The sequence below is a fragment of the Bacillota bacterium genome (assembly GCA_009711825.1).
GTDB lineage: Bacteria > Bacillota > Proteinivoracia > UBA4975 > VEMY01 > VEMY01.
Genome location: VEMY01000019.1, coordinates 1 through 57671, shown reverse-complemented (window position 1 = coordinate 57671; position 57671 = coordinate 1). Strand labels below are relative to the sequence as shown.

The 57671-nt window shown below is 52.6% G+C and carries 49 protein-coding genes (1 of these 49 running past the window's edge); 31 read left to right on the top strand and 18 right to left on the bottom strand.

The window, feature by feature from the left end; genetic code table 11:
* Window positions 1–8727 carry the 3' portion of a PKD domain-containing protein gene (locus tag FH749_07325; GenBank protein MTI95284.1) on the top strand. The gene continues 849 nt to the left of window position 1, outside the view, so only the last 8727 of its 9576 coding nucleotides appear in the window; its start codon lies beyond the left edge, outside the window; it ends in the stop codon at window positions 8725–8727.
* 55 nt (window positions 8728–8782) lie between these two features.
* On the opposite strand, the gene FH749_07320 is transcribed toward FH749_07325, so the two are convergent.
* On the bottom strand, window positions 8783–9277 hold the full coding sequence (locus FH749_07320) for an NUDIX hydrolase (protein ID MTI95283.1): 495 nt from the start codon (window positions 9275–9277) through the stop codon (window positions 8783–8785).
* A gap of 124 nt (window positions 9278–9401) precedes the next feature.
* Between FH749_07320 and topB the strand changes: the two genes are divergently transcribed.
* Window positions 9402–11480: a DNA topoisomerase III gene (topB, locus tag FH749_07315; protein ID MTI95282.1), complete on the top strand. Its 2079-nt coding sequence runs from the start codon at window positions 9402–9404 to the stop codon at window positions 11478–11480.
* Window positions 11481–11673: 193 nt separating this feature from the next.
* Window positions 11674–13005 carry a purine permease gene (locus FH749_07310; GenBank protein MTI95281.1) on the top strand — a complete coding sequence of 444 codons (1332 nt, stop codon included), beginning with the start codon at window positions 11674–11676 and terminating at the stop codon, window positions 13003–13005.
* Window positions 13006–13076: 71 nt separating this feature from the next.
* Here FH749_07310 and FH749_07305 read toward each other — a convergent pair whose 3' ends face one another.
* Complete coding sequence (locus FH749_07305; GenBank protein MTI95280.1) at window positions 13077–14210, bottom strand: hypothetical protein; 1134 nt, start codon at window positions 14208–14210, stop codon at window positions 13077–13079.
* 25 nt (window positions 14211–14235) lie between these two features.
* Window positions 14236–14952, bottom strand: coding sequence for a GNAT family N-acetyltransferase (locus FH749_07300; GenBank protein ID MTI95279.1), 717 nt, complete (start codon window positions 14950–14952; stop codon window positions 14236–14238).
* Between the two features lie 56 nt (window positions 14953–15008).
* Here FH749_07300 and FH749_07295 point away from each other — a divergent pair, with 56 nt between their 5' ends.
* Complete coding sequence (locus FH749_07295) at window positions 15009–15530, top strand: peptide deformylase (GenBank protein ID MTI95278.1); 522 nt, start codon at window positions 15009–15011, stop codon at window positions 15528–15530.
* The gene (locus tag FH749_07290; protein ID MTI95277.1) at window positions 15531–17048 is read left to right on the top strand and encodes a hypothetical protein; all 1518 of its coding nucleotides are present in this window, start codon (window positions 15531–15533) and stop codon (window positions 17046–17048) included. It abuts the gene before it with no gap.
* Between the two features lie 70 nt (window positions 17049–17118).
* Here the strand turns inward: FH749_07290 and FH749_07285 are convergent, their stop codons facing one another.
* Complete coding sequence (locus FH749_07285) at window positions 17119–17556, bottom strand: hypothetical protein (GenBank protein MTI95276.1); 438 nt, start codon at window positions 17554–17556, stop codon at window positions 17119–17121.
* A 142-nt stretch (window positions 17557–17698) separates the two neighbouring features.
* Here FH749_07285 and FH749_07280 point away from each other — a divergent pair, with 142 nt between their 5' ends.
* The 11 genes from FH749_07280 (at window position 17699) to FH749_07230 (ending at window position 31714) form a co-directional block, all read left to right on the top strand.
* Entirely contained in the window at window positions 17699–18313 is a 615-nt protein-coding gene (locus FH749_07280) for a nucleotidyltransferase family protein (GenBank protein MTI95275.1), read from the top strand.
* Window positions 18310–19137 (top strand): EF2563 family selenium-dependent molybdenum hydroxylase system protein, encoded by an 828-nt coding sequence (locus tag FH749_07275; protein ID MTI95274.1) that lies wholly within the window; start codon window positions 18310–18312, stop codon window positions 19135–19137. Before FH749_07280 ends, FH749_07275 begins: the two co-directional genes overlap by 4 nt.
* A complete protein-coding gene (gene yqeC / locus FH749_07270; protein ID MTI95273.1) occupies window positions 19103–19846 on the top strand; it encodes a putative selenium-dependent hydroxylase accessory protein YqeC in 744 nt (247 codons plus the stop codon). Before FH749_07275 ends, yqeC begins: the two co-directional genes overlap by 35 nt.
* A gap of 18 nt (window positions 19847–19864) precedes the next feature.
* Window positions 19865–22108, top strand: coding sequence for a hypothetical protein (locus FH749_07265; protein MTI95272.1), 2244 nt, complete (start codon window positions 19865–19867; stop codon window positions 22106–22108).
* The gene (locus FH749_07260; GenBank protein MTI95271.1) at window positions 22108–23049 is read left to right on the top strand and encodes an ABC transporter ATP-binding protein; all 942 of its coding nucleotides are present in this window, start codon (window positions 22108–22110) and stop codon (window positions 23047–23049) included. Before FH749_07265 ends, FH749_07260 begins: the two co-directional genes overlap by 1 nt.
* Complete coding sequence (locus tag FH749_07255) at window positions 23030–23893, top strand: ABC transporter permease (protein MTI95270.1); 864 nt, start codon at window positions 23030–23032, stop codon at window positions 23891–23893. Before FH749_07260 ends, FH749_07255 begins: the two co-directional genes overlap by 20 nt.
* A 170-nt stretch (window positions 23894–24063) precedes the next feature.
* Window positions 24064–25464: a hypothetical protein gene (locus FH749_07250; GenBank protein MTI95269.1), complete on the top strand. Its 1401-nt coding sequence runs from the start codon at window positions 24064–24066 to the stop codon at window positions 25462–25464.
* Window positions 25465–26427 (top strand): MoxR family ATPase, encoded by a 963-nt coding sequence (locus FH749_07245; protein MTI95268.1) that lies wholly within the window; start codon window positions 25465–25467, stop codon window positions 26425–26427.
* Between the two features lie 5 nt (window positions 26428–26432).
* Window positions 26433–27308 carry a DUF58 domain-containing protein gene (locus FH749_07240; GenBank protein ID MTI95267.1) on the top strand — a complete coding sequence of 292 codons (876 nt, stop codon included), beginning with the start codon at window positions 26433–26435 and terminating at the stop codon, window positions 27306–27308.
* A gap of 16 nt (window positions 27309–27324) precedes the next feature.
* Window positions 27325–29109 carry a VWA domain-containing protein gene (locus tag FH749_07235; protein MTI95266.1) on the top strand — a complete coding sequence of 595 codons (1785 nt, stop codon included), beginning with the start codon at window positions 27325–27327 and terminating at the stop codon, window positions 29107–29109.
* On the top strand, window positions 29099–31714 hold the full coding sequence (locus FH749_07230; protein ID MTI95265.1) for a VWA domain-containing protein: 2616 nt from the start codon (window positions 29099–29101) through the stop codon (window positions 31712–31714). Before FH749_07235 ends, FH749_07230 begins: the two co-directional genes overlap by 11 nt.
* 75 nt (window positions 31715–31789) lie before the next feature.
* Here the strand turns inward: FH749_07230 and FH749_07225 are convergent, their stop codons facing one another.
* The 4 genes from FH749_07225 to FH749_07210 all read right to left on the bottom strand — a co-directional run bounded on the left by FH749_07225 (window position 31790) and on the right by FH749_07210 (window position 34190).
* Window positions 31790–32461 (bottom strand): RNA pseudouridine synthase, encoded by a 672-nt coding sequence (locus tag FH749_07225; protein MTI95264.1) that lies wholly within the window; start codon window positions 32459–32461, stop codon window positions 31790–31792.
* 143 nt (window positions 32462–32604) lie between these two features.
* Complete coding sequence (locus FH749_07220) at window positions 32605–33630, bottom strand: hypothetical protein (protein ID MTI95263.1); 1026 nt, start codon at window positions 33628–33630, stop codon at window positions 32605–32607.
* Between the two features lie 142 nt (window positions 33631–33772).
* Entirely contained in the window at window positions 33773–33961 is a 189-nt protein-coding gene (locus tag FH749_07215) for a helix-turn-helix transcriptional regulator (protein MTI95262.1), read from the bottom strand.
* The gene (locus tag FH749_07210; GenBank protein MTI95261.1) at window positions 33951–34190 is read right to left on the bottom strand and encodes a hypothetical protein; all 240 of its coding nucleotides are present in this window, start codon (window positions 34188–34190) and stop codon (window positions 33951–33953) included. Before FH749_07210 ends, FH749_07215 begins: the two co-directional genes overlap by 11 nt.
* Window positions 34191–34410: 220 nt before the next feature.
* Between FH749_07210 and FH749_07205 the strand changes: the two genes are divergently transcribed.
* From FH749_07205 to FH749_07195, 3 genes are read left to right on the top strand one after another with little or no spacing between them, the layout of a single operon-like run.
* The gene (locus tag FH749_07205) at window positions 34411–34743 is read left to right on the top strand and encodes a PadR family transcriptional regulator (protein ID MTI95260.1); all 333 of its coding nucleotides are present in this window, start codon (window positions 34411–34413) and stop codon (window positions 34741–34743) included.
* Entirely contained in the window at window positions 34709–35494 is a 786-nt protein-coding gene (locus FH749_07200; protein MTI95259.1) for a DUF2812 domain-containing protein, read from the top strand. The genes FH749_07205 and FH749_07200 overlap by 35 nt, the downstream gene beginning before the upstream one ends.
* A 6-nt stretch (window positions 35495–35500) precedes the next feature.
* On the top strand, window positions 35501–35875 hold the full coding sequence (locus FH749_07195; protein ID MTI95258.1) for a DUF2812 domain-containing protein: 375 nt from the start codon (window positions 35501–35503) through the stop codon (window positions 35873–35875).
* Between the two features lie 113 nt (window positions 35876–35988).
* Here FH749_07195 and FH749_07190 read toward each other — a convergent pair whose 3' ends face one another.
* Window positions 35989–36513 carry a biotin transporter BioY gene (locus FH749_07190; protein MTI95257.1) on the bottom strand — a complete coding sequence of 175 codons (525 nt, stop codon included), beginning with the start codon at window positions 36511–36513 and terminating at the stop codon, window positions 35989–35991.
* Between the two features lie 81 nt (window positions 36514–36594).
* Window positions 36595–37416: a GNAT family N-acetyltransferase gene (locus tag FH749_07185; protein MTI95256.1), complete on the bottom strand. Its 822-nt coding sequence runs from the start codon at window positions 37414–37416 to the stop codon at window positions 36595–36597.
* Window positions 37417–37645: 229 nt separating this feature from the next.
* Between FH749_07185 and FH749_07180 the strand changes: the two genes are divergently transcribed.
* The gene (locus tag FH749_07180; GenBank protein ID MTI95255.1) at window positions 37646–39910 is read left to right on the top strand and encodes a hypothetical protein; all 2265 of its coding nucleotides are present in this window, start codon (window positions 37646–37648) and stop codon (window positions 39908–39910) included.
* Window positions 39911–39967: 57 nt separating this feature from the next.
* Here FH749_07180 and FH749_07175 read toward each other — a convergent pair whose 3' ends face one another.
* Both FH749_07175 and FH749_07170 read right to left on the bottom strand, forming a co-directional pair.
* Window positions 39968–40888, bottom strand: a complete 921-nt coding sequence (locus tag FH749_07175) for a lysine exporter LysO family protein (GenBank protein ID MTI95254.1) — start codon at window positions 40886–40888, stop codon at window positions 39968–39970.
* 24 nt (window positions 40889–40912) lie between these two features.
* A complete protein-coding gene (locus FH749_07170) occupies window positions 40913–41125 on the bottom strand; it encodes a lysine exporter LysO family protein (GenBank protein MTI95253.1) in 213 nt (70 codons plus the stop codon).
* Window positions 41126–41521: 396 nt separating this feature from the next.
* On the opposite strand from FH749_07170, the gene recQ reads away from it, so the two are divergent.
* From recQ to FH749_07145, 5 genes are all read left to right on the top strand, one after another.
* Window positions 41522–43294, top strand: a complete 1773-nt coding sequence (recQ, locus tag FH749_07165) for a DNA helicase RecQ (GenBank protein ID MTI95252.1) — start codon at window positions 41522–41524, stop codon at window positions 43292–43294.
* 23 nt (window positions 43295–43317) lie between these two features.
* A complete protein-coding gene (locus FH749_07160; GenBank protein MTI95251.1) occupies window positions 43318–43608 on the top strand; it encodes a serine hydrolase in 291 nt (96 codons plus the stop codon).
* Window positions 43605–44339 (top strand): serine hydrolase, encoded by a 735-nt coding sequence (locus FH749_07155; GenBank protein ID MTI95250.1) that lies wholly within the window; start codon window positions 43605–43607, stop codon window positions 44337–44339. Before FH749_07160 ends, FH749_07155 begins: the two co-directional genes overlap by 4 nt.
* Window positions 44340–44454: 115 nt before the next feature.
* A complete protein-coding gene (locus FH749_07150; protein MTI95249.1) occupies window positions 44455–44901 on the top strand; it encodes a MarR family transcriptional regulator in 447 nt (148 codons plus the stop codon).
* Entirely contained in the window at window positions 44898–46631 is a 1734-nt protein-coding gene (locus FH749_07145; GenBank protein MTI95248.1) for an ABC transporter ATP-binding protein, read from the top strand. The genes FH749_07150 and FH749_07145 overlap by 4 nt, the downstream gene beginning before the upstream one ends.
* Before the next feature lie 48 nt (window positions 46632–46679).
* Here FH749_07145 and FH749_07140 read toward each other — a convergent pair whose 3' ends face one another.
* Entirely contained in the window at window positions 46680–46961 is a 282-nt protein-coding gene (locus tag FH749_07140) for a hypothetical protein (protein ID MTI95247.1), read from the bottom strand.
* Window positions 46962–47177: 216 nt separating this feature from the next.
* Between FH749_07140 and FH749_07135 the strand changes: the two genes are divergently transcribed.
* Window positions 47178–47384, top strand: coding sequence for a hypothetical protein (locus FH749_07135; GenBank protein ID MTI95246.1), 207 nt, complete (start codon window positions 47178–47180; stop codon window positions 47382–47384).
* Window positions 47344–48093: an alpha/beta hydrolase gene (locus tag FH749_07130; protein MTI95245.1), complete on the top strand. Its 750-nt coding sequence runs from the start codon at window positions 47344–47346 to the stop codon at window positions 48091–48093. The genes FH749_07135 and FH749_07130 overlap by 41 nt, the downstream gene beginning before the upstream one ends.
* Window positions 48094–48138: 45 nt before the next feature.
* Here FH749_07130 and FH749_07125 read toward each other — a convergent pair whose 3' ends face one another.
* Window positions 48139–48924 (bottom strand): class I SAM-dependent methyltransferase, encoded by a 786-nt coding sequence (locus tag FH749_07125; protein MTI95244.1) that lies wholly within the window; start codon window positions 48922–48924, stop codon window positions 48139–48141.
* Window positions 48925–49132: 208 nt separating this feature from the next.
* Here FH749_07125 and FH749_07120 point away from each other — a divergent pair, with 208 nt between their 5' ends.
* A complete protein-coding gene (locus tag FH749_07120; GenBank protein MTI95243.1) occupies window positions 49133–49411 on the top strand; it encodes a DUF1292 domain-containing protein in 279 nt (92 codons plus the stop codon).
* A 209-nt stretch (window positions 49412–49620) separates the two neighbouring features.
* Complete coding sequence (locus FH749_07115) at window positions 49621–50355, top strand: Uma2 family endonuclease (GenBank protein ID MTI95242.1); 735 nt, start codon at window positions 49621–49623, stop codon at window positions 50353–50355.
* 32 nt (window positions 50356–50387) lie between these two features.
* Here FH749_07115 and FH749_07110 read toward each other — a convergent pair whose 3' ends face one another.
* From FH749_07110 to rsgA, 4 genes are all read right to left on the bottom strand, one after another.
* Window positions 50388–50813 carry a YolD-like family protein gene (locus FH749_07110; protein MTI95241.1) on the bottom strand — a complete coding sequence of 142 codons (426 nt, stop codon included), beginning with the start codon at window positions 50811–50813 and terminating at the stop codon, window positions 50388–50390.
* Window positions 50810–52333 (bottom strand): DNA methylase, encoded by a 1524-nt coding sequence (locus tag FH749_07105; GenBank protein MTI95240.1) that lies wholly within the window; start codon window positions 52331–52333, stop codon window positions 50810–50812. The genes FH749_07110 and FH749_07105 overlap by 4 nt, the downstream gene beginning before the upstream one ends.
* Window positions 52334–52520: 187 nt before the next feature.
* Window positions 52521–52931: a GNAT family N-acetyltransferase gene (locus FH749_07100; protein ID MTI95239.1), complete on the bottom strand. Its 411-nt coding sequence runs from the start codon at window positions 52929–52931 to the stop codon at window positions 52521–52523.
* Window positions 52932–52954: 23 nt separating this feature from the next.
* Window positions 52955–54145, bottom strand: coding sequence for a ribosome small subunit-dependent GTPase A (rsgA, locus tag FH749_07095; protein ID MTI95238.1), 1191 nt, complete (start codon window positions 54143–54145; stop codon window positions 52955–52957).
* Between the two features lie 293 nt (window positions 54146–54438).
* On the opposite strand from rsgA, the gene FH749_07090 reads away from it, so the two are divergent.
* Complete coding sequence (locus FH749_07090; protein ID MTI95237.1) at window positions 54439–57339, top strand: FtsX-like permease family protein; 2901 nt, start codon at window positions 54439–54441, stop codon at window positions 57337–57339.
* A 19-nt stretch (window positions 57340–57358) separates the two neighbouring features.
* The coding region (locus FH749_07085; GenBank protein MTI95236.1) for an ATP-binding cassette domain-containing protein at window positions 57359–57671 on the top strand (313 nt) is incomplete at its 3' end.

Genomic DNA, 57671 nt, shown 5'->3' with positions numbered 1-57671 from the left:
AGGGATAACGAACCAAATCCAGATTTCGATTTTGGTCTTACAAACGTTGGCACCATAACTTGGGTGCGTCCTGTACTAAACATGCAGGCTGAGACGCCGGTTACCAAGATGCTCAATCAAGACGGAGCCTATGAGTTTATATACCAGGTCCCTGATGCCGGTAATAGCGAGATCAGTCCCGATGCAGGGTTGCCTCTTCTGCCCACCCAAAGCGAGTCAAACTCAATCTCAGTTTACGTAAATGATCAACAAGGCAGACCCTTGACAAATCTAGGTACAGAAGAAGGACAAATTAAGATTGACATTCAACGCAAAGACGGGAGTGCCCTGGATACTTACGATTGGATTGAAAGTGTCCAGTACGATTATGACTCCGGCGTCGAGAACGAAGTGCAGATTACCATCAAAGCCGGCTCCAAGACAGGGAGTGCCGATGACCTGGTTGTAATTGCGGACAGGACGGTGCTCACAGATGGATACAGTATTGCTGTGGTTTCCGGGCCGCCCGACCAGCTGCACATCGAAACGGAACCGTCGAGCACAGCAGTTGCAGGTGAACCTTTTGCCGCTCAGCCGGTGTTGCACCTATTGGATGCGTACGGAAATTTAGCTACCCATGATGACAATACAGTTGTAACAGCCTTAATCAGCGCCGGCACCGGAGAATTGGTTGGCGTCACCACCGCCAGAGCTGCGGGAGGCATTGTTAGCTTCGAAAATCTGGCCTATGAAACCGCTGAAACGATTACTATCGAATTTACAGCGGTGCTGGGCGCTACACCTGTTACTGTGCATTCAAGGCAAGTCTCGGTAGACCCGGGGCCTTTTGATAACCTGGTGGTGGAGTCAGGCGAAGGTGGCGAGATTGGGACACAGAAAGTGGGGGAAAGCTTCTTTATCTGCATTGTTCCCAGGGATAGATTCGGCAATGTTATACCTGACTTTTACCATACGACCAATTTAAGCAGCGAATACTCGTTTATCGGCGACAACTACCTTACAAACGTCAACTACCAAATAGCAGTTGAGCTGGCTCTTCAGCATACGCTAACGGCGACAATATATAGCTCAGAATATGCAGGACACCAGGGTGTATCTAATACCTTTAACGTTGAGCGGGGAACTCCCCCGGTAGAAGAATGGCCCCAGGCCGCGCCAATTATCTATGGTGACGCCCTGATGGATTCAGAACTGAGCGGCGGGAAGGTTGCCAACGAACTTCCTGGCAGATTCGTGTTTGCAGAGCCCTTTTTGAAACCGGAGGTCGGTACGCATATCGTGCCAGTTACCTTCATGCCCGACAACAGGGAAAACTATCAGCCGATCAGCTCCACTTTAGAGATTAGCGTTGAGAAAAAGCCGCTGGTTGTGAGCGCAGATAGCCCGACACATATCTATAACGGTAATATGTTTACCGATTTTACTGCCAGTTTCGATGGTTTTGTCCCGGGAGACAGCGAGGGAGACCTGGGCAGCCTCAGGTTTACCGGGCCGGCTGTGGATGCAAAAACCCCCGGAAGCTATGAAATCCAAATCGACCATGATGCCCTGACGGCGGATAATTACGAGTTGATCCTTGAGAGCGGCACGTTGACCATTAATCCCGCTCCGCTTACCGTTTCAGCTGACGGCAAGAGCAAAATATACGGCGCCGCCGATCCCCAACTCACTTATCAGATTATTGCCGGCCAGTTGTTTGGCGAGGATACCCTTACCGGCGCCCTGGGCCGTGAACCTGGCGAAGGCGTTGGGAGCTACCAGATTACCCAAGCTAGTTTGGACCATTCTTGGTATGATATCACCTTTACCTCGGCCCAGCTCACCATTGGGCAGCGGCCCTTGAGTATCAGCGCCGATAACAAAGTCAAGATGCAGGGAGAAGATGATCCGGAACTGACTGTTACCTATCAGGGTTTCGCCCCCGGTGAAGATGAGACAAATCTTGCAGGCGCTTTAAAACTTGTCCGGATGCCTGGCGAAGATTTGGGAGCATACGCTATTACACCATCAGGCTTCAGTTCAGACAACTATGACATAGTTTTTGTCCCGGGAGAACTGGTGATCACGCTTGAGTCTTTTGTCGCACCGGAGAGCGCCGATTATATTATCGGTTCCGGAGTGGACAAGCAGTTTACGCTCACCCCATCGTATGGAAGTCAATTGAACAAGATTCTCGCCGGTACAGAGGAATTGATTCCAGGCGAGGATTACCAAGTCTCCGGCAACGAGTATGTCATTGCTGCTGGGTTTCTGGAATCGCAGCCGATCGCAGAATTGCCCCTTACATTTAAAATGGATGTAGGAAACAACCCCCGGGCGACAATCAATGTCCGGCTTTCTGACCAGGATTCAGTCGCTACAGACAAAGCTGCCCTGAATCTGGGGTTTGCCCCTGGTGATTCGGCGGGCTCTGTCAGTCGTCCCCTGGAAACTTTGCCTGCTCACGGGGCCAATGAAACCAAGATCAGCTGGTCTTCCAGCCACCCGGATGTTCTGAGCGCCGACGCCCAGTGGGTGAAGCGTCCGGCTTATATGGCTGGAGATATGTCTGTCATCCTTACCGCCACTATAAACAGAGGCGTGGAAACAGACACAAAAGAGTTTGAGTTGGTTGTCCGAAAGTTGCCGGTAACAGATTTCGAAGCGGCGATTCTTGACCGGGTTGCCCTTGAACTTGAGTTTACAGACACTGATTCCCTGAACGGTGTTACCGGCGATCTGGGACTCAGTGGCTGGGGCGGGTACGGTTCCCGCATTACCTGGACCTCAAGCAACACTACTTACGTTACCCATGGTGGAGAAGTGACCAGGCCTTCGAGGGCGGCGGGCAATCAACAGATACGGCTGACCGCGACCCTTAGTAGGGGATTCGCCTGGGAGGTAAAGGAATTTGACCTGATAATCCTTGCTGACCGGGAGCTGCCGGCAATTGCCTCGGTTCATCCGGCAATGGGCGCCACAGATGTCAGTCTCGATAGCGTTGTAACAGTGGAGTTCACGAAAGTGATTCAATCCGGGCCAAATTTTGGCGAGATTTATCTCAGGGAGAAAAACGGCGCAGCTGTTGGCGCCAGGTTTTCAATCAATGAGCACAACTTAATTGTCGAGCCGCGGACAGCGCTGGACGGAAACACCGAATATGAATTGGTGATTCCCCAGGGAGTAGTCAGGGATAATTTTGGCAACTCCTTTGAGACCCACTTTGTTCTCCATGATGGCGACTTACAGCGGGTTAGAGTCTATCAGTTCACAACAGAAACTAGTTTGGCGCCACCGGTTGTGGAAAGTCAGTACCCCATGCCCGGGCAGGGCCAGAGAGAGCTCAACCCCGATATCAGGATTAGTTTTAACGAAGGGGTCCGCCAGGGTAACAAGTTTGCGGATATCCGTCTTCTGGACAGCGACAGCAAACGAGTTAATGCCCAGGTCCATCTGCAGGGCCGAACCTTGAGCATTTCTCCTGATACTGACTTGAGACCCAATGCACGTTACAATGTTTTCGTCCCGGCAGGATCGATTGTCAATACCTCGGGAGTAGAAACAGAAAATGACTTCGCCTTCTCCTTCGAGACGGGCACAGCAGCAATGCTGCCTGCACCGGCCAACAATGAAACAGATGTGGCAGTCAATATTGCGCCCCGGGTGCTGTTTGACAAGCCCGTGACTAAAGGGGATAAGTTCGCTGACATATCCCTAGAGGACGAAACGGGCAACAGTGTCGAGATAAATGTGAGCACGCAAGACCAGACTTTAATTGTGACTCCAGTGGACAATCTCAGCTTCTCTTCAGACTATACTGTGATTCTGCCCGCAGGCAGTATTATTGACGAATCCGGGCAGGCAAATGACGATTACCGGTTCAGCTTTACCACCGCGCAGGAGATTTCCGGCAATTTGCTGCCCTTCCAGTTCAGCCCGGCCCGACACCTCTTGGGCGACCCGGTAGATTTCGACGCCTCCTATATTTTCTTGGCAATGGAACGGCAATATAGCCGGGAGCTTGTGGACTACAGCTGGGATATGGGGGACGGACATACCCAGGCTGGGCGGCAAATCAATTATTCTTATGCTGAAGCTGGCGATTATACTGTGACCCTTACCGCCACCGATAATAAGGGGCAGCAGTTTAGCTTGAGCGTTGAAGTAATCGTTGAAGCCCTGGACAACTTCACCATGAGCGTATCACCAGGGGGGACGCTGTTGGTTTATGAGCCAGAGACTGAGGCGCAGGCGGCTTCAACCTTTAACTATACGGTGGAGCTTTCGGCCAATGGCATTCCCCTGCAGGGGCGCACTATTTCCGTTTCCGACACCTGGGAAGTAACCACCAACCGGGATGGACGCGCTGTGCTTACCATTGCCAGGGGAGAGCTGACGCCCGGAAATACCAATCTGAGTTTCCGTTATGAGGACCGCAAGGTGGACAGGCTGGTTCGTATGACGGCAGGCAGTAATTCCACGTACAGATTCTTAATTAACGATTATACTGAGGAAGACGTAACTGGCTTGGTAGTGCGGCTCAACGGCGGCAGGGTGCCGGTAAGCCGGGACGATGATGGTTTTTATGTCATTGAAAATGTTCCCATGGGCGAACAGCGCCTTAACATATCATCGAGCTACTACTATGATTTTGAACAAACCGTGGATTTCTACGCCAAGCAGCATACCGGATATGTGGAGCTCACCCCTGATATTCCCAGTGAGCGGCCGGTGGTTACCCGCATTACTTCCGGGCATGGGAAGAACACCCTGTCGGATACCGGCGCAAGCAACGAGTTTACCTATTTCCAGGGCACCGAAGCGGAAGTGCGTTTACAGGCAACGATAGACTGGCACGGGCATAAACCGGGCTATCTCCTCCTGCTTTCTCCTGATGGCATGGAAAGGATGGCGTTTACTGCCGATGCTTTCCGGCAAGGGATTGGTGACTATAACTTCGGTGAGCTTGATATGGGGAAAATGGACACAGGAAGGTTCCAGGTGGTGGCTGTCAGCGGTCACGGCAGCTCTTCCCCCGCCTATGACGGCGGCATCGTTGTTGCCAAGCGGCCTCCGTTGGGGGTTGCCGTATTTCAGGGAGTTAGGTATGAGCTCTCGGTACCCTTAAGTTTACCTGGAATGGCAACCGGCAGGGCGCCATCTGGCATGCCGGTATTTGGCTCCCATACCCTGGGGATAGACAGGCAAACTGTAACTTTGCACGGTGAGATAGATGAAGCTGGTAATTTGGTCTACGGGGTGGCAGCAGGCGCAGATGGTTATAAGTCCCCCTTCCGCAGGGCAGCCCGAAACAATGTCAGCACAAAGATAGGACCTGTTGATATTGGCGGAGCTATCGGCGCGGAATATGTTTTTGCTCCCGATGCCCACGGGGACTGGCTGCCGATCGGTGGCTATGTAAGTTTGGAGTTGGAGGGCAGCGTTGGTTACACGCAATATTTCCTGATTGGGCCGGTGCCCGCTTATCTGGACGCCACAATCGGGGCTAGCGCGGACGCCAGATTGGGTTTACTATACACAAATAAGTTTGAGTTTCACGGTGAATTGGGAATGTCCCCCTTTGTCGAGGTAGCAATCGGCGCTGGCGCCAAGGGAATTGCCTGTGTTGAAGGTTACATTCGTGGCAGTCTTGGTCCAAGATTTGTGTTTTCGCCGGAAATAGACTGGTATGTTCAGGGCCAGCTGAAAGGTGGAGTCAGGACCCAGTTCCTGTTTATGAGTGCCGAATCGGAAGCGCTGGTTTATACCTGGAATTCCAATAGCACGTCGGTTAGTGGTTTGGGCCTGCTGGGGGACGCACTCGCTCCTCCTGACCAGGGAGAGCTGTCAATGTTGCCCCGGACATATCTGGAGGCCCAGTCCGACTGGCAGCCGGTCCGGTTTGGCGTGCTCAACCAAGGCGTTACTGACGCTGCTGTGAACAATCGGATGCTCCAGGAGAATATTTATCCCCAGCCCCAGCCGTCGCTGATTCGCTCAGATGATGGAATAGTGATGGTCTGGATAGCAGATAACCCGGAACGTGCTGACATGAACCACACCCAGCTTCAGTGCTCGATATTTGACGGCAGCACCTGGAATACTCCGGAATTCATCGATTTCGGGGAGGAAGCGAAAACTGCAGATTTCCTGCCCGTGCTTGCAAAGACAGATGAAAGCACTCTTTTGGCCTGGCAAAAGCTTAACCAGGAATTGGATCAGGACGCGACCCTAGAAGAGATGTTGGCGGCCAGCGAAATCGCCGTAGCAAACCGTGATGCAGAGGGCAACTGGGCCGGATACCGGATGCTGACAGATAATCAGTATCTTGATCACTCCCCCCGCATTGCCGCCGCCGGAGACAAGGCTGTGCTGACATGGATACGGAATAGGGCCGGCAACTATATCGGTTCGGCTGATGAGCCCAACGAAATTATGTTTAGCTACTGGGACGGCAAGGCTTGGAGCGAGCCGAAAACCGCAGCCAGCGGAGTCAAGGGCTATGCGGGCGCCGACCTCGCCTACAACGGAAAACAGGGTGTGCTCACCTTTGTGGTGGACGGTGATGAAGCTGAAAGCCAGAATCTGTACGTCATCACTTTTGAAGAAGGCCGGTGGAGCAACCCGGTTATTATCAGCGACGGATTCAATGCCGACCCCTTGGTTGATTATCTCAATGGCGAACTGCTGTTGGTCTGGTCGCTAAACGATCAGCTGGTCTACCTGAAAGGCGACATAGAAGCAGACTTCCACCCAGTCCCCGGGGCGGAGCCGGGAGTGCAGGATTACATCCTGACAACCGACGCGGCAGCAGGGTTGGCGGCTGTGAGCTATTCCCTGCATGCCGGCGAAGGCGCCGACATTCATACTTTGTTCTATGAGCAAGCCCAAGATGTGTGGAGCAGGGAAGTTCGGCTCACAGACAACAAGACTGTCAGTCGGCCCCTGGATTCCGTGGTCGACAAAGAAGGTAATCTCAAGATTGTATATACCACCCTGGAATGGATTATCGAAACAATTGATGGTGAGGAGCATGTGTATCCCGGTCAGACTGACTTTTCGATTGCCTCCCTGTCTCCCCGGTCCGACCTGGCAGTGTGGGAAGAAGATATTACTTTTTCCCAGATGAACCCGGTCCCAGGCAGTACCGTGGCCATAACAGCGGATATCAGCAACATCGGCGAGTTCTCGGCCCGAGATGTGGAAGTTGCCTTCTTTGCCGGCAATCCCGCAGAGGGAGGCAAGCAAATTGGCGCAACCCAGGTGATTGATTCCGTAATTCCCGCCCGGGCAACTGCTGCGGTAACAGTGGACTGGACGGTGCCCCAAAGCGAAGAAGAGCAGGAAATCTACGTGGTTGTAGACCCGGATAAAAAAGTCGCGGATAGCGACCGGTCCAACAACCAGGCAGCGGTAACAGCCATTGCCCCAGACCTTGAGTTAAGCGATTTACGTTATCAGTGGGTAGGTGGCACACGATATTTATTCACAGCTGAAGCCGCCAATATTGGCAGCATAGCTGTTGCAGATTCTGAGATTGCTCTCTACATTGGTGCAGCTGCTGAAGGGGAGAGTTTGCTGAGGGCAACGGTTCCGGCCCTGGAAAGCGGAGAGAAAACACAGGTGCTGTTTACCTGGGATGCAGCGAACCAGAAGCTTGGTGACGAAGGTGTTGATTTAACGGCTCAATTAATTCCTCCGCTAGGGGTAAATCAGTATTTTGAGGAAAACAGTATCTACACCGTAACTCTGTATAAGCCGGCGCTGCAGATAGAATCTTTCGCGCCGGCAGCTAGCTCCCGACCCGTGCCGGTTGACCAAATAATAGAGCTCAACTTCAATATGGCGATTCAGAAAGCTGATGGCGATGCTGCTGAAATCAATCTCTTTGATGGAGCCGGACAGAGTGTTGAGATTGATACTGAGATAAATGACTCCACCCTTCGAGTTCGGACAGTGGAGAATCTTGAACACGACCAGGCCTATACGCTTATTCTTGATTCGGCAGGCGTTCAGGGTGTTGAGGACAACAAGTTGCGACAACCATTTACTCTGGGCTTCAACACCGAGCCCGATTACGATCAGCCAACAGTTATCTTTACCTTCCCGCTAGATCAAATGGTTGATGTAGCTCTGGATACCGAAGTGGATATTACGTTTAATGAGGATATTCACAAAGGCAATCAGTTTGATGAAATCTCCATCACTACTCAAAACGGAGATAAAGTTGAGTACGCTGCCAGTATTCGCAGTAGCAGCCCCGGTGGCGAAGTTGTCGCTGGCGCCCAGGGTAATGTTCTGCACTTAGAGCCCGCAGGCGGACTCCGCCCGAACGCGATTTACACAGTATCAATTCCCGCCGATTCGGTAACGGGCAGCAGCGGCGAGCCGAATCGTGAGTTTTCCTTCAGCTTTACCACCGTCGCAGGTCCGGAAGAAGACAGCGATGACACGGATGATAAAGGCGGTGGGAGTCGAGTTGGTGACACTCCCGGCGCTGGTGACGGGGTGTCGGATGACAGCAGTCATGAAACTCCCCAAGAAGTGACTGACAGCACCCCAGGGAAAGATCAGGAAGACCCAGCCGGGGAAAACGAAGGCAAGGAGCCGGAATCAACTCCCGGCGAAGACAATCCGAACCAGACTAAATCTGATGCTGCTCGTTGGTTGTGGTTTGGGCTGGGCGCTATGGTGCTAACACTGGTTTTAGTGGTAACATGGAGCCTGTTCAGGCGGAAAAAGGTATAAAAAAACATCCTCTCCCTATTTTTGGTAGGGAGGGGATGTTTATATTGTATGGGAGTTAGTCGGACGAGGGACCTGTCCCCCTGTCCGGGGTCCATAGTGTGAGATTTTCGGAAATAGTGCCGATGTGGGTGTGGTTTTCCTCAGGATGTTCTTGAAAGTGATTGAGCAACTGATGCAGTGTTTCGGGCATCTTCAGGGCGTGCAAATTCTTGACTGGCACCCAGGCAAGTTGTCCTTCGCTGCAGGCGGGGAGGGGGTGTTTGACATTGGTGTGGGCCACGTAGTCATAGTAAATGTAGAGCTCGCCGTTAAATTCGCCCATGGAGATATAGCGGAGATGAAGCCCGGTAATTTCGTCTGCCTGGTAACCGGTCTCTTCCTGTAGTTCCCGCAGGCAGGCTGCTTGGGGGTCATTTAGTTCCTCCGGTTCCATATGGCCGCCGATGTTGCTCCACAGGCCAGGGGCAATTTTTTGCTTTTCACTGCGCTTGATCATCAGGATTTCGTCGCCGGAGAGCAGCAGGATGCCGACCATTTGTCTCAATTTCAATATTATCACCCAGGATATTATACCACATAAGGACAAGGGGACAAGTCCCTTGTTGTTTGCCCTTAACAGGGCTGCAGGAGAATTGCATCGTCTTGGCGAACATATGTCCGTGAGGTGATTTGTGATGAAACCGGTGATTATTGCCGAAAAGGCCTCGGTGGCCCGGGATATTGCCCGGGCCCTGGGCGGATTTGTTAAGCAGGCGGGCTACATGGAGAGCCCCGAATACATATTGACCGCGGCCAGTGGCCATCTGGTCACCCTGAAAGAACCCGAGGATTATGATGCCCGGTGGAAGCGCTGGTCCCTGAAGACATTGCCAATAGTGCCACCGGAATTTGGACTCAAGACAATTCCCCGGCAGCGTCGTCAGTTCGAATTGATAAAGAGATTACTGCGGGGGGCGACCCTTGCCATAAATGCCTGTGATGCTGGCCGGGAGGGCGAGTTGATTTTCCGCCAGATTTGTGAGCTTGCCGGCTACCAGGGACCGGTTAAACGGCTCTGGATTTCATCCCTGACAACCAGTGCCATCCGCCAGGGTTTTGCCGATTTGCAGCCGGGGGAGCGCTACGATAACCTAGCCGCCGCTGCCCGCTGCCGCTCCCAGGGCGACTGGTTGATGGGTATCAACGCCACCCGGGCGTACACCGGGCGGCAAAAGACCTTACTATCGGTGGGCAGGGTGCAAACGCCCACTTTGGCCTTGCTGGTAAGCCGGGAGCAGGAAATTCGCGCCTTTGTCCCCGAGGACTTCTGGGTGGTCAAAGCCACCTTTTCCGCAGAGGCGGGGGAGTACCAGGGGCGGTGGTTCAATAAAGAGGGCCACCGGATTTGGCAGGAGGAGCAGGCTGAAGCGATTGTCCGTAAAGTCGCCGGGAAACCAGGCCGGATCGCAGAACTGGAGCACAAGGAACGCCGGGAAAACCCGCCGCTTTTATATGATCTGACCAGCTTGCAGCGGGAGGCCAACAAGCGCTTTGGCTACAGCGCCTCCCGGACCCTGGCTGCCGCCCAGGCATTGTATGAAAAACATAAGCTGATTACCTATCCCCGGACCAACTCCCGGTTTTTAAGTCCCGATTTGATCCCCAGTTTTCCCCGGCGTTTGCAGGCGATTAGCGTCGGACAGTATGCAGAGTTGGTCCAACCGCTCTTGCCAAAGCCGCCTCGCTTAAGCGGTCGCGTAATCAATCCCGCCAAAGTTACTGACCACCATGCAATTATTCCCACCGAAAAAAAAGCAGGCGCCCGTCTCGCGTCGGAGGTGGCCCGGGTTTACGACCTGATTGTCCGCCGGTTTATTTCCGTATTCTATCCCCCCTGCCTTTGGCAGGAGACCCGGGTGATAACCCAGGTGGAAGCAGAGAGTTTTGAGACCAAGGGGAAAGAGTTGGTGCAGGCCGGCTGGCGGACAGTGGAAGGCGCAAGCGGTGAGCAATTGCTGCCGCCACTGTTTCCGGAGCTGGCAGTTCAGGTAAAAGATGTGATAATTGGCGCCGACCAAACCAAGCCGCCTGCCCGGTATACTGAGGGGAGCTTACTTGCGGCCATGGAAGGGGCCGGGACGCTGGTTGATGATGACGAGCTGCGGGAAGCCATGAAAGAGGGTGGATTGGGCACCCCCGCCACCCGGGCAGCGATTATTGAACGGCTCAAAAACGTGGAGTATGTGCGGGCAGAAGGTAAGGCGCTGCTGCCTACCGAAAAGGGAGAACAGCTGATTGGCTTGCTGGCGACCCCGGAGTTGCTTTCGCCGGAGCTCACCGGTCACTGGGAAAAGCGCTTGGCGGCCATGGAGCGGGGCGAAGAGGATCCTGCGCAGTTCATGGACGCTGTGACAAAGCTGGCAACTACAGCTGTGGAGGCGGCTCTAACTGTGCCTCGGGCAGAAATCGCAAGCGCTGGTTCTGCCAGGGAACCAATCGGTACCTGCCCACTCTGTGGCGGCGAAGTTGCGGAAAATCGTAAAGCCTTTGGCTGCAGAAACTGGAAGCCAGAGGCCGGTGGCTGTAAGTTTGTGATATGGAAAAGAATTGCCGGCAAGAACTTGAGTGCAAACCAGGCCCGTGAATTATTGAACAAAGGTCGCACCCGGGAACTCAAGGGTTTTACATCCAAAGCCGGCAAGAAGTTTGCTGCCCGTTTGGTACTGAAAGATAACCGGGTAGAGTTTGACTTCCCGGCTCGCAAGGGTAAGTAGCTCTACCGAAGATATTGTAGCTGTGTTTGACGACAGCAAAATGTTAACTGCACTTAAAATAAATAATGTATTTAAAACTTATTTAATATTCGGCAGGAATTTATTGGGTTAAAGCGGAATAGTGTTAACATGTACCCGGAGGGGTAACAATTTTAAGGAGGTTTTTTGCGTGGAGGAAAACAAACAAACGCAAGTGATTGTCGAACCGGTTTATGACGTCGAAGACAAGCCGCCCCTTAATGAAGCAATTCCCCTGGGAATCCAACATGTTTTAGCTATGTTTGGTGGTAACGTCGCTGTTCCAATTATTATTGCCGGGGCGCTGGGACTGACCATCGGAGAGCAGACCTTTTTGATTCAATGCGCCATGTTAGTGGCTGGAATCACCACTTTGCTACAGACTAACCGCATTGGCAGGGTGGGCGCGAAGCTTCCCGTTGTTCAGGGTACTAGCTTTGGTTTCCTGCCGACCGCCATTGCTATCGGTACTACTCCTGGCTTTGGCCTGCCGGCCATCCTTGGGGCCACGTTTGTAGGTGGTTTCTTCCAGATGATCTTGGGATTTTTCCTAAAACCAATACGTAAGCTGTTTGCACCGGTGGTAACGGGCACAGTCGTTCTGGCGATAGGTCTCTCGCTAATGCCAACCGGGATTAACTACGTCGCCGGTGGTGCTGGTGCCGAAGACTTTGGTTCGCCCCAGAATCTGGCGTTGGCAGCACTCGTTCTGGTTGTCGTCATTATTGCCAACCAGTTTTTTAAGGGTTTTATCAGTATGGCCGCAATTTTAATTGGCATAGTTGTCGGGTACATCGTCGCTATCCCCATGGATATGATTGACTTCGGTCCGGTTGGCGCGGCGGAATGGTTTGCGATTCCCCGACCACTGGAGTTTGGCATGTCATTTCACTGGGCCGCAATTGTTCCGATGTTGATAATGTATTTGGTTACTACGGTAGAGACGGTAGGTGACATATCCGGGATAACCATGGGTGGTGCCGGCCGTGAGGCTACAGATGAAGAACTATCCGGCGGTGTCATGGCTGATGGTATTGCCAGTAGTTTCGCCGGTATTTTCAACTCCTTGCCCAACACATCTTATAGTCAAAACGTTGGTATTGTTGCGTTTACCGGTGTTATGAGCAGGTATGTTGTGTCAATTGGCGCTTTGTTCCTGATTGCCTTTGCACTTTTCCCCAAATTCGGCGCTCTGGTCTCTGTCATGCCCCAGAGCGTACTCGGCGGGGCAGCGATTATCATGTTCGCGATGATTGCCACATCAGGCATAGTACTCATCAGTCAGGGTGAAATGAACCGACGCAATTTGCTGGTTGTTGCTGTCGCCCTTGGGCTGGGCTTGGGCCTCGGCTCCGTTCCGGAAGCTTTAGCCCAGCTGCCGGAAGAAGTGGGAATGATATTCTCCGGTTCCGGCATTGTTGTCGCCTGTCTGGTGGCAGTAATCTTGAACCTGGTACTGCCAAAAGATGTTGGCAGAGAAACCCGCAGGGATAAAAAAGCATCATAAACCGAAATGCCCGCGTCAACAGGCGCGGGCATCTATATATCTCCAGAAGTAAAGCTGAAAAGGGGCGGAATTTATTTTCTTCCTGGCAGCAGGTCCAAGAGAAACTTGAGTTTCAATCCGGGCGTGAATTCCAGTCCGAACTGGGCCAGCTGCTGGGCAATCTCCGGTTGCAGATACCCGGAACCGTAGGCCTGGGGCCAGGTCATATCATAATTCCTGTTCCCCTCTATAATTACCGGGCCTTCAGCAGTAAGCCCCACATCCCAACCAATTGCACGGGAGTTGGGTGTTGCAAGAGCGATTGCCTTGCAGGCATCGAGTATTTCATCCCACATTGGAATCTGTTTGCCGGTGAAGGTGACTCCCGTATCTGGGTGCTTAGTTACGTACTCCAGGGAATAGTCCGGGGGATGCAGACCTTTGCCCATCACACCTGTTGTCTGATCAATCTGCACAGCAATATTTCCCCATTGCCAGTTGTCAGTGGGACTGCCTTTGCGCCCCAGCCTCAGCATGGCAAAGTGAATATTGGGCTTGTTATCTTTGTCGATAAAAGTCACTACCCGCATAGTATTGGCATGGTGGGGGTTAATGTCCTCAAAAAACGGGTGTTGAACAAGTTTTTCTTCAATCAGGAATCCCTCGTCAATGTACTTATCCACCGGTCCGCAGTTCATGTAATCCATCAGTTCGCCCAAGCTCAGGTTTGTATCTTTATTTGTGACAAATGAGAGTTCCTCGCCATAAATTATCTTGTCGATGATTAGCACGCCTTTGCCCTGAAAGCCACTGACCGGCTTTAAAACGATGCCCTTGGGCTTTTTGTTTGCCAATAAACGGTGCAGATCCTCTGCGGTGCGGAGTCCAGCGCCCCCTTTAGCGAAACCGAAATGAGGATGATAATAGCCAAATACGTTGGTAAGGGGGACATTGTCGAACTTGCTGTAGTGGGCATGAAAGAACCATTTGTTTTTCAGCAGGATTGCCCAGTTGGGGTGGTTCAGGGCAGGCTGAACATAAGTAAAATAGGCCCAGCGCGACATATATTCCCGCACTTTTTGCATGTCCACGTCCTGCTTATAAAACCGATAGAGCTTATACTGGCTGGGTGTGATTTGAAACCAGGCCGCGATATAGATTTGCTCGAAAAACTGTCGTAAACGAGACTTGATGTTTTTGCCTGCTTTGGGGTTTACAAACTGCAAGATTAAAACCTCCTCCGGTCAAAAATTAACTCTCGGGTAAATTGGCCCGGAAATCAGTAAGCAGATTTGGATGTTCCCGACAAAAGCGAGTTCGCTCCAAGCTAAAAGCAAGGGCGTCGTAGGTTTTTCCCTGCCAAGAGCGAGCATTTTTTTTGCGTCGGGCTTCTTCAAAACCAAATTTCCTAGCGAGATTAATCATACGCTTATTGCCTGACCACGTTTCACAGTATAATGTTGGAGCGCCGCCGACAACAAAGTTATATGCCAACCACAAGCCGAAAGCTTGTCCACCCAGGCCTCTGCCCCAGAACTTGCTTTCTCTGATTGCGATTCCAACCGCCTTAAGGCCAAAAACCCGGTTATAGTAATAGGCGTTCACAGACCCTATATGAACGCCGCCGCTTGTACATATCTGTAATGTCGGGCGGATATTTGGCGGGGGAGAGTGTAATCTCTTTTCCAGTCTGGACAGATACTGCTTGGCAAAGCCGGGCGCGTTGGCCTCCCAAGGGGCGTCCCAGTTCATCCATTCAGTTTCTTCAGTCCACCACCGGCGATGATTGATAAGGTCGTTCGGCAACATGTCCCGCAGGATGACGTCCTTGTATTTGAGGTTAAGCATACCCGGCCTCCTTTGCGGTGCAGTATGCACAGAGCAAGTACCATTATAATACCAGCAATTGGAGTTAATGTATATGTTTTCAGGTGGCGTGCTTTTTGTGCAAATCCACGGTTTTTTCATATGCGGCGCAGGAATGATATGTCGTATGTCGAAATAGTTGGTGGAGGTGATTTGTTATGGCTGTACGCCCGATTATTGAGTTAGGCAATCCGCTTTTGCGACAACCCAGTCGACCGGTTAAACGGGAGGAACTCCCCGAAATCAACGATTTGGTATTGGACATGTACGACACCCTTTTGGATTTCCGTCAGAATAACGGTTTTGGCCGGGGGATAGCAGCGCCGCAAGTTGGCGTTTCCAAACGGGTGGTGGCCATAACCAACAAGGGCCAGCCCCTGGTGTTGATCAATCCCCGCATCATTAAAAAAAGTCCCGAGCAGTTTGAGGTTTGGGACGCCTGTTTCAGTTACCCGGGCATTTGGTTTAAAGTAAGCCGACACCGGGAAGTAACTGTGGAGTATCGGGATCTGGACTGGCAATCCCGAATAACAGAAGCCGATGGTTCAATGGCAGAACTTTTTCAACATGAAATCGAGCATCTCGACGGCAGGCTGGCTATTGACCTGGTTGCCGATTTAAGTACGTTATGCACCACCGGTGAGTATTTCTCCCGTTATTGGGAGCCTGAAGAAGAATAGATGGAGGAGTGTCTGATGAATTTTACCGACAGTAAGCAACTGCAAGCTTTTCTCGATCAGCGGGAGCGGAAACTAGAGGATGTCTCAAACGAAATCTCCAAGATTTCCTACCGCCGATTTGTGGAAAAAACCAGTGACCCCCGTCTGCCGGGGTTAGAGCAGCAGCGGGCGGAAATGATGCTGGACCCGGCCTTTGCTAATTTGGTGGAAGAATGGTTGCCCCGGGTGGAGGAACCGGTATTGCGCCGGCGCCTGGAGAATATCCGTGCCCAATTGCAACTGGCGCGAGTTGCTTCCCAACCCAAGATATTGGAACTGGCCCGGGAGTTGAATGACCTGATGGTTGGTTACCAGTATCCGCTGGGGGGCGAAAGGGTGGATATAACCGGTGTCCGTCAGACAGTGCGGGCCAACCCCGACCGGGAACAGCGCAAGCTGGCTTGGCACAGCTATGGCGAACTCTCGGAAAAGATGGCGCCCAAGCTGATGGAACTGATCGAGCTTCGCAATGCTGAAGCTGCCAAGCTGGGTTATGACACCTACGCCGACTTAATTCTCGAACGCAGTGAATTGTCCTTGGTTGAATCCGAGGGGATGTTGGAGACTCTGGTAACAGCCACTAACCCAGTGTACCTGGGAGTTCTTGAGGCTGGCGCTGCCAAGTTGGGCCTGGATAAGATTGAGCCCTGGGATGTGCAGTTTATACTGGAGAGCACTTCCGGAGTGCCCGATTCATTATTCCCCCGGGACGGAATCCTGCCGGCTGTCCGGGCCTGGGCCGATTCCATGGGGTTGGATATTGACAAATTAGGAATTCATATGATTACTGCCGACATCCCGTATAACGGGTTGTGCATGGCCCTGGGCCGCAATGATATTCGGATCCTCGGCAATCCGGCTGACGGCTACGGCTACTATAAAACATCGTTCCACGAGCTGGGCCACGCCCTCCACGGGACGATGAACAAACAGGAGCATCTGAGTCTGCGCCGGGAAGCGTCGGTATTTAACGAAGCCATCGCCGAGGTGTTTGGCTATGTGCCTGGTAATGAACGCTGGCTGAAAGAACGGGGCTTAGACCACAACCAGGTGCAGCTTGCCCTGGAAGCTGCCCGCGGGCCACAGTTCCATTATCTGCGTCAGCGCACCGCATACGCCCTGTTCGAGTATAAACTCTACCGCAACACCGCCATCAATCCGGATGCCGTCTTAGGCGAAACTGAGGCCTGGGTGCTGGGGTGCTCTGCAAATGCCAGCCCGCGTTGGGCTGCCAATGCCTGGTTCCTGAACTTCCCGGTTTACTGGCAGAATTATGTATTGGCCGATGTAATCGCCAGTCAGATTCATCACGACCTGGAGGCAAGGTTTGGCCCATTACATCATACTCGGGAAGCGGTGGACTTTGTTTTAGAGCAGTACATTGCTCCCGGCGCCCTCAAGCCCTGGCGGCAGAAGCTGGAGGAAAACACCGGCAAGCCCCTGGCAGTCGATGCTCTGGTGGCAGACATAAACGGCTGATTTTTACCGGCCTGACGTTTTACAGTGATAAGATTATAGACAAAAAAATGGCGGCCGCTGGCCGCCATTGCTAATTAATCGGTATGCCTGTATGTTCTTCGAATTGCTCGAACCATTGCAGGCCACGAATCTGCACCCGGATGCTTTGCTCCAGGTCTCCCCAGATCGGTTCGTTGAGAAAAACAGTGCCGCTGATAGTGCGCTGATAGTTAGAGAAATCCAGCATAAAGAAATCATCCTCATGTATGCTCTTATATGATTCCAGGTTTAGCTCGACACCGTCAATCAAAGCAATTCCGTCGATGGCATAGTAGCCGAAGGGGTATTTAGTGATACGTCCGCTGAGTTGGAAAGTTTCCCCCTCCAGGTTCGCTGAAGTGGCCGCTTGCGATTCAACTGGCTCTAGAACCAACGTGTGGGCGAAATCTTCCCTTTCAATCAAGAATAAGCCAGTGACAATCAGCAGGATTACGATACACGCAGCGCCAATGATAATCTTTTTGCTCATTTCCCTCTCTCCCAGAATCTGACTTCTTATCCGTAGTTTATCATGACTTAAACCTGATGTCCTGCCATAGTGGTATTTTTCGTGTCCAGGGTGTAAAATTACACTACTGGCTGGAACGCAAATTTGGACGGGGAGTGCTAGTATGCTGTCTGCTGTTATTCTTGCTGCTGGTAAGAGCACCCGCATGGGCCGCCTAAAGCAGCTTTTGCCCTGGCGGGACGACAAGACAATTGTTGAAGCGGTGACGGATACTATCCTTGCCTGCCCGGAGATTGACGATACTGTCCGGGTGATCGTAGGCGCCGGCGCTGACACTATCCGTCCGCTGCTGGAGAAGGTAAGTGATCCCCGGTTAGAGGTCCTGGAGAACCGGGACTATGCCAGCGGCATGCTGTCGTCCATCCAGCGAGGTGTGGCCGGACTTCCTGCGACCAGTGCCGCCTTCTTGCTGGCATTGGGGGACCAGCCGCTTGTGGGGCGTTCGGTATTAGCTACCTTAATCAGATGCTGGCAGGAGGAACGCCCGGACATACTCGTCCCTGTGTACAATGGGCGACGGGGGCACCCGGTGCTGTTTGGGAAGAGTTTAATTCCTGAGATTCAGGAGCTTACCACAGCAGATAAAGGATTGCGGGAGCTTTTGCTTCGCTACCCCCAGCGGGTTCGCTATTTAGACCTGGCTGAGGAGAGTATAGTTATTGATTTGGATACCCCCGGGGATTACGTAAAGTACAGGCCCCATGAGGAACAGGAGTGAATGAAATGTTAGTAGCGTTTCGCGGCTCCGGTGAGATGGCCAGCGGCTGTGCTCACCGTTTATTTAATGCCGGTTTTTCTATAGTTATGACCGAGTTAGCGCGCCCATTGGCCGTGCGCCGTCAGGTGTCCTTCGCCCAGGCGGTGATTGACGGCGAGCAGGTGGTGGAAGGTGTGCGGGCGGTGGCTACAGACGATGCCGGGCATGCGCTGACTTTGGCCTCAGACGGGATTATTGCTGTGTATTACGGCAATAATCGGCCTGCGTCTTTCCATCCGGATGTTCTGGTCGATGCGACCTTGGCCAAGGTCAATACCGGCACCACACTTGTGGACGCGCCAATTGTCATCGGTCTTGGGCCCGGGTTTACTGCCGGTCAGGATGTACATGCTGTCATCGAAACTAACCGCGGCCACGACCTGGGGCGCATCTATTACCAGGGCAGCGCCGCTCCCAATACCAGTGAGCCTGGAGCAATCATGGGCGTCACAAGGGAGCGCGTCTTAAAAGCGCCGGTGGCTGGTGTGTTTCAGTCCGAACTGGCAATTGGCGACAATATCGAGGCTGGCGCCGTGTTTGGCCACATTGGCGAAGTGCAGCTTACGGCAAAAATCACCGGGGTGGTGCGGGGCCTATTGCTCCCTGGCACTAGGGTGCAGCCCGGCACTAAGCTGGGAGATATTGACCCCCGGGGAGATGTCAGTTATTGTGCGACTATTTCCGATAAGGCCCGGACAATCTCCGGAGGCGTGCTGGAGGCAATTTTACATCTGAAGGGGGGCGGGGCCAATCGGCGTGTTAGCGGAAGCCCTGGGTGTAAATAAGCATAAGCAAGTGGCGTTGGTGGGCGGTGGTGGCAAGACTACGGCACTGTTCCACCTGGCCAAGGAACAGGCTGCTGTCGGAAAGAAAGTGGTGCTCGCCACCACTACCCGCATGTATGTGCCCTCGCCTGAAGTGCCGCTGATGCTGAATACTGACCTGCAGACTGTGGTGAAAACGGTGCAGGCCGCTTCCCGCCCTGTCCTGGTGGGGCAGGGTGTAGAGAATGACAAAGTCGTCGGTGTGCCCTGTTCCTGGGTTGAAGCGCTGGCCGGGCTGCCCGGCATCGATTTACTTGTTTATGAAGCTGACGGGTCCCGGAATCGGCCCCTAAAATTCCCAGCCGAATATGAGCCGGTGTTCTGCGGGTCAGGCCTGCTGGTGCTAGTGCTCGGTCTCAGCTGCCTGGATAAGCCCCTGGGGCCGGAAAATTTTCAGCGGACCGAACTGGCGGAGCGTCATCTCGCTTTGACTCTGGGAACGATGCTCACTGCGGAACGGGTACAGGAAATCATCGCCCACCCCCGTTCCTACGGGCGCTACTGGGATTACCCGCATGTTACCTGCCTAATCAACCAGGCGGACACCGCCGATGACCGGAGGAGGGCCTCCGAACTGGCCGGAGTTTTGCTCCGCCTTACCTGGTTGCGGCGCGTTGTTGTTACTGCCCTGGAGGCAGAAAATGTAGAATGTGATATATATGAGCGTTGATTAGAGGGAGAGATGGGTATGAAGCGATTAGGAATACTGCTCCTGTTTGTGGCATTTATTGTCGCCGTACCTCTGTCGGCTTGGGCAGCGGAGGCAGAAATCGAATACGGAGTGAATTTTGACGGCCAGATTTTCACCAATCAATGGAACCTGTTGCATGTAACTGTGCAGAATACCGGCGACCAGGACATTCAGGGAGTGGTAGAAGTCCGCCATCGCGGAAGAATGCAGCAGGAAGTTTTTATTGAGCAAGGCAAGGAAGTGACACTGGAGTTCTACCTACCTCCTCAGGAGATGGCCAATTATTTCTTCTCCGATTGGGCAAGCCGCGCTACCGTGGCTATTCTGGATGGCCGTGGCCGGGAAATAAATTCCGTGGACGTAGTTGTTGACCGGCAAGTCTACGAGCCAATACATTACGCAGGCATTGTGACCGATTCATTGGCACCCTGGCAGCGCTTGACCACCGTGGAACCAGCGTTGTCTCCTGTGGCAATGGACCCGGTGCATTTTAACAATTCCATGTTTATGCGCAACTTTTCCTTCATCGTGCTTAGCGATCCGGGCACATTGAATTTACGGCCGGAACAAATCCAAAACCTCTCCGACTGGGTGGGCGGCGGTGGCACGTTGATTATCAGTGGCGGCAGCAACTGGCAGCGCAATCAGGCGCTGGTGGACTCTGACTTGTTGCCCTTTGTGGGGACTGGCGTTACCACTACTGAAGAATTGCAGCCCGAGAGTCCTTTCTTTCAGTTTCCTGCCACCGTAACTGGCCCGATTCCCGTGGTCACCGGTTCGGTAGCCGGCGATGTTTTGTTGACCACCGGCCAGCAGCCCTTGCTGCTGACCAAAAGCTTTGGCAATGGCCGCGTTTTTTATTCAACCCTGAATTTGGAGGCGGCGCCATTTGATAACGCCTTGAACTTTGAAGAGTACTGGCGCTATCTGCTGGCCAACGCCGGCGCAAATGAAGCTGGCAGCCGGCTGGTTGTGGACCACTGGTTGCTGAGTAGTCTCTTCGGCAGACTTTATGGCAGTGAAATGAGCCTGGGCGGTTTGACGCCATCGCGAGTTTTCCTTGGTTTATTTATATATGTAGTGTTACTGGGCCCGGTTAACTTTCTTGTTCTGCGGCGCTTGAAGCGACTGGATTGGGCGTGGGTGACGATACCGCTGGCGGCAATCATCTTTACCACCGGCACCTTTATGGTCGGGAGTGGCGGGCGCAGCACCGAACGCATTACGTACCAAATTGGGATTGTGGAGCTGTTGCAGCAAGAACGTATGCACGTGGAAACTCTGGGCGGACTCTATATCCCTTCCCGGGGGACGATTAACACCGAGAGCCAATGGAGGTATCTTGTCCCGGCAAGCGGCACCACCGTTCGGGGGCAGGATGTCCAAATAATTAACCCGCCGCTCTGGTCAGTGCAACGGCTTTATGGCGGTGATGTAATTGACTTCCCTGGCACAATCCAGTTTGATGTCCGTGTAGATGACGGACATGCAGAAGTTACAATCGTCAATACCCTCGATAGAGAAATGTTTGACGGTTATCTTCAGGTGGGAAATTCTCTGTATAAGGTTGGTCCCTTGGCAAAGGGAGAAACAAAAACAGTGCCCCTGGCCCAGACCGTTCACGACATTGATCTGACCGCGTTGTTCAGCCATTATGATATCGATCCTATGCACGGTATGCCGCCGGGATTTAGAAGCAACAGCGCCGGAATCAGTTATTTTGGTTTTACCGATCAGGCAGTTCAACCTTTGTATGAGATTGGTGAGCGCTCTCAGGTTCTAGATATCATTGTCTCCGGGACTGACTTCAGCAATGTGGAGTTTACAGGCGACACCGTCGACATTCCCAAAGGTTGGCTGACACCTTCAATCCAGGCGCGACGGGAACAGTATGCCCGGGCAAACGAGTCTATGTATATTATCGAGGGCAATGAGTATGGAGAGTTTAGGTTTACCCTGCCGGAAAACCTGGATCCTGCCCGAGGCGTATTTCACCTGACCTTTGAAGAATTCTGGGGACAGGGGACAGGCAAGTTATTAATTTGGTCACAGGCTAATCAGGAATGGGAAGAATTGGATTCTATTCAGGTTGGGCGTCAGGGACAGTCCCTTTCGCTTCCAGATCCCAGCAGCTATCTGGTAGAAAACAATTTGATGTTCCGATTGGAAATGGATAGTGGTCAGTTCGCCTTTTCCGGTAACAGTCTCTATATTACGGTCCAGAATGGGGGGATCAGGTAATGATTGCTGTCAAAAACCTGACTAAGCAGTACGGCAACTTCACCGCCGTAAATAACATCAGTTTTGATGTCGATAAAGGCAGTATCTTTGGTTTCGTTGGTCCTAACGGCGCTGGCAAGACAACGACCATGCGGATCATGGCCACTTTGCTTACCAGCACCCGCGGTGATATTGAGATTGACGGCCAGTCGGTGTTTCGTGATCCCCGCCGGACCCGGCGGCTGATCGGCTATATGCCGGACTTCTTTGGCGTCTACGACGACCTCAGGGTCAGCGAATACTTGGAGTTCTATGGCGAAGCTTCAGGCTGTTCTGTGCCGGAAGTGCGCGGGATGATGCCTGACTTGTTAGAGCTGGTGGGACTGAGCTCAAAGCGTGACGATTTTGTGAACAATCTCTCCCGGGGTATGAAACAGCGTTTATGCCTGGCACGCACCTTAATCCATCAGCCTCCGGTCCTGATTCTCGATGAACCGGCTTCCGGCCTTGACCCCCGGGCCCGGGTGGAGCTCAGGAACATTCTCCGGGAGCTTCAACGCATGGGCAAGACAATTGTTATTAGCTCCCATATACTAGCGGAACTGTCTCAGCTCTGCACCCATGTGGGGGTAATCAGCAACGGAGAGATGCCCCTCTGTGGCTCGATTACCGAAATCCTTGCCCGGGTCAGCGGCAACGCAGTCATTGAGGCCGCGGTGGCTGACCGGACAGAAGATGCCCGGCTCTGGCTCTTAGAACAGCAGGCGGTCCGGGACGTGAACATTACTAATACCGGCAGTCTCGAGTTTATGTTTAGCGGCGACAAAAATCAGCAGGCCGCTTTGCTCAAGGAGCTGGGCAACCGGTTTACGCTATACAGCTTTACCCCCCGCTCAGGCAATTTGGAAGAAATATTTATGCAGATTACGGAGGGAAGCAGCAATGAAGACTCTGCCCATTAACCCGTTGTTGGCCAAGGAGCTGCGGTTGCGGATGCGCAATTGGCGCACCTTCCTCCTCTTCACCCTCTACCTGGTAATTCTCGGCGGGTTCGGGGTTTTGAATTATGCCGCTGTATCCAATATGCTGCGTTACGGCACCGGCGACCTTGCCCAGGTTGGTCAGACCCTGTTCGTGTTTTTGGCCTTTATTCAGTTCGGCCTGATTTTCTTCCTGGTGCCGGGGTTGACTGCCGGGGCGCTCAGCAATGAGCGGGAGCGCCAGACCTTTGATTTGCTGGTCTGCACCCAGCTCACCCCGTTTGCAATTGTCCGCGGTAAACTCTTCTCATCCCTGAGCTTTGTATTTTTGCTGATTTTTGCCTCTCTCCCGCTTTATGGCTTTGTATTTTTGTTGGGCGGGGTCTCGCCGACAGAATTGATGATTTTGATTGCCATCTTTATCCTCACCGCCCTGATTTACGGGAGCTTTTCCCTGCTTTTTTCCTCACTGTTTAAGCGGACAATTACTGCCGTTATTGCCAGTTATGCTTTCAGCCTGTTTTTAGTTGGCGGCACGGCGATTATAGTCAGCTTATTCACGCTGATTCTGTTTGGAATGGGCAATCAGAATGCGATTTTTTCCTGGGTTTTATTGCTGCACCCGGTGGCGCTGTTTGAGTGGTTGTTTCCCGAGCCGGGAGTGGAATTGCTGCGGGAAATTACCCAACAGGCATATCCCTTCAATATCCCCTGGCTGAAATTCTGGCACCTGTCTTTGCTCGTGAAAGGAACGCTGGCGGGGGCGGCACTCTATCTCGCTACCCGGGCGGTAAACCCCTTGCGGGCGGGAAGACGTTCGGGCTAGAGACCCTAGACTTGGCAAAGACCTCACTCCGAGGTCTTTTGTCTTCGTAAAGGAGACCGAACCACAATTGCCGAACTTAGTAGCGGAGTCGGATATAATCTTTATTAGAAAGCAAACTATTTCCTGATTCCAAGCGTCGTATAGTATAAAGTAAATTCAGGGGGAATTGGATGAGATGGCCTGCAGAGCTTGCTGCACTGTTGCCGTTACGGCGCAGATATATTGTTGAGTATTGGTTGTTGGCAATCATGAAAATAATCGTGTTCGCACTCGCGGCACTGATTCCTGCCAATCTGACTGCTGCGATTTGGCCCGAGCTTGGAGTCTGGCGGTTGTTGCCAGCACTGGCTGTAGCTGTTCCCGGCCTTATTTGCTATTGGCGTCGGCGCCCAAGCGACCTGGTTGTAGCTCGCTGGCTGGACGTCAAGTTGGGAAGTCAGGAGCGCATTCAGACCGTATTGGAACACCAGGACGGCGATGGCAAGCTGGTTTCCAAATTGCGGGAGAATACCCGGGAGTTTTTGCACTCCCATCCCCTGCAGGTTCGCTTTGATTACCGGCGCATTTTGCGCTCACTGCCCCTGGTTCTGGTAACGCTGGCGTTATTCTTGGCCTCCCTGTTTTTATCGCCGGTAATTTCAACTGCCCTTGATGAGTATCGCCAAATTGAGGAAGAGCGTCAGCAAGCGGTGGAACAGGTGGAAGAACTTATCCAGGAACTTCCGGATAATCAGTTGCTGGAGGAGCTGGTGGCTGAGCTGGAAGCCCTGAAGGAACAGATGCTGAATACAGATGACCCGGAGCTCCTGCTCCAGGAAGCCCTGGAACTGTTGGAAGCATACCGGGAACAGCTGGAGCAAATCGCAGCTGCCAGCGAACAGCTTGGCCAGTTGCTTGACGGCGCCCCCGAAGATATTGCCGGGGAAATGATACAGGAACCCTGGCTGCAGGAGCTATTAACGGAAGAACTCCGCCAGCTCGTAGACCGCCTGCCCCCAGGTGATACCCGGGAGCAACTCTCGGAAGTGCTTGCCCAACTCAGCGACAGTGCCTCCCAGCCCACGGCCCAGGACATTGAGCGTCTGCAGCAAGTGCTGGCGGAGCTGGATCCAGAACAGGCCCAGGCGGCCCTGGATGAGTTAACTCAGGATGGCCAAAACGGGAACCAGGGAGACGGCGATGGCAACGGTGATGGCAATGGTGATGGCGACGGTGATGGAGATGGTAACGGTGATGGCGACGGCGACGGTGATGGCATCGGCGAAGGCAATGGTGAGACCCCGGGTGATGGCGCCGGCACCGGTAGCGCTCCCCCCACTGACGAGGATTTCTTTTTCATCCCCGGGGAAGAGGAAGTGGCCCTGGGTGGCGAGGGGGAAGATGGGGAATTTACCCTTCGGGATATCATTCGCTTCAACCCGGGCCTGCAGGTTGATAGCTACGCCGGCCATTACCCCGGCTATCAGCGGGATGCTTTGAGTTCAATCCGCCGGGGAGAAGTCCCTGGCCCACTGGAAAACTACGTGCGCGATTATTTTCAGTCGATAGCGCCCCAACAGGGAGGAAATTAGATGGAAACCAATTGGCTGGAACGGATAAATCAGGTCCAGGAGGAGATTGGCCGGGTCATTGTCGGGCAGCGGGAAGTTGTGGATTTGACCATGATTGCGATGCTGGCCGGCGGCCATGTGCTTTTGGAAGGCGTCCCCGGTCTCGGTAAGACCTTGCTGGTTCGCACCCTCGGTGAGGCCTTTAACGTCAGCACCAACCGCATTCAGTTCACTCCGGACATGATGCCCTCGGATATCACCGGCACCAATTTGATTACCCCCGGAGAGGGCGATGACTTTAAGTTCAAGGCCGGGCCGGTATTTGCCAACCTGGTTTTGGCCGATGAAATAAACCGGGCCACACCCAAAACCCAGAGCGCCCTCTTGGAGAGCATGCAGGAGCGCTCGGTGACGGTGTTCGGCAAGTCCTGGGACCTGCCCCGCCCCTTTTTTGTAATCGCCACCCAGAACCCGCTGGAAATGGAGGGCACCTATCCCCTGCCAGAGGCGCAGTTGGACAGGTTTTTGTTTAAGGTGCTGGTGGATTACCCCTCGCTGTCGGACTTGCGGGAGATTGTGCTGCGTACCACTGGCTCCCAGCAGCCCCAGGTGACACCGCTGATGAGCGGTGAGGATATACTTACCTTTAATGCTTTTGCCCGGGAAGTACCAATTGCGGAAACGGTGTTGGAGTTTGCTCTTAAGGTGCTGCTGGCTACCCATCCCGGCAATCCTGAGGCAACACCGCTGGTGCAAACGTATGTGCAGGTTGGCGCCAGTCCCCGGGGGATTCAGAGCATCATTCTTGCTGCCAAGGTGGCGGCGATTATGGCGGGGCGCTATAATGTCAGCTTTAACGATATCGAGCGGGTGGCGCTGCCTGCTTTGCGTCATCGTCTCGTCCTCAATTTCGAGGCCTATGGCGAAGGCGTCACTGGTGATCAGGTGGTGGCGGAGATTCTCGCTGCCACGGCCAAGGGTTGAGCCCAGTGACCTGGACCTTCGATTTGGATCTCAAACGTCTGGACCGGCTGGCCCTCCGCTATAAAGGCGGCCTGGTCGGCCACAGCAGTGGTAAGCGCCTGACCAACAAATACGGGACCGCAATGGAATTCGCAGATTATCGGCCCTACCTGCCCGGCGATGACGTGCGTCGGATCGACTGGTCTCTGTATGGACGTTCCCGGCGTCTGTACACCAAGCTTAACCGCAGCGAAGTGGATGCCACCGTCAATGTCCTGATCGATGGCAGCCGCTCTATGGACTGGGGGGAATACGACAAGGGTCGTCGTGCCCTGGAACTGGCCCTGGCGCTGGGTTATTTGAGCATCAAGGCCTATGACCGGGTTGCGGTGGGCATTGGCCCCAAAGAGTTGAGCCAGTATCTGCCGCCGGTGCATGGTAAGGGCGCCTTCTCCCGTCTGCTCAGCTTTCTCAGCGCCCGGGAGTTTGACCGGGAAGGGGATTTAAACAGCCTTTGCCTTTCCTTTGCCCGTCAGCTCAAGCCGCTTCAGCTGACTGTGCTCATCTCCGACTTTCTCTCCCCGGGCGGCTGGCAGCGGGGTTTGGAAAAGCTGGTGAACAGCCGCCAGCAGCTTTTGCTGTTTCATGTATTCAGCCCCGATGAACTGGAACCCGAGTACCGGGGGCCGGTCTCCCTGGTTGACAGCGAAACCGGCAGCAAAAAAGAAGTGGATGTGGATCCGCTTGTACTGCGTGGTTATCGGGACGCTTTTGCCCGCCATAGCGAGCAAATCGCTGACTTTTGCCGCCAGCGGGGCATCAATTATTTCCGCTATGATTGCAGTGAAAACCCTGTGGATTTTCTGCTGACGATTGCATCGACAGTTTTAAACTCCTGGTGAGAGAGGAGGGTGTGTCTTGACTTTACTTCAACCTATGGCCCTTTTGGCAGCGCTTTCGCTGCCGGTTATAATTCTTCTCTATATGTTAAAAAAACGCACCCGTCCCCAGACCGTATCCAGCGTGTTGCTTTGGGAGCGTCTGGAGCGCATCTCTTCCCCGGCCCTGCGCATCAATCGGCTGCTGCGCAATTTGCTCTTTTACCTGCAATTGCTGGCGGCATTGCTGCTGGTTTTGGCTCTGGCGCGACCGGCTCTGGACTGGGCCGGCGCCCTGGGCGGACGCGACCGTGTTTTAATAATCGACACCTCGGTGTCCATGGGCGTAGCCGATAGCGCAGGAGGGACCCGCCTCGACCGTGCCCTGGCTGAGGCCCGGCAGCTGGTGAACAGCAAGTCTGGCAGAGATCAGATTGGCATAGTCGCTATGGGCGAAGAGGCGACAATCATCAGCGGCCTCACAGCCAACGCCGCCACTTTGCTCAGCGGCCTTGAGCGGGTAAATATCGATTCCGGTCAGGCCAATGCCGCCGCTGCCCTGCTTTTGGCGGAAAACATGGCCCACTCCCTGGAGGAGCCCGAACTGGTTCTGCTCAGTGACGGTGTATTTGCTGAAGTGCCCCAGCGCTTGGACTATTCTTTGACATACTTCGCCGTTGGCACAACCGAGGTACGCAACCTTGCCTTGGAAGATTTGCTCGGCGACGGCGAGCGCTTATATCTCACAGTCTTAAATAATGGCACCGAGGAAGTGGCGGCCACAATCCAGGTTAGCGATGACAAGGGCGCTGTGGTTGGGCGCCGGGAAATCAGGGTCGTTCCCGGGGAACGCACTGTCCAGGTCTGGCGCAATTTACCTGCCTCCTCCTGGTACCGGGCCACGACCCAGGGGGACGATTTGGCCTGGGACAATGAAATTTACGCCACTGTCGGAGAGCGAAGTGACGAGCGTCTGCTTCTGATCAGCGAAGGCAACCTCTTTTTGGAGCGGGCCCTGATGCTCACGCCTGGTTTGACGGTGAGCAAGGTGGCGCCGGAGCGCTATCATTCCGAGATGGCCGCTAACCATGACTATTTTGTGTTCGACGGATATTTGCCCGCCCAATTACCTCAGGCGCCTCTCCTGGTCTTCGATCCTCCCCACCCCAATAGTCATATGGAGACCGCTGCGCCGACCGAGCTTGCCGATGTAACCCCGGCCGCGCATCGGTTGTTGGAATGGGTCGATTTCACCGAGGTGAATATTAGCTTCGCCAAGTCGCTGCGGGGCGGTCAGGTTCTCTTGCAAAGCGATCGGGGACCAGTGGCGGCCGAGTATTCAAACCAGGGGCACCCCCTGGTGGCCTTTGGGTTTGCTGTCCAGGCCGGGGACCTCCCCCTGCGCCCGGCCTTCCCGATTCTAATGCGCAATATCCTTGATTATTTCCGCGGTTACCAAGTTGACCTAGGTGAATTTCGCTTCGGTCGCATGCCGCTGATTCAGCCGCCTTACGCCGCGGAAACAGTGAGCCTGCAGGCACCGGATGGCAGCCTCAGCGCCGGTTCCGCGCCCTGGCCGCACCAGGGCCCCGTCCTGGACGAACCGGGAATCTATACCCTGACAATAGACGGCAGTGAGGTTCTCGTTCCGGTGAATCCGCCGGCGACCAGTGAGAACCTCTCGGCCCGTTCAACGATAAATATTGCCGGTGAGCCCCGGGACAGCCAGCGTCGCGGCGGGCAGCTCCCCTTGTTTATGCCCTTGGCGCTTTTTGCCCTGGCAGTCATCGGTTTGGAATGGTGGGTGGATAACAGTGGCTATTAGTTTTGCCAGTCCCTGGTTTTTGCTCTTGCTTCTGCCTGCCGCATTGCTGATGGTTATGTACAACGGTCGCCGTCGCTATCTGCGGGCGGCCCGCCCCCTGATTCTTTTCTTGCGGGCCGGCATTCTCTTCCTCTTGATTCTTGCCATGGCTGGGCCCCATCTTGTCAGGACCTTCCCCGGGCAGAGTGTTGTGTTTCTGGTGGACAGCTCCAGGAGCGTTGAGCAAGCTGAGGACGTTACCGGCTGGATTAATGAAAGCCTGGGCTATATGGGGTCAGAAGATCAGGCGGCAGTGCTGGCCTTTGGTCGGGACAGTCAACTGCTCAAGCCCTATGGCATGGAGCGGCTGCCGGGGCTACAGAGCAGCGTGGATAACCAGTTTACCGCCATTGAAGCGGCCCTGCGCACCGCCTACGGCCTGATTCCCGGCGATGCCAATGGACGGGTTGTCCTGGTCAGCGACGGGCTGGAGAATGTCGGTGACGCTGTCCGCTTTGCCCAAACACTGGGTGACCTGCCCGTCGATGTTTTGCCATTAAGCCCGGAACAGGGCCCGGAAGTGGCAATCCGGGACATCTCTCTCCCCCGCAACACCTATCTGGACCAACAAGTTATTGTCGACGTGGAGCTGGAGTCCACCGTCAACACCAGTGCCCAGCTCAGTTTGTTCTGGGGTCCTAACCTTGTCTTTGCCGATGATGTTTCGGTGAGCGCCGGTGTTCAACGTTACTCAATTCCGGTTACCGTCAGTGGCCAGAGCATGCAGCGAGTCACGGCGGCCATTCAACCGGAGCACGACACCTGGCTGCAGAACAATCAGGTGGATGGGATTACTTTTGTCCAGGCGCCACCGCGGCTGCTGATCGTTGAAGGGGTGCGGGATAAAGGTTTTCCCTTGCATGATGTGTTTGTCAACAACGGTGTCGATGTCCAACGCATCAGCGTTGATCAGTTTCACCATAACCTCACGGACCTTGCCAGCTTCCAGGCCGTATACCTGGTGGATGTTCCCGCCTATTTCCTGGATGAGGCGAGAATGCATGCCTTGGAGGCATTTGTCAGCGAGCTGGGCGGCGGTTTGGTGGCAGTTGGCGGCAAAAGTTCTTATGGGCTCGGTTTGTACCAGGACACGCCCCTGGAGACCCTTTTGCCCGTGACCATGGAAGTGGAGGAACAGGAAGACCTTCCGGGCCTCGACTTGGTGTTGGTAATCGACCGTTCCGGCAGCATGAGCGGCGAAAAGTTGAACATGGCTAAAAACGCTGCCGTTAGCGCTCTGGATATCCTCAAGCCCCGGGACCGTCTGTCGGTTATTACCTTCGATAACAACTACCGCGTGGAATTTGACCTGACAGAGGTCACCGACAAAGCTGCGCTAACTGCCAAGATAGAGGCAATACAGCAGGGTGGCGGCACAATCATCCACCCTGCTCTGGAACAGGCAGAGGCAATGCTTAGGGACAGTGTGCGCTCCAAGCATATAATCCTCCTTAGTGACGGTGTAGAAGGGACCCAGTACAATTACGAACCCCTGCTTGAGGCCATGCGCGACAATGCCGTCAGTCTGACTACAATTGCCCTGGGCGCTGATGCCGATGAGCAACATATGCAGAGCCTGGCGGAAAATGCCGATGGTCGCTATTACCCGGTGCCCCGACCGGGGGATTTGCCGGGGGTTTTTGTTCAGGAAACTGTGCTGGCCGGCGGCGATTACCTGGTGGAGGAGGACTTCCAACCCTCCGTCACCCATCCCGACAGCCGTTGGTTCCTGGAAACTGCCCCTGTTTTGCATGGGTATGTGGCCAGCAAAGCCAAAGCAACGGCGGAGGTGCTGCTGGCGACCCACCGGGAACACCCGTTGCTTGCCCGCTGGCAGTACGGGCTTGGCCGGTCAATCGCTTTCACCAGCGACAGTTTTGGCCTCTGGAGCCAGCAACTGCTTGCCCATCCGGCCTTTGCCGACCTCTGGCTGGATACCCTCAACTGGGTGGTCCCGGCCCGGAGTGGTGGCGACCTGGCCCTGGATGTGCGCCTCCAGGATGCCGGCGCCGAAATATCGGCGATGACCAATGAATCACTGGGAGATGGCGAGTCAATCAAGGTGACGATGATCGATGTTGAAAATCAGCGCCAAGTGCTGGAGCTTCTGCCTGTGGGCCGGGGTAGGTACAGCGTCAGTGTGGATTATGTTCCCCAGGGCGTTTACCTGCTCAGCGGCCAGCGCCTGCAAGATGACGTGGTTCAGGCCCAGGCTGTAAGCGGCTTCGCCGTTCCCTACCCACCGGAATTCTCCATTAGTCAAAGTGATGGCAACGCCTTGTTGCACACTCTTGCCGAAACCACTGGCGGCCGTGAGCTCACCGCCGCCCGTCAGGTCTTTAACGCGGACTTTACGCCTGCCCGCCGGGCGACTGACATCAGCAACTGGCTACTTTTAGCCGCTATCATCCTCTGGCCCGTGGACATCGCTGCCCGCCGTCTGGGGCTGGCCGTCACCATGCCCCGGCGCAAACAAAAACGGCCCCTAGCCGAAGATACTGACTCGGGACCGGGGCAAGACCCGGCCATGGAGCGCCTGCTTAAAGCCAAAAAACGCTCTCGCTAGGGCAGACCGGACAAGTTAACCCCTGGCCACACCGGCCAGGGGTTAGCTATGACGTCATATTTTGACGGGGAAGAACTACAACGCAAATTGATTCCAGGGGTGAACATCCCGTGGATTCTGGCTGAAGGTCAGCGGTTCTTTACGGGTGGGATGCAGACAACTTATTTCGTGGCAGAATAGAGCTAATTGTTGCCCGGGTTTATTAATCTTGGCGCCGTATTTTTGGTCCCCATATAAAGGATAGTCTGTTGCGGCAAACTGAACCCTGATCTGGTGGGGCCGCCCCGTAATTAAGTTAATCTTGAGCAGACTCAAGTCCCCGGTGCTAGCTAAGACATGGTACTCCAGCTCAGCTTCCTTGGCATTCTGCGCGTCACTGCTGACGACAGAAACTGTGTTGGTGCTGGAATCCTTGGCCAGGTAGTGTCGCAGTCGGTTTGCTTTTTTGGGCTTACCGTGCACAACTGCCAGATAAGTCTTTGCAAACTCCCGTGTCCTTATTTGGTCTGAAAGCCGCGCTGCCGCCTTTGAGGTCTTGGCAAAAACCATGACCCCGCCCACCGGTCGGTCCAATCGGTGCACCAGGCCCAAATAGACATTGCCGGGCTTGTTATATCTGACCTTTAAATCCTGTTTGAGCAAAGTAAGCATATCTTTATCCCCGGTTTTATCCGCCTGGGATAATACATTTACCGGTTTATTAACCACTAGGAGATGATTGTCTTCAAATATAATCGGTATTTCCACAGCGCACCTCTTCCTGCGTTAACTTTCGCGATACTGCTGAACCTTGGCCTTCCAACCCCACTCAGGTATCTTCAGTATAACCCCAACCCCATCTATTTAACGTCCTCTGATCATACCATAGAAGGCACCGCCGGTTTTTTTGGCTATTGTTCCAGCCTATGCAAGTTAATCTTACTATCGGGTAGGTTAGATTTTAAGACAACCATATCTCCGTCCCACTCGGGTATAAAAAGGCGTCCGTTGTAATAATCCAGACTGCAAATCAGTGGAAAATTTAGCTTATGCGGATCTGTTTCTGCCGGATTGTTGCGCAGTCCTTTAACAGGATTGGGCCTTCCGGCGATAGTAGTGATCACACTGGTCTCTCTGATTATCATCCGCACAACTCCGTTTTGGGTGTCACCGACAAAAATATTGCCCCGTTCATCAAGAGAGAGGGACCAGGGACCGTCGAAATCTGCCCCGGGGTTCCCGCCGAAGGTTGCGTCCTTGGCGGCCCCCCCGTCCCCGGTATATCCAGGTTCGCCGGTTCCTGCCAAAGTACTGACTGTTTGCGCGTCTATGTCAATCTTACGGACACTAAAGTTGCCGCTGTCCAGAACATAGATTTGCCCATCCGGTCCTTGCCGCAGGTCAAAGATCTTTCGAAACCGGACCTGCTCCCACGCAACAATATCCGGTTGAAATCCGGGTTGCCCATCGCCCAAAGTGTGTAATAGTTCTCCTTGGGGATTAAAGCACCAGACCCGATTGGCCTTTACACCGTGAATCCAAATATTTCCCATCAAATCCGGAACACAGTTATGGAGATCATTCAGTCCCAGTTTATTACCGTCAATCATCACACTTGCACTGTGATTAGTCGGATCAATCCTGTAAATTTTGCTATTACCATAGCTGGACACGATAAAAGTGCCGTCTCCATAGTCCCCTAAATAGACTGGGGCATCCAGAGCAAGTGGGATGTGGGTTTCGCTGCCTGGAAGCGGCTCAATACCGGCACTCCAGTCAAAACTCTCTCCGTCTCCCGCCAACAGTCCGAGGCGGTTATTATCATGGTCGATTACATACCGATTGCCGTTGCGATCATGGAATCCAAACTGAAAATAGCCCTCTCCCCACAGTTTGTCAGACTGGTAGTTGATAATCTTTTCAATACTCCATTCCACAAGTATTCCTCCCCTCATATGCTTAGCAGAGTTTTCGCTCTTACTCTCTAGAACTTAGCACAGAATACATGACTGCGATGTGTCATATTAGCCTGCGGGGACATATCTTTTATTCTATAAGACCCTGGCTTTCGGTTAGGGTTTACAGTTTAAAAATCTCTTCTACGTAGACGTCGAAATAAGCTGCAATTTTTAGGGCCAGGCGCAGGGTCGGGGCGTACTTGTTGTTTTCGACGGCGATGATTGTCTGGCGGGTCACGCCCACCGCTTCAGCCAGCTCTGCCTGGGTCAACTTTCGCTGCTGTCGATATTGCTTGAGCTTATTCTCCATCGGCGCTGAATTTTTTGGTGTAGTATAGATTTGATGACCAGAAAACCGTCTGGGAGAGGAAGAAGATAATGCCCTGGACTCCAAATTGACCGGTGCTGATTACTTCCTGGAGTGTCCAGGCCAAGAGAGCAATCGTTGTAAAAACCCAGGCAACACGCATCGACAGAAATGCAATGTGCAGATCAAGCTCATCCGACCGTCTGAATCCCAGCTTCTTGAAAAAAGACACGTAGTACACCTCCGTAATGTAAAATGGTCTTTACATTATTATAGCTGTATGCTGGTAAAATGTAAAGACCGTTTTACATGTCAGCCACCGGGGCCCGTCCCCGGTGGCTGTTGTTATTGGCACACTCCAGAAAATTATCTTGACCACTTATGTCGCGGCGTGATATAGTAATGGCACAATTGGTCACAGTGTGACATATCATAACGCGAGGGTGATTGAAATGAGCCTGGATAAAATCCTGAAAACATATTTACCCATGACTGAAACAGCTTTTTATATCCTCTTGTCCCTGGGGGAGCCACGCCATGGCTACGGGATTGTCAAGCATGTAGAGCAGTTAACAGAATCACGAATTCGGTTGGGCTCCGGCACGGTTTATGGGACCCTGACCAAGATGCAACGGGATGGAATTATTACGGTTTTCGCTGATGAGGAACGTAGGACAATTTACGAGATAACGGACATCGGTAAAAAACTTATACTAGCCGAGATTCGGCGAATCAAAGAGTTATATCATAATGCAACCGAAAATGAGGTGGGGTTCATTGATTAAAAAGGTAAAGCTATTCTGGAGTTTGGATGTGCAGAAGACCGAGAAGTGGCTTGCGGCCATGTCGGCAAAGGGACTTCACTTTGTTGCGGTAAACCTGCTCACCCGCCAGTTCAGTTTTCAAGAGGGGAGCCCAAGGCAGCTTACTTACCGAATTGGCTGTGAGGGGCCAAATTATGCACTACCCAAAACGTTGATAAACAGTGGGTGGACCAAGGTATTTGGTGAGCGTAAATGGTATGTAATTGTCAATGAAGAACCGCCTAATGAGCTTAAGACCTACCCCGTGCGTACTGGACTAATCAGAAGAAATAATTGGTTGCTGCTACTATGTTCAATCATACTTATTTACGGGGCCGTAAATTTGTCCATTCAACTCACTTTGCTTGGTTTCATGGCTTATATTAGCACACCTATAACCATTGTCCCAAGTCCGTGGTGGGTTCTTACGCCGCTTATTTTCTTAGCAGGGATCGCCTTTTGGTCAGGGATAATCTACACATGTATTGCATTAGTTAGATCTAATCGGAACCTCGGTGAAAGAGTTAAGGAACAGATAAAAGACCCGAATAGCACAGCAAATGTGATTAAAAAGCGCAACTATTTCTGGGTATATTCCCCCGATAAACTGGAACAATGGCTTGAAACTATGGAAGAGCAAGGTTATAACCTTGTACAGGTTGGAAGCTATGCCAGAAGTTTTTGGTTTGAAAAGGGTAGTCCCAGAAAGGTAAAGTATAGTGTCGATTATTAGCGCTCGTTGGATGAGGGCTATTACGATTTGCACAAGGATAATGGTTGGAACCTGCTGTATACAAGAAAGAATTATCCCGGGAAATGGTCATTCTGGTCCCAGGAATATGAGCAGCAACCCTCCCAATTCTACAGTGAAGACACTGACATACTAAGGCACGCAAAGCGGGTGGCCGCGACTAATTCACTCTGCGTGATACCGTTTGTTTTGTTTCTCCTTATGCTGATCAACCAATTTAGACATCATATGGAGCATGGAATACGGTCAGGAGACACGGTTTTTTACATCATATTGGCAATAGGGCTAATTGAGTTTGGGTTATTCATTGCTCTGACAATAAGCTATTATCTTCGGGTAAGAAGGACTATTGCCCGCAGCTGATGTTGGGATGGCAAGGGTATGGACGAAGAAAATGCTATACATTAAGGCCCGGCTGATGCCGGGCCTATCAATGTGGCTATAAACTTGTGCAGATTTATCATTGGCCAAATTCTTTACCGAAACCGGGTGTGCTTAAGACGGTTGCCCAAAGCGATTGCGGCCAGCGCTTTCAGTAGGTCACCAGGGATGTATGGGAGAGTGCCAACGGTAAGTGCTGCAGTGAACCCCATGCCGGTAACATAACTGAGCCACAGTGTGCCAGGAAGGTAAATCGCCAACAGACCACCGGTTATGACTGCGGTTGTGAGCCGGGTTATGCGGCCATCATTCCCCCTAATAATGGCAATAAGCGCCGCGCCGGGCACAAATCCAACCAGGTAGCCGCCGGCTGGCCCCAGGAGGGTGCCGAGTCCCGCGGTTCCACCGGAAAAAATCGGCGCGCCAATGGCACCCAGCAAAACATATACGCCCATGGCCAGGGCCGCCTGGTGAGGGGTGAGGACTACTCCCGCCAGCATAACACCCAAGGTTTGCAAGGTAACCGGAACCGGGGAGAAGGGTAAGGGGATAATTATATACGCCAGCGCTGCCGTCAGGGCGGCAAGCAGAGCCGGCCGCACAATATCTATCGCTTTCATTTGTCCCTCCACGTCTGTGTAGCTTCTATGCTAATGATAGCAGAAGCGGCGCCGCCAGTCATTCTGGGCGCAGGCGGTTGCTTAAATGAATCGAAAGCCATAGACTTGGTATTTAAAGGCCAAGGAGAAGCCGAGGCTCTTCGCAAGGCGCCGAGAGGGGATGTTATCCCCCATGCAGTCCCAGTAAGGCGCAATGTTGTGTTTCTGACAGTACTTTATCATTTTAAGACCTGCCGCCCAGGCAAAGCCTCGTTTACGGTACTCTGCCTGGGTGTAGACCCCCAGCGCCCAGTTGCTATCTTCCACAAAACTGGCAAAGCACAGGGCCACCGTCTTCCCTTCGCAAATAACACAATATCCGTAACCCTGGTCCAGAAAATTGTCCAGAGACTCCCACCAGTCGAGGAGGTTTTTTTCAATGTAGCTGGTATCAATTTCTGGGCTAGCGAGCAATTCTCTGCTGATTGCCGTGACCTGGAAATTCTCAGCCGGGCGGGTTTCAGCCAACTGAACCTGCCGGAGGTCGGGGAACAAGTAAACATGTTGCGTAAATTTTTCAAGGTCTTTACCGACAAAAATCCGTTCCAACGCCAGCTCCCATTCTTCACTGGTGCCGGAGAACTCGAAGTCGTGGATACCCATTTCAGCTAAACGGGGACGGAGATTTTCTATCGTTTGGACTAGTGCCGCCTCAAAGCGGGGATTGTTCTCCCGGCCTGTAAAGTAAAAGCCAGATTGGCCGTGAGAGAAGACCAGTGCCGTTTGGGGGTTGACCCGGTCGTCCACGAAAATCCAGCCTGGACTGCTGGTGGCGGCAATTGCTCTAATCTCCAGGTTAACCTGCTCGCCGGTCAGAAGGGGACGAATGCGGTGAAACTCTCTTGATTTCAGTTCCTGAAGCATGTGTACACATCCTTAATGGTACTCACCGGGATTAGTAGGTAGTTCTCCCGGTGGACAGGGTAATATGATTAACTTGAATGCTGTCCACCTCCTTTTCCTGTACTTGCCATTAAGTTTACAGTCATCTCGAATCTGGTGCAAGCGTCGCTTACATAAGCAGGAAATAAGCCCGCAGAAAATGAACTAAGACTTAGCCGTAAAAGTAAAGGATTGATATGAGATGAACGAAATGAAGCAAAATGCCGACAAGGAGATTGTGCAATCAGACTTGGCAACAATTTACCTCGGAAATCTGGCCACCGTCGATTCAGATTTGAACCTGCCTGCTCGCGGTGAGCGGGGTTCCGAGCTTACTTGGTTTTCCCGGCACACACTGTTTGTCAGCCACGCAGGGAAAGTAACCAGACCAGCTCTGGGTGTTGGCGACCGAACCGTTGAGCTGGTGGTCACGGCCAGTTACGCCGGATATTCTGAAAGCAAGGTGTTTGCGGTAAATGTGTTGGAAGAGGAAGACCTGTCCCGGCCGGTTCGCGCATTTCCTGTGGCCGTTACAGCGCTAAAAGGTTCCTTACCGGAACTACCTTCGGTGGTGGTCGTCGAAAACGATAGCGGCGCTTATACAGTTGCGCCAGTAACCTGGCAAGCCGTCACTGCTACCCAACTTAGCCAGGGCGCTATTACCGTCAAAGGCGCCGTAGCTGGCAGTGAAATTGTGGCCACCGCCCGGATTACTTTCACCGACAGTGAGCCACCCCGGGCCGATACCAGCAAACAGATTAATTATTTTCTGCCTGACCAGGTTGTCTTGGCGCCCGACACTCCTTTTGCCAGGGCCCGGGACCGGGTGCTGGAGTATCTGCTGGGGGTAAATGATGACCAAATGCTCTATAGTTTCCGCGTTGCGGCCGGGTTGGATACTCTAGGAGCACCGTCGATGACAGGCTGGGATGCCCCCCAGGGCAATTTGCGCGGGCATACCACCGGTCACTATCTGTCTGCCCTGGCCCTGGCCTGGGCAACCAGCGGCAATATTCGGATTAAGGATAAGTTGGACTATATGCTTAGCGAGCTGAAGACATGCCAGGCGGCGATGACTGACAAATACGCCTCCGGATTTTTAAGCGCTTATTCGGAGGAACAGTTTGATAAGCTGGAGGAATATACAACATACCCGACAATCTGGGCGCCCTACTACACATTGCATAAGATTCTCGCCGGCCTGAGGGACTGTTACCAGCTGGCGGGGAATCAGGATGCCCTGGACATTTATATTGGGCTCGGAGACTGGGTGGACAACCGGCTTAGCCGCTTGCCAAAGCCGCAGCGAGAAAAGATGTGGTCCCTCTATATTGCCGGGGAATTTGGCGGCATGAATGAAGTTATGACCGATCTTTATACGATAACCGGCAATAAAAAATACCTGCGCACGGCAAGGTTATTTGATAACATCAAGCTGTTTTTGCCCATGGAGCAGAAGTACGACACCCTCGGTACCCTCCATGCCAATCAGCATATTCCCCAGGTAATCGGCGCTATCAAGCTTTTCGCTGCCACGGGTGACAAGAAATACTATGATATCGCCAACAACTTTTGGCAGCTTGTTACCAGCGCTCATATCTACAGCATCGGCGGCACCGGCGAAACAGAGATGTTCAGGCAACCTGATTGTATCGGCAGGCTGCTTACCCAGAAAACAGCGGAAACCTGCGCCAGTTACAATTTGTTGAAGCTGACCCGGGAGCTCTATGCCTATAAGCCCGATGCCAAGTACATGGAGTATTACGAACGGGCCATGTACAACCATATCCTGGCCAGTGGCGACCCCGGTGGCCCGACTGCCGGCAGCACGTATTTTATGCCCCTGGCCCCCGGCTCCCGCAAATCCTTCGATACTACAGAGAATACCTGCTGCCACGGCACCGGGTTGGAAAACCATTTCAAATACCACGAGTCGATTTACGCCTGGAATGAGGACAACCTGTTCGTAAACATGTATGTCCCCTCCCAGGTTGACTGGGGGCAAAAGGGAGTAAAAATTCAATTGGCCTCCGGCGAGGGCGAAGGCCAGTTTGAGCTAAGAGTATCTGGAAAGGGTCTGTTTGCCCTGCGCCTGCGCAAGCCCGGTTGGTCGCAGGGGGTAGCCATAGAGATTGATGGTCGACCGGTCAACCCGCCGCTGATTGACGGGTACTTTACCCTGGAGCGAGAGTGGCACGACAACACCGTGACAATCGCTATTAGCTATTCGCTGCACAGTGAGCCGAGTCCGGACGTCCCGGAACTGGCTTCGCTGCTGTATGGTCCCTATGTGCTGGCTGCACTTGATGCGGGCGAGGAAATGTTGACCATCGCCACCAAGGGGCAGCCTCTGGAAGCAACATTTGAAAGGGTAGGCGAGTTGGCGTTCAGATACCGGGGTATCGACTTTGTCCCCCTGGCACTCATCAATCGCGAGCCTTACCACGTATATTTCCGAATCACCTGGGACGTATGACCGTAAACAACAAGACCACCTCACTCGCGGGAGAGGTGGTCTATTTGTGGCAGTCACTTAGAAACCCATGAAAATGTTGATGAACAGCGCCACCGACAAGGAAAGCACCGCGCCAGAGAAAAAGGCCAGGGGCACATATTCCCTGCCGGTTCCCTTGGCAATCACTGGCAGCAGCACATCCATGGCCGTAGCCCCGGCCGGACCCAGAGAGGGAATCGGGCCAAAGAGTCTGGCAACAAGCGGTGTAAACACGATGGCAATCAGCTCCCGGAACACATTCATGATAAAGGCCATGGCGCCCAGGAGGGGGCTGTGGAGCTCGGCAATCAGCACTGAGGAGAGGCTGTACCAGCCAAAGCCCGAAGCCAGAGCAGCGGCCTCATTCCAGGCCAGGATATTCCACAGAGCCACAGCCGCTACTGCACCGACGATGCTGCCGACAATGATGCCGGCGGGAATGAGGATGATCCGCGCTCCCAGCCGTTTGAGGCTGCCAAACACGCCGGCGGCCAGGCCCAGGTCAAGACCGATGGCCAGAAGCAAGAGGCTCAGAACCCAGGTTGTGAGGGTGGTGAGGACAGGGAGCACTGTTTCGGGTATAACTAGAATGCCTAGGCCGATGCCCAGGGCCACTGAGCAGAGGAGCATTATTGTAAGGCCGTAACTGCTGCCGGTGGCACTTTCGGGCTGACTGTCACCTGGCTCAACCTGGAGACGCCGTCGTAACCAGAATTGGAGCAGGTACAAGATTAGGACGCTGCCGATGACAGTGGCCCAGGCGAGGACAAAGGCCTGGAGACCGATACGGGTGATTTGCCCAACCACCTCCGAGTCGGCGCCAATCCGGGCGCCCATCACTGTCAAGAGGAGCACCAGGCTGATATTGGTCAGGATATTTACTGGCAGCCGGGCGACCAGCGCCGGTTTTTTAGCGGCCAGAACATAGCCTGCGATTAACGGAATTATGATTGTCCACATTTCATTCACCTCTAAGTAACGTTATTAAATGCTGATGAAGAATATAATCAGTGCTGCCTCCGACAGGGCGAGGACAACCCCGGAGAAAAACGCCAGCGGAACATATTCACGACCGACTCCCCGGGCTATAATCGGTATTTGCACATCCATATTTGTTGCGCCGCCAGGCTCCAGGGAGGGGATTGGCCCAACCAAAACCCGAAGCCATGGCCGCGGCCTCATTCCAGGGTACCACATCCCAGACGGACATTGTCAAGACACGTAGCCTCACCTCATCATCTGAACCGGCATGATAGCTCGATTATACCATACCCGGAGCACGGGGACGGTTCTTTTGCTCCCGTCCCCTCGGCACGGCTACTGGAATGCAGAGGGGCTGCGCCTAGCCGCACCGCAGGTGCAGCTCCTGGCTTTGTCTGCTGGCACCTTTGTCCGCGGCAAGGTAGAGGGGCTACCTGCTTTTGGATGCTCCTGGCGCTTATCGGTTGTCCTGGGAAGGGGAATCCTTAGCTTTGTTGCCTGAGGACTGCTGATTTCGAGGCCTTTCACCGCCGCGGTGAGTTGGGAGCAGGAGAACCGTCCCCGTGCTCCCGCCAACTTATGATATAATCAAGGAACTGTTAGGGGGGGTAAATGATGGAAAAAGCCAGAGAGATACTGCGCACTACCTTTGGCTATTCGGAGTTTAAGCAAGGCCAGGAGCAGGTCATAGCCTCATTGCTGGCAGGCAGGGATACCTTGGGGATTATGCCCACCGGTGGCGGCAAGTCTTTATGTTTTCAGATCCCCGCCTTGCTTTTTTCCGGCACAACATTGGTCATATCGCCGCTGATCTCCCTGATGAAAGATCAGGTGGATGCCCTGGAGAGCCAGGGGGTGGGGGCTACATATATCAACAGTTCGCTTTCCCAGGCAGAAGTGGAGCTGCGGTTGCAAAACGCGGCCAGGGGAGCATACAAGCTAATTTATGTGGCGCCGGAGCGCTTGCAAATCATGAGTTTCCGGCGCTTGCTGGCTAAGCTCACGATTTCGCTGCTGGCCGTGGATGAGGCCCACTGCGTGTCCCAGTGGGGACACGATTTTCGCCCCAGCTATCGGGAAATCGCCGCCTTTGCCGCCCAACTGCCCCGGCGGCCGCTCGTGGCCGGCTTTACTGCCACCGCCACCCAAGAGGTCATTGATGATATCACCCGCTATCTGAAACTGACGGAACCAAAGGTATTTGTGACCGGTTTTGATCGGGAGAATCTATCCTTCACGGTTTACCGTGGTGTTAACAAACGCCGGTTCCTGCGGGAGTATTTGCAGGCGCAGAAAAATGAGGCGGGGGTAATCTATGTGTCCACCCGCAAAGAAGTGGATCATCTTTACGATTACCTGCTGGGGAGGGAGGTGGCTGTCGGCCGCTATCACGCTGGACTGGGCGCCGAGGAGCGTGCTGCGGCCCAGAACGACTTCCTCCATGACCGCATACGGGTGATGGTCGCCACCAATGCTTTCGGCATGGGCATCGACAAGTCCAATATCCGCTATGTACTACATTACAACATGCCTGGCAGTCTTGAAGCCTATTACCAGGAGGCGGGACGCGCCGGCCGGGATGGGGAACCGGGCAGTTGCATTCTGCTCTTTGCTCCCGGCGATGTCCAGACCCAGAAATTCCTGATTGAGCAGTCGGCAAACCAGTCTCAGCGCCTGGAGTTTGAAACGAAGAAGCTCCAGAAAATGGTCGATTACTGCCATACTTCAGGCTGTCTACGCAGTTATATCCTGGAATATTTTGAGGGAACCAGCCAGCTGGGGACTTGCGGGAACTGCGGCAATTGCTCTGAGGAATCGGATGTTCAGGACATCACAATCGAGGCGCAAAAAATCCTCTCCTGCGTTGTACGCACCCGGCAGCGGTTTGGCGTCGCCCTGGTGGCCCAGGTCCTGAAGGGATCCAACACTGCCCGCATACGGCAATTGAGTTTTCAAAGTTTGTCGACCTACGGAATAATGCGGGAACACACCCTGGAGCAGATTCAGGACTTGATTAAAATCCTCACGGCGGAGGGCTATTTGGCTGTTACCGAGGGCAGCTTGCCGGTGCTGAGACTGACGGAACGGGCGTGGCCGGTGCTGAAGGGCAGGGAAAAGGTCAGTCGGCGTATTCGGCGCATCCAACAGGCGCAACCGGTCGACACGCTATTTGAACAGTTGCGCAAGCTGCGCCGTGAACTGGCAGCTGCCGCTGACCTGCCCCCATACATTATTTTCCCCGACAATACTTTGCGGGAGATGAGCAGCCGGCAGCCCCGGGACCGGGAGTCAATGCTGGAAATTCCCGGTGTGGGCGCCGTAAAATTTGAGCGCTACGGTCAAGAGTTTCTGGCAGTGATTGAAGAATACCTGACCAAAGCATGATTATTTAAGAGGAGTGTGACTATATGCGGACGAAAATCCAGGCTCTATATGAGGCATGGAACCAAGAAGACAATTTTTCCGGGGTATTTTCTGTACAGGATGCGGGGGGAGCTATTTTCGAAGAAGCATCCGGCTCCCGGAATATGGGAGAATGTTTGCCGAACAATCCCGAAACCAGGTTTGGTATCGCTTCCGGGACAAAGATTTTTACGGCGGTTGCGGTGTGCATGCTAATTGATCAAGGTAAGCTGCGGTTAGAAGACAAATTGCTGGATATTCTGGACGCTGATTTCCTCATTTTTCGCCGGCCATAACTGTGGAGCAGTTGTTGACTCATACGGCTGGCGTTCCCGACTATTTCGATGAATCTGTAACCGATGATTTTGAGGCAATCTGGGCTGACAATCCGGTCTACAAACTGACAGCGCCGAAGCACTTTCTGCCGTTGTTCCAAGCGATGAAAATGAACTTTGAGCCGGGCGAGCGATTTGCTTATTCCAACTCCGGCTATATTCTGCTGGGCCTTGTAGTTGAGACGATTTCCGGGCAAAGCTACCAGGAGTTTGTGACCGAGCATGTGCTTAAACCCTGCCAGATGAAAAACACAGGCTTCTTCCGGATGGATATGTTGCCGGAAAACACTGCTAGGGGGCACATTTATGACGAGGATTTAAAGGGCTGGCGCACAAATATATTTTCGGTGCCGGTAATCGGCGGCCCTGATGGTGGCCTCTTTACCACTGCGGCAGATATGAACGCTTTTTGGGAACACCTTATTGGCAGTAAGCTGCTTTCTGAAGCAATGACCGAGGCAATGCTCGCGCCCCGGGCAACGTTGAATGCAGATGTCGGTATTTATTATGGTCTCGGTGTTTACATGGCGAAAGTAAATGAAGAAACTACACGTTATTATGTGCTGGGTGCCGATCCGGGTGTCCAATTCTTTTCAGTTTACTATCCCCTGAAAAAGGTCACGGCTACGGCCCTGGCAAATACCGAGTCAAACATCTTTTCTTTGCTGAAGGAATTGAATGAGATTTGGTAGTGATATAAAGGGTCAGTTTACGGACTGATCCTTTTTTTGGTTCGGATAGCGCGTTCCCTTGACACATTGTTCGGTTACGGTATAATTCAGATGTGAATTATTTGCATGTGAAGGAGTGGCGGCTGTGGCCCATTCGTTAAGCCGGGATGTTTACTGGTTGCTTAGAAACACCACAAGTACGCTCAAGAATGATCTGCGGAAGCAGATAGAAGCGCATGGCATTAGTTGGCCGCAGTTTCATGCCCTCTACCATATTGGAGAGCAGGGCATACCTGCCAATGAACTGGCCCGAGAACTACACTGTAACGCCAGCAATATGACCGGTCTCGTCGACCGAATGATTGAGAATGGTTGGGTTTACCGGGAACATTCTGCCCGGGATCGGCGGGTGTGGCTGGTAAAGCTAACTGAGGAAGGCGAGCAGCTCAAGGAGAGACTTTTCCCTTTGCATCGCCAAAATATCGAGCGACGTATGAGCTGCCTGAGCGGAGAAGAACTGGCGTTGCTCGCTAAGTTACTGCGTAAATTAGCGGACCAAGATAGCGGGAGGGAACAGTCCTGAAGGAATTAAAAGCATTATTGCATTTTGCAAAACCATATAAGTGGTGGTTGGCGTTGGCCACCTTATGTATGTTGGTGGTCACCAGCATGAACCTGGCTGGCCCCTGGGCAATCCGCAGCTTGATTCAAACGGTAACCGAGGGTGTTGAAGGCCAGGGAAGCCTGCGGCAGGTTAACATCTTAACCATCCTTGTGATCGGTATTTATATTTTCCGGGCCCTCTCCCAGTTTGGCACCAATTACATATCTCATTTTGCCGCCTGGCACATCCTCAACGACATCCGGCAGACGATGTATGACCATTTGCAGAAACTTTCGCTGCGTTTTTTCAGCAACAAACAAACCGGCGATCTCATGTCCCGGGTGATTAATGACACCCGGAACTTCGAAATTCTCCTGGCCCACGCAATTCCCACGGTGATGGTAAACGGCATCATGCTCATCGGTATTGCTGTCATCCTTTTTTCCATGAATGTCACCCTTGCCATGTACACATTGATACCAATGCCATTTTTGGGTTGGATGGCCGTAAAGTTCAGCAAGAAATCCCGTCCCCTGTTCCGCAAGGCCCAGGAGCGGATTGGTGAGGTTAATGCAATCCTTCAGGATAATTTCACCGGAATCAAGGAGATTAAGGCCTTCACCCAGGAAGGATATGAAAGCAAACGGACGCAGAAGTCTTTGTCCGCCCATACCAAATCTATTCTGCAAGCCCTGAAGCTAACCAATGCCTTTCATCCCGGGGTGGAGTTTGTGTCCAGCATTGGCACTGTTATCGTAATCTTTTTTGGCGGTCGCTTAGCCTTAACCGGCTCCTTACCCTTGGAAGATCTGGTGGCATTTCTCCTCTATCTGGAGATGTTCTACCGGCCGATTACTGCCCTCGGTCAAATTAATGAAGGTGTGCAACAGGCATTGGGCAGTGCCGAGCGGGTGGTGGCTCTACTGGAGCAGGAGCCCGAAATCAAGGAAGCTCCCAACGCCATTGCCCTGAGGAATGTCCAGGGTGCAGTTGAGTTCCGGGATATCTGCTTCCAGTATGTGAACAACATCCCGGTGCTCAAGAACATCTCCTTTACCGTCCAACCGGGAGAAACCCTGGCCCTGGTCGGTGCTACCGGTGTTGGCAAGACCACAATTGCCAGCCTGATTCCACGTTTTTATGACCCCGACAGCGGGGAGATTCTCATTGACGGCGAAGATATCCGCCAACTGACGTTGCTCAGCCTGCGGAAGCAAATCAGTCTTGTGTCCCAGGACGTATTTTTGTTCAACGGCACCGTCAAAGAGAACATTCTCTACGGGGCCCCGGGGGCGTCGGAAGAGAACGTATATGCTGCCGCCAAGGCAGCAAATGCCCATGACTTCATCCTCGGCCTGGAAAACGGCTACGAGACCCGGGTCGGCGAGCGGGGCGTCAAACTCTCTGGCGGCCAAAAGCAGCGGATCTCCATTGCCCGGGCCTTCCTCAAGGACGCGCCAATCCTGATTCTCGATGAGGCCACCTCAGCAGTGGATACCCAGACCGAGCGCCTCATTCAGCAGGCCCTGACCAAGCTGAAGCGCAACAAGACGGCAATCGTCATCGCCCACCGTTTGTCCACAATTCAGCAGGCCAACCAAATTGTTGTGCTCAAAGAAGGTGAGATCCTAGAGCAGGGAACCCACGAAGAGTTGCTGAAAGAAAACGGCCTCTATCACCAGCTCTGCCGGGCCCAGAGCTCAGCATAAAAATAACAGGGGAACGATTCCGCATCGTTCCCCTGTTTTGATTTGCGGTTAGGCCAGATTGTACTTGGGCTGCTCCTGCTCGATGATCTCCTTGGCCTTGTCTCGGGCGTCCTTGATGCTGCTAAGCTCGAATATCTTCACCCGGGCGCCAGGAACATGGTTTTCCTGGCCATAGAAATGGGTTGCCAGGGTATCTTTCAATTCGCCCCGTTTTGCAGTTCCGGTATAGATATTAGTGCCGTTATTGCTTGTAATGATGTATAAAACCGGTTTACTGTTTGTCAGCTCTCTGATCGCTCTTTTGGACAGACGGATCATTTGCTTGCTCATAACATTCCCTCCTTTGATGTTTGTTTGCTAGAATTTGCTATATACTTCTTCTTTTTGTTCCAGCCTGAATCCTGCTTGTTTTAGTAAAAACCACTGAACTGGCAGGCAAAAACCTCCCTTTATCAGAGCGTAACGTAAAAGATACACTGTCGTTACAGGTTAAGGATGCTAACCATGTATAATTGAAGCAGTCTAATCGATGACAGGAGTGAAGATATGAAGACTGCAAAGCGCAAGCGGTTCACGATAATCATTGGCATTTTTATTCTCATATCAGGATTAATTTTTGGTGTTGTGTGCACCGTTATCGCCAACAGCGTTATTTCTGAGATGGCGGATCTGCGGGTGGAAATAAACGGAGCTGAGCTGGCAGATTATCAACTTGAAGGAGAGCAAGCCAGCGTCACCAGTTCAGACGGCTAATGCATACATTGCACCCAATCCGGAAGCCAAAGGCAATGTGTTGATTCTCCACGGCATGGATGCCAGTTCCCTACTTGACTATGCCCGGTTTATCAATGATGCCGGTTATACCCCGGTTGTAATTGATATGCGGGCCCATGGCCAGAGCGAGGGCGAGAGCCTGTTCTTTGGCTATCTGGAGACGTTGGATGTTACTGCGGTTATTGACTTCTTGCAGGCAGATTCACGGTTTAATCAACAGCCAATCATCCTGTACGGTTTGTCCATGGGTGGCAGTACCGCTATCAACACTGCCGCCGAATTCGGCAATGTTGATGGGATTATTGCAATCAGCCCGTTTCTGTCCCTGCAGGACCAGGTCCGCGATTATATGCTCCGGGACGGCGCCCCTGAGCTGTTCGTCAGTGCTTTTCAGCCCTTTGTTAATCTTGTGCTGTGGCAAAAATATAATGTCCGGCCGGTACAGCAAAGCCCCGCCGTTTCGGTGCAGAACCTGGCGGATATACCGGTGCTGATTGCCCATGGAGAGGCCGATACCCAGACCTCTGTCTACCATGGGGAGACCCTCCACGAGCAAAACAGCAGCACCCAGAAAGAGCTGTGGATTGCGCCTGACAAAGACCACCTGATTGTCAATGATGTTTTGGCCGATGATAGCGAGTTTTACCGGGAACGGATAGTTGATTTCCTGCACCGGCATTTTGACTAGTATTTGTAACGATATGTAAAAGGACGCCCGCCGGCGTCCTTAAATTTACTTATCTTTCTTCGCGACAACCACACACTCTTCGCCACCGGCATAGGGAGTATACTGATAATCCTGGTAAAATTCCTGCACGCTAAACCCGGTAGCCTCCAACAGCGCTTGCATCCTGGGGGCAGGGATGGACGCCTCAACGCTGGCATTGACATCGATGCGGGATGCAGAACCGTTAATTCGGTAGGTGATCATGTTAATAATCCGCAGATGCGGGTCAACCTGGTTCATCTGGACTGTTTGGATCGTCACGTCGCCGGAGTTGGGATCAATCTTTTCAAAGCCCAGCCAGGGTTTGCTTAAATTAGTCTCATTGGTGCCGGCATCGAAGTCAAAGGCCAGCATTCCGCCGGAGGCGAGGTGGCGCCAGCAGCAATTCAGCACCGTGCTGCGTTCTGCATCTGAGTGCATGTAGGTCATCGAATAGTAGGGAATGATGATCAGGTCAAATTCGCTCTCTAGGTTGAAGTCCCGCATGTCCCCCTGATGCAGTTCCGGTGTGAACCCGGCCCCGTTCAGCTTTTCCGCCGCCAGTTTCAGCATATGCGGCGACATATCGATGCCGGTAACATCCACACCTGCCTGAAGCAGGGGCAGCATCACCCTCCCGGTTCCGCAACCGATGTCCAGTACTCTGCGGCCCCTGGCAAGTTCCAGGTAGAATTCCAGGTCCTCTGTAAACTGGATTGCGGTGTCATAGGTGTTGTTTTCGTCGTAAGATGTAATTTCTGTGGCCAGTCCCTGCTCCAGCAGTTGCCGGGCAGTGCCGAAATATTTTTCCATAGCATGTTCCTCCAGTCTTGAAGCAGAATCTTTATCTTCTTGGTAAGTTTGAAAATCCTTTATAGTAACGGAAATGTAACCGGCGCAGGAGATTATGAATTGTTGTAGACACACGGCATAAAGTATAGTATTGTTAGTACTCGCAACCTGATTTTTCCTGCAAAAATTGGGTAGAGTAGTTTAGAACAATCTTTATTAAAGAGGAGAGATTAACGTGACTGAGACCGACGGCCTGTTGGTGTTAACCGACGGAGAAGGCACCGAGGTGGAGTGCGAATATCTGGCAGCGATTGAACACGAAGACAAGAACTACGCTATCTTTTATCCAACAGACCAGAATGAAGACGAGGGTGAAGTGATCATCCTGGAGATTATCGAGGGTGAAGATGGCGCGGAAGAGTATGTGTCTGTGGACGATGAAAACGTCTTGGATCAGGTGTTTGCAGAGTTTGTCAGCTTGATGGAAGCAAACGACAACGAAGAATAGTACAGTTCAGGGGCGCCGAAAGGCGCCCCTGAATCGTTCCGAAGTATATCTATAGGTGGAAATAAAAAATGACCTGTTGTCTGTTAAAAGGGGTAGGGCAGTATGTGACTAATATTATGTTGTATAATAGGGAACATAAGAAATATAATAGCTATATTTTGTTGAGCTAATAGCTATTCTCTGTTATCCTTGTGGCAGGAGGTGGTACTATGCGGGTCAATTCTACAGACTTGCAGAATGCCTTTGGCAAATACCTTGCCATGTTGGAAAAGGAAGATATCATCGTGGTGAAAAACGGCAAAAATGTAGCCAAGTTAACTAAGTACACTGTGCCGGATTACGCCATCCTTCATGAAGAGGCTATGAATTATAAGACCACCCGACGAAAGATTACCTACGAGGAATACGAGGCGCTGGTGGAGTCCTCTGACCAACGCTATGAGTTGATTGGTGGCGAGGTATATCTGTTGGCTGCCCCCAGTTATTCTCACCAGGTGGTAGTCAATGAGATTGCCGGTCGTTTCTATAATTATTTCAGAGACAAATCTTGCCAGCCATTGACATCACCCTTTGATGTCCGGCTTTTTGGCTTTGCTGCCAAGTTTATGGAAGATCCGAATGTGGTTCAACCGGACATTGTTGTGGTCTGTGATAAGGACAAGGTACAGGATAATAAGTACCATGGCGTACCGACATTAATTGTCGAGGTCCTCTCTCCCTCTACGAAGGGCAAGGACCTTGCCACTAAGCTGGAGCTATACCGCAAGAGCGGCGTGTCAGAATACTGGATTGTAGATCCAGATGCCAAGCAACTGACGTTTTATTCTTTTACCGCAGAACGGGAAGTGGCTAAGTTTACTACTTTCTTTGCGGGAGATGTGGTTAGTTCAGAGACATTTAAGGGATTAGAGCTGTCGGTGCAGGAGATATTTGCCGATTTATAGCTTACTGCTCATGAAGATCGACAAGTAATTGCTCAATCCTCAGCTTGTGAGAATAAGCTGCCGTCTATGTCCAGGATTTCCTCAATGGGTATGGTTATCCCCCCGGACATGACGATGACACGCCGATATGCGTCTATTTTCTTCACCTGACCGGTGGTTGTAACATAAGAGCCACCGGCTTTTTTGCTATCAGGCTGGAAGTAGGTTATGGATATTTCCGGATAGTCCTCTAGGCATTCTGCAACAAGCTGCAGTTTGTCGTTCAATCTTTCCTTTTCGCACTCATCTAACTCCACTCTCTTGTCGGTGAGTCTAGCGGTTTCTTTGACGGCGGCATCGTGACCGGTAAGGGCGGCGAAGGGGGCAAATTGGGCGGCACGATTAATAATCGACATAGGGGGCCGGGTTTTCGATACATGGCGAGGCAAGTTGATAATGTCTTCATATGACCTTGTCATGCCTTATGCCCTCCAATCTGCTTATTTCGCTCCGTGGTGGTGGCGCCTTCCTCCAGGTTCATTCCCTTGAGGATGGCATTCTTGCCGTATTTTTTCCTGATGGCCAGGGTTGCCTCTTGGGTTTTCCTTTCTCGTATTAGTTCGGCTTCCTCTTGTTTGTGTTTTACCTCCTCGGCCTGGTAGTCGGTAAACAAGTCAAGTTGCTCAATGTCGTTAGTCTTGCCAATAGATGCCTCATCAACTACGTGGTTTGCCGCAATGGTGACCCTCCTGACTAGAAGGTTCTGGTCGACGATGCGCTCAAAAAGCTCCATGACGGCCTGTAAAATCTGCTTAGTGGAGGATGTGGGCCCCTTAAGGTTAACACTGCCATGGGCATGCTTGGGAACAGAACGACCGTAGTGATCGGTGGTAATTGCGCCATGGTAGGATTGGCGTATTTTTTCGTCCTTGAGGTTTTCAATATCATATCCCACCGTCAGCACCATCTGATCTGTCACAAGCTCTTTATCCACCAGGTCCAGCACCAATAACTCAGTCATTTCTCGCACAACCAGTTTAGCCTTTTCGAAGCTATAGGGATTATGCAAGACCTGACCCGAGCCCACACTCTTGGCGCTGGGTTTGTATGCTTTGATGTCAGCGATGGTACAAGGCTCCCATCCCCAAGCATGATCGATGAGCAGTTCGGCATTGACACCGAAAAGTCTGTACAGCAGGTCTTCGTTGTGAAAATCGGTGGGCTCACCCAAGGAGCACCTTGCTATGTCGCCCATGGTATAGAGGCCTTTTCCCTCCAGTTTCTTTGCATAGCCCCTGCCTACGCGCCAGAAGTCAGTAATGGGGCGATGGGACCATAATAGTCGCCGATAACTCATCTCATCCAACTCGGCAATACGGACACCACTTTCATCTGTGGGAATACGCTTTGCCTGGATATCCATGGCGATTTTAGCCAGGTACAAGTTCGTGCCTATTCCTGCCGTGGCAGTAATGCCCGTGGTGGCAAGGACGTCGAGGATAATTTTCTTAGCCAGTTCTCGGGGCGAAAGTTTATAAGTGTTGAGGTAATCGGTGATGTCCATAAAGACCTCGTCAATGGAGTAAACATGGATGTCTTCAGGGGCGATATGCTTTAAATAAACATCGTAAATTCTCGTACTGTACTCCATGTAGCGGGCCATTCGCGGCGGTGCAGTTATATAGTCCAAGGATAGGTCAGGGGAAGAACTCAGTTCATTGTCATCACAAGAAGAGCCGGTAAAGGTATGCCCCGGTGCCTTGCGCCGCCGCTTTGCATTAATTTCCTTAACCTTTTGCACAACTTCAAACAACCGCGGTCTTCCTGGAATGCCGTGGGCTTTTAGAGCGGGGGAGACGGCAAGACATATTGTTTTTGTAGTTCGACTATCATCAGCGACAACAAGATTGGTGGTCATTGGATCAAGTCCGCGCTCCATGCATTCCACCGAAGCATAAAAAGACTTTAGGTCGATGGCGATATAGATTCTGCTCTTCATCTGCCAGTCACCTCCTGGATCTGTGGCCTGCACATCCACCCAGCTATATTGTACTATATATTTGGAGAGAGGGGAACAGTTGTTTGCAAGAAGGTCCGTCAGGTCGTACTCATCTCCCCTAGATCTTCTACTCAGTAGTTATGATATATGGATAAGCGAAGAGGGATGCCGGTCAGGCATCCCTCTTTTAGTTAAAGCGGGCAAAGGCGACGGTTTCGCCTTTGTCGCAGGATTGAAAACCGTTGGCTTCATAAAAACCCCTGGTCTCGGGCGACTCATCGGTGAGCAGCACCTTTTGGCGAACATGACGGAACTCTTCGAGGATTTGGTTTAGCAGTTCGCTGCCTATGCCGCAGCGTTTATGGGATTTTCGCACCAGGATATCCTGGATATAAAGGATGGACTGGCCATCGCCTACCACCCGGATCAGGCCCACCAGCTCTTCGCCGTCCCAGGCGCTGATAACCGCCAGGGAGTTGGCAAGCGCCCGCATTAGGCCATCAATGTCTTTTGTGTACGCAAGCCAGCCGGCATCACTATACAGTTCTTGCACTGCCTGTTGGGGCAGGTCTTTTGTTGTCTGGTATTTGATGTTCATCTGCATCAACTCCTTTGTAATCACTAAATGTCACCCAGCCAGTCTTTGTCCGTGCCACCACGGACATAATCCTTATAGTGCACACCTCTGCGTTTGATGCGGGTCTTGGACACCTTTTTGTTGAGACGGATCTGCTTTTTATGAAACATGCCTTCTTCCTGCAGCAGTTTATGGTAATTGCTAAGGCGCTCTTGGGTAAGCTCGCCGCTTTCAAGCGCCCGGCGAACCGCGCAGCCCGGTTCGTTTTCATGGGTACAATCCCGGAACTTGCAGGCGGCGGCTAGGGTCTCAATGTCTTGAAACGTGCCGGTGAGTCCGCCCGGGGCAAACAGTTCCAGCTCGCGAATGCCCGGGGTGTCGATATAGAGCGCGCCACCGGGCAGGACAGATAGCTGTCGGTGGGTGGTGGTGTGGCGGCCACGATGATCCTCTTCACGGACGGAGGCGGTCTTCATCAGCTCCTCTGCCGCTAGGACATTGAGTAACGTCGATTTGCCGACACCGGAGCTGCCGATGGCCACATAGGTGCGGCCTGGGTTCAGTTGTTGCCGAAGCTGGTCGACACCGGCGCCGCTGACAGCCGAGACCACATCTATCTTTACTCCGGGATGGTGATTCTGCACGGCTTTTGCCAGTTCGTCGGCCTCAGGGACAAGATCGGCTTTGGTCAGCACAATATGCGGTGTGGCCCCGGCGTTTATTGCCAGGGCAATATAGCGGTCTAGCCGGGCCAGGTTATAATCGCCCGCAAGTGCCTGGATAATCAGGCAGACGTCAATATTGGCGGCAATCGCCTGGGCCTCCGGGTTGTCGTTTACCTGTTGTCGCTGCAAGCAGCTAGAGCGGGGCAAGACAGCATTGATAATATACTTTTCTGAATCGGCCTTTTGGACCGCCACCCAATCGCCGGTTACCGGACGCCGGGCGGCGTAAAGGGCATTGTGCCGCAGTTTACCGGATATTTCCGCTCGGGCCACTTCCTCGTCGGTTGCGATTTCATACTGCCAGGACCAGCATGCGGTTACACGGGCCGGAATCTGGCCCTGTTCTTCGTAGGGCTGGAATTGTTCTGCCAACTGTGGGCTCCAGCCATAATCTTTTAAATTCAAGTAAATCCTCCTTAATACATCCCTAAAAAAGCGCACACAAAAACCACAGGAGTATCCCTGTGGTTCGGCATTTTCAGGGTATGCTCTTTGAATGGGGATGGGCATTGCCCGGCACAAGTGCCAAAGGCGCCCGGTATGAAGTTAACGGACAACCACCTTGTTTTCGTTTCTCATACTAATCAACCCCTTTCAGAGGATTTGCCACTGATTACCTCCATTATAAACGCGGAGAGGAAGAAAAGCCAGTAGTAAACAAATTGTAATATGGATATTATTTTCCAGCCTAGTTGCAGGAAAATAAAAAAAAAACGAAATTAAGGGCAAGGAGAATAGTTTTACACCGATGATTTACCTTGGATTTCTTTAAAGTGAATGTACCTGAAGGGGGTTAATGGTTTGTGCTTACTTTGTTTCGACGTAAGGAGCGCTTATTTCTAGTTTTATTGGGCATTTTGCTTGTCTCTCTTGCCGCTGGTTTGTCCGCGTCTACAGCCCGGTCGATCCAGGGCACTGTTGACGAAGAGTTGGCTCAGCACTGGCGGACAGATTATGATATTCTGGTTCGACCGCACTCGGCAGTCAGCGAAATTGAAAAGGCCGATGAAAGTGTTAGCAGTAAGTTTCAGTCCAATCATTTTTCCGATCACGAGATATCTGTCCTTCAATTGGAAGCAATTCGGGATATTGAAGGAGTTGAGGTGGCGGCGCCCCTGGCAGTAGTTGGTCCCGCGTATGTTCAATCAGGCGTTGGTGTGCCAATGCCTTATGATAATTTAGAGCCCGGGGTTTATAAAGAAGTAATTACTGTAACGGAAAGCAACGGAATTGAAAATATCAAAACCAGCTATACCAGTTATTTTATTAGCCACGATTCCTTTATGGAGTTTGGAACAGAATATGATGAGATTCCCATAAGTTTGTTCTATAACGCCGGGCTCAGTATTCCCCCGTACCGGTTTAGCGCCATGCAATTTACCATAAATGTGGTTGCGGTGGATCTTGAAGCGGAGGCGGCCTTGCATGGCCTGGATAGGGCGCTAATAGAAGGAGATTTGCCTTCCCAAGGTGGAAATTACAGGGATGGTGAAGGACAGATCAATCTTCCTATTATATTGAACCAGTACTATGGCCCGGAGGGGAATGCATCGGTAAGTCTATCACGGTTGACTGAAATGACACCCAGACTGGAAACCGTAGAGATGTTGGCGGATACCGACAGGAACTTGTTTAGGCAGGCGAAAGAGGAGCATGTCAAAGACTTTGATCTGAATTTAGAGGTTCCCTTGACTCTGCCGGGATTTGGCGAAACCTTTGCGCAAACCGAATTTCGGGCACCGGAGGGCCTTGAGTACAGTGATTCAGGGGGCGAAATTGCTCTCTTTTCCCATACACTGGGGGGCAGCTTATCTCTAGATCCTTTGAATCAGGATGTCACCGGTCGGTATGAGCTGGGGGGCAGAAACCAGGTCTTCCGGCGGCCGGCTGGCGATGACCGCCCGGGTTCATTAACTGGTGGCACAATTCAATACTCCTATGCCGGTACTTTTGACCCAGAGCTGCTTTCGGTGATGGAAAGCGACTCGCCGGTTGCGGCGCCGCTGGAAATATACCGTTCCAGTCCCGAAATAGTGTTGAGCGGTCTTAACGGCGCCCCGGTCCCACCAGAAACTTACGCCAGATTTGTTCATGCCTATGATTTTGTCGGTGCGCCAATTGGCGGGCTGGTTCCCCTGGAGGCAACAGATGTTTTGGGGGATGTTGGCATAGATTCTGTGCGGGTTCGGGTATCTGGCGTAGATGATATGAGTGAAGAGAGTCAGCTGCGTATCGCATATATCGCTCAGCAAATTGAAGAGCGCACCGGGTTGCACGCGGATATCGTTCTTGGTTCGTCCCAGCAGCGTAAGCCCGTCCACTTATATAGTTATAATAATGCGGAGCGTGAAAACTACCTGGAGTATGTCGTATCTGCTCTTCAAGACAGCATTCAGGAGCTTGAACTGGCAACAGGTATGCCTACCACAATCGATTTTTATACCCTGGAAACGGATATGCGTGATTGGTTCCTGGACACCGAAAAGCCCATGTTCATCTTGCCTAGAGGAATGACGGAAACCGAGAGAGAAGAGTTGCTGTCGGTTGTTATGACTCATTTGGAAAAGCCCTTAGCCGAATTAGGCTATGAGGATTTAAGCAATCAGTACCAGCAAATTCAATATAACCCTTATAATTGGCATAAGAAAATCACGGTTGTGATGCCGGAATATCAAATGGCAGACGGTGAGCCCAGAGATCTATACGGGGTGGTGGAACAGCATTGGATTAAGCTGGGCACTCATATTCGCATCTATGAAGAGACTAACCGGGGCACCTTTTGGATTACTTTAGGACTGCTGGCGGTGGGGACATTGTTTATCGGCAATACTACATATATTTCGGCTGTGGGGCGGATCGGTGAGTTCTCGGCCTTGCGTTCTTTAGGGTGGCGGCGGAGCACCGTGTTTCGGGTATCCCTGACCGAAACTCTGCTTGTCGCTCTGCTGGCCGGGATAACGACTGCCACAGTACTTGCCTTGGTCTGGATGTTCAGCGAGCGGTATCTGGACTCTATGGTGTTGCTATTGGTTGCGCCGGCGGTGCTCGTTACCTTTCTGATTGGTGGAATACCACCGCTTATTCGCACCATCTTCATCCCACCCCTGGCTGGGGTCAGGCAAGGTGAGTTAAAAAGTAAGTCCCGGATTGGCGGGGCACACCCCCTGGGCTTTATTCTGCGGGGACTAACATTGCGCCTGGGACGGACCTTTGTCACCCTCCTGGCAATGATTATACCCGCTGGGATGCTGGCCTTCAGCTTTTTTGTATATTTTGGTGTGCAATCACTGATGGGCGAAACGTTGCTGGGCGAGTATCTGGCATTGGAATTCAGAGGCTATCACTTTGTTTTAAACGGCCTAATTTTCGCTGTGGCAGGGTTGGCAGTAACCGATGCGCTGTTGATGAACCTCAGGGAGCGACAAAAAGAGCTCGGGCTGTTGAAAGCAATCGGCTGGCGGAACAATACCGTCTCCGGGCTCCTGTTTTGCGAAGGGGTCAGCCTTGGCTTGGTGGGTGGCGTTATTGGGACTGTGGCTGCTGGATTTTTCTACATGTATGTTTTCGGGCTGTTGCCGCCGAAACCATTGCTCAACGGTTTGTTGCTCGTTTTGTTGCCTGCTTTGGTTGGAGGGTTGGCAGCGCTAGTGCCAGCTGGGCGCGCCAAAAAGATTCCGGCGGCACAAGTAATCCGCGAAGAATAAGTGAAAGGGGAAAAACCATATGCCATTCTTAGCGACAAACGCTTTGGTTAAGGAATATAAGTCCGGTCAGTATGCAGTGCGAGCTGTAGACGGCATTTCGCTGAGTATTGAGGAGGGGGAATTTGTTTCAATTGTTGGCCCCTCCGGTTCCGGGAAATCTACGCTCCTATACTTGTTGGGTCTTCTGGAGCAACCCACTGAAGGCAAAATTATGTGCCAGGGCATAGATTTGCACAAACTCAATGACCGTCAACAGGCAGATTTTCGTCGTACTCAGGTTGGCTTCGTGTTCCAGCAGTATAACTTGTTGCCGGTCTTAACAGCTTCGGAAA

Bases quoted from the DNA above. Each gene is read 5' to 3' on its own strand.
- topB (MTI95282.1), top strand. From the start codon at position 9,402: ATGAAACCGGTGATTATTGCCGAAAAGGCCTCGGTGGCCCGGGATATT.
- FH749_07300 (MTI95279.1), bottom strand. From the start codon at position 14,952: ATGAAAAAACCGTGGATTTGCACAAAAAGCACGCCACCTGAAAACATA.
- FH749_07295 (MTI95278.1), top strand. From the start codon at position 15,009: ATGGCTGTACGCCCGATTATTGAGTTAGGCAATCCGCTTTTGCGACAA.
- FH749_07290 (MTI95277.1), top strand. From the start codon at position 15,531: ATGGAGGAGTGTCTGATGAATTTTACCGACAGTAAGCAACTGCAAGCT.
- FH749_07285 (MTI95276.1), bottom strand. From the start codon at position 17,556: ATGAGCAAAAAGATTATCATTGGCGCTGCGTGTATCGTAATCCTGCTG.
- FH749_07280 (MTI95275.1), top strand. From the start codon at position 17,699: ATGCTGTCTGCTGTTATTCTTGCTGCTGGTAAGAGCACCCGCATGGGC.
- FH749_07265 (MTI95272.1), top strand. From the start codon at position 19,865: ATGAAGCGATTAGGAATACTGCTCCTGTTTGTGGCATTTATTGTCGCC.
- FH749_07260 (MTI95271.1), top strand. From the start codon at position 22,108: ATGATTGCTGTCAAAAACCTGACTAAGCAGTACGGCAACTTCACCGCC.
- FH749_07255 (MTI95270.1), top strand. From the start codon at position 23,030: ATGAAGACTCTGCCCATTAACCCGTTGTTGGCCAAGGAGCTGCGGTTG.
- FH749_07250 (MTI95269.1), top strand. From the start codon at position 24,064: ATGAGATGGCCTGCAGAGCTTGCTGCACTGTTGCCGTTACGGCGCAGA.
- FH749_07245 (MTI95268.1), top strand. From the start codon at position 25,465: ATGGAAACCAATTGGCTGGAACGGATAAATCAGGTCCAGGAGGAGATT.
- FH749_07215 (MTI95262.1), bottom strand. From the start codon at position 33,961: ATGGAGAATAAGCTCAAGCAATATCGACAGCAGCGAAAGTTGACCCAG.
- FH749_07205 (MTI95260.1), top strand. From the start codon at position 34,411: ATGAGCCTGGATAAAATCCTGAAAACATATTTACCCATGACTGAAACA.
- FH749_07200 (MTI95259.1), top strand. From the start codon at position 34,709: ATGCAACCGAAAATGAGGTGGGGTTCATTGATTAAAAAGGTAAAGCTA.
- FH749_07190 (MTI95257.1), bottom strand. From the start codon at position 36,513: ATGAAAGCGATAGATATTGTGCGGCCGGCTCTGCTTGCCGCCCTGACG.
- FH749_07185 (MTI95256.1), bottom strand. From the start codon at position 37,416: ATGCTTCAGGAACTGAAATCAAGAGAGTTTCACCGCATTCGTCCCCTT.
- FH749_07180 (MTI95255.1), top strand. From the start codon at position 37,646: ATGAAGCAAAATGCCGACAAGGAGATTGTGCAATCAGACTTGGCAACA.
- FH749_07175 (MTI95254.1), bottom strand. From the start codon at position 40,888: ATGTGGACAATCATAATTCCGTTAATCGCAGGCTATGTTCTGGCCGCT.
- FH749_07170 (MTI95253.1), bottom strand. From the start codon at position 41,125: ATGTGGTACCCTGGAATGAGGCCGCGGCCATGGCTTCGGGTTTTGGTT.
- recQ (MTI95252.1), top strand. From the start codon at position 41,522: ATGATGGAAAAAGCCAGAGAGATACTGCGCACTACCTTTGGCTATTCG.
- FH749_07160 (MTI95251.1), top strand. From the start codon at position 43,318: ATGCGGACGAAAATCCAGGCTCTATATGAGGCATGGAACCAAGAAGAC.
- FH749_07140 (MTI95247.1), bottom strand. From the start codon at position 46,961: ATGAGCAAGCAAATGATCCGTCTGTCCAAAAGAGCGATCAGAGAGCTG.
- FH749_07135 (MTI95246.1), top strand. From the start codon at position 47,178: ATGAAGACTGCAAAGCGCAAGCGGTTCACGATAATCATTGGCATTTTT.
- FH749_07125 (MTI95244.1), bottom strand. From the start codon at position 48,924: ATGGAAAAATATTTCGGCACTGCCCGGCAACTGCTGGAGCAGGGACTG.
- FH749_07115 (MTI95242.1), top strand. From the start codon at position 49,621: ATGCGGGTCAATTCTACAGACTTGCAGAATGCCTTTGGCAAATACCTT.
- FH749_07110 (MTI95241.1), bottom strand. From the start codon at position 50,813: ATGACAAGGTCATATGAAGACATTATCAACTTGCCTCGCCATGTATCG.
- FH749_07105 (MTI95240.1), bottom strand. From the start codon at position 52,333: ATGAAGAGCAGAATCTATATCGCCATCGACCTAAAGTCTTTTTATGCT.
- FH749_07100 (MTI95239.1), bottom strand. From the start codon at position 52,931: ATGAACATCAAATACCAGACAACAAAAGACCTGCCCCAACAGGCAGTG.
- rsgA (MTI95238.1), bottom strand. From the start codon at position 54,145: ATGCCCATCCCCATTCAAAGAGCATACCCTGAAAATGCCGAACCACAG.